We start from the raw sequence: 55,472 nt of genomic DNA on the forward strand, positions 1-55,472 counted from the left end.
CCGTTGAGGACCCGAAGGTCAGTCAGTCCAAGGGTCAGACCCTGGCGGGAAGCGCTCATCTACATCATCACTGTCAGCCCATGACCCGGTCGAGGTCGAGATCGATCTCCACGTCGAAGCCGATGTCGACGCACAGCCGCTTGCGGTGGATGCCGGTAGGCACGTAGGCCCGCACGACGGGTTCGAGCTCGAACGTGTAGACGACAGGGTTGGTGTCCTCTGCCTCGACTCGCCAGAAGTGCTGGATGCCGGCGTTGGAGTATTTGATCGGCTTGGTGACGCGGTCCCTGTCTCTGGACTCCTCCGACACCACCTCGACGACCAGGTGGACGTCCTCGGGCTTGAACGAGGTCACCTTCGGCGCGAGAGCTGACCGGTTGACCAGGAGGATGTCCGGCTCGGGCCGCTGACGCAGGCCCAGCGTGACCGCCATCTCGCGGGCGACGACGAGCTGCTGGGGCGGTCGGAGTGACTGCTCCAGCAACCGGAGCGTGAGCATGTGGAAAGCCGTTTGTGGCGACAGCATGATGAGGGACCCATCGATCAGCTCGACGTGCGGGGGCGCGTCGGGGGGAAGATGATCGAGCATGTCGGCGGTCCAGCCGCCAGGAGGGCCGGGATAGAACCACTCCGGAAGGGCGGTGCTCATCGTGGTGCCTCCTCGGACATGTCACGCGGTGGATCCATCGCGCCACGTACGGTAGCGGTTAGGGCAGATCTTTTCGTTCCTGCACGGTGCGCCGGTAGAGCTCGTCGATCTCGTCGAGCGGGTCGGGGGCGCGGCGGCGTGACTCGATCTCCAGCTCGGTGCGCGAGTGGAGGTCGTCGATGCCGGTCGCGGTGTGGTGGACCTGGTCGCTGAGCAGGTCGGCGCGGATGCGGGCGCACATCGCGGTGAGTTTGGCCTGGTGCTCGCGGAGCCGGTCGAGGGTGACGTGGTCGACGTAGGGGGAGACGCGGCGCTGCTGGGCGTACATCGCGAGCTGCCCGTCGTGTACGTCGGCCTGCCGGACCAGGTCGGACAGCAGGTCGGGCAGGTCGCCGAGCCCCCAGCCCTGGCGCTGGGCCTGGTCGACGGCCTGGCGGGTCAGCGACACCTCGCGGCGCAGGTCGAGGCGGAGACGTTCGACCTCGGCGGCGTCGCCGGTGCCCATGGCGTTGACGTGGGTGGTCAGCCGCGTCGTCGCCTGCCTGGCCTTGGTCGCAGCCTTCCGGCCCACTTTGACCAGGAAGTAGACGCCGACCCCGGTGAGCAGGAGGAAGAACGCCAGGATCACCAGCACGATGAGAAGGAGCTCGCTGATGGTGCCCACCTCCTGATTGGTCGCTGCCTTCGAGGATAGTGCGCCCGGCGGGTCCGTTGACGGGTGCGGCGGTGGCCGGGCGACTGCTCTTGATCAACTGGTGCCGCTGTGGTTCAGTCCTCGTACCTACCGCCACGGCTCGTCGGAGGCGTGGGGGTGCTCGCGGGATCCGGGTGAGGAGTGGGCATGCTGGACGGCAAGGTAGTGATCATCACAGGTGGCGCGCGGGGGATGGGCGCCGCGACGGCCCGGCGGTGCGTCGCCGCGGGAGCGCGGGTGGTGATCACGGACGTGCTCGCCGAGGAGGGCGCCGCCACGGCGAAGGAGCTCGGCTGCCGCTTCCTCGTTCACGACGTGACGCAGGCCGAGGGATGGGCCTCGGTGGTGGCGACCGTGCTGGAGGAGTACGGACGGATCGACGGCCTGGTCAACAACGCGGGCGTCTCCACGGTGGCCTTTCTGGAGGAGCAGCCGGTCGAGGACTTCGAGCGGGCGATCAGGGTGAACCTGGTCGGACCGTTCCTCGGGGTGAAGGCGGTCATCGAGCCGATGCGGGCAGGGGGCGGCGGCTCGATCGTGAACCTGTCGTCGGTGGCCGGTCTCACCGCTCTCCCGGCCACGGGCGGCTACGGCGCCTCGAAGTGGGGGGTACGCGGGCTCACCAAGATCGCAGCCATCGAGCTCGGTCCGCGAATCCGGGTCAACTCGGTGCATCCTGGGATGATCGTCACCCCGATGACCCAGCAGCATGGAGCGGTCTCCGGCGAGGGCGCCTTTCCTCTCGTGGCGGCCGGACGGTGCGGGGAGCCGGAGGAGGTGGCCCAGGCGGTGGTGTTCCTGCTGTCGGACGCCGCCTCCTACATGACCGGAGCCGAGCTGGCCGTGGACGGCGGGTGGACGGCCGGACAGACGGCGCTGCTCAACTACTACATGGACGCCGCCAACTCCTGACGGGACGTGTGGGCGCGAGGGCGGGGGACCACGAGGCGCCCACACGTCGTTCAGGAGCGTACGACTCGCGCCCGCCGCGCGAGTCCTCCCGGCGGCGGATGCGGGGTCAGCCCGCGGAGCGACTCCGCCGCTGGGCCCGGCGGCGGCGCACCTTCCGGAGCGCCCACCACGCCAGCAGCGCCAGCAGGGCCAGCGCGACGATGACCAGAATCGGCAGGAACACCGCGACGAGGCTCATGCCGAGCGAGCCGACGTCCTCCACGGTGCTCGCGACCGGCGCGCCGACTCCGGCCGTGCCCGCGTTGAGCACCGGCCGGGCCGTCGCCTTCAGAGTGTGTACGGCCAGCGCCACCACAATGCCCAGCAGCCACCCCGCCCACGGATTCTCGACCATCCACGTCGACTGGTCGAACTCGGCGGCCGCGTTCGTGGCGCTGAACACGACCCCGCCCGACGCCGGCCGTACGACCGTCTGGATCATGTCGTTCACCGTGTCGACGGCGGGCACCTTGTCCAGGACCATCTCGGTGGCGAGCAGCACCGCGATGACGCAGATCACCCCCCAGTTGGACAGCCAGTCGTAGCCGTCGGGCAGCTTCACCGCGTCGGTGAAGTTGGCCAGCACGCCCACGACCAGCAGCGGGATGTAGGCGTTCAACCCGGCGGCCGTGGATAACCCCAGCCCTGTCAGCGCAGCGAACATGGCCCTAGTCTGCCCGGATCGCGTCCTTCATGAGGCGTGGGAGGTCGGGCCCGGTGAACTCGGCGACGGCCCGCTCGTACTTCTCCATCCCCCACGACCAGAAGTCGAAGTCGATGGACTCGTTGGCGCTGTCCTGGATCGAGGCCCACAGGGTCCAGCCGTACTTCGACATGAGGCCGAGCAGCCGCGCTCGCGCGATCCGATTGCGCAGCCGGCGGCCGTAGTAGGCAGTGACGAGCTCGTCGAGGTGGTCGAGTGGCAGGTCCGACTCACTCCAGATGTTGCCCAGCTCGAAGCAGGGGTCGTTGTTGCCGGCGTACTCGTAGTCGATCAGCCAGAGGCGCTCGCCGTCGTCGATGATGTTGCCGGGCAGCAGATCGTTGTTACACGGAACGGTAATTTCCCGCCGTATTTCCAGACATTTCTGGATCTGGGCTACGTCGGGCATGAAGTCGAGATACCGCGCCGGTAGCCGGAACCCCCGCTCCCGCACGATGGCCAGGTAGCGACGCTGCACGTCGAACATGTCGAAGTCGCCGGTGAACCGGGGGCCCGCGTGCAGCCGCCGGCACGCCTCGGCCACCCGGGGCAGGTTCCGCGCGTCACGCAGGTCGGCCTCGGTGAATGTCCGCCCCGGCAGGAAACCCACCACCAGCACCCCGGCGCCCGGCACATAGTCGTGAACCGCGGGCCCCACGCCCGCGCGGAAGGCGGCCAGGGTGTTGGCGTGCTCGGCGTCCCGGTCGATGGCCAGCAGCGCCCCGTCGCTGGCCGAGACGCGCACCACGTACGCGCCGCCGGGGACGGTCACCTTGTAGTTGCGGTTGGTCAGCCCGCCGGGCAGCTCCTCGACGGAACGCGGAACGCCGGACAGCAGGGGGATGCGGTCGAGGACCTCGCTCAGGGCCATGGTCGATGCTAGCTCCGCCACTCTAAACGGTCTAGACCTTTTAGTGCCGAAAAGGTTAACCTCGCGACCATGAGCGACTCGGCGCGCATCGTGATCATCGGCGGCGGCGTGGGCGGCGCCTCCGTCGCCTACCACCTGACCCGGCTCGGCGAACGGGACGTCGTCCTGCTGGACCGCGACGAGCTGACCAGCGGCTCCACCTTCCACTCCGCGGGTCTGGTCGGCCAGCTCCGCGCCGACCCGACGCTCACCCGGATGAACCAGTACTCCGTCGAGCTCTACCGGGAGCTCGACGTCGGCTGGACGGAGTGCGGGGGCGTCAAGCTGGCCTCCACGCCCGAGCGGATGGCCGAGATCCGCCGCCAGATCGGCTGGGCCCGCGCGTCCGGGCTGCCGCTGGAGGAGATCTCCGTCGCCGAGGCCGTCGAGTTGTTCCCGCTCATGGACCCCGAGGGAGTCGTGGGCGCCGCCTACCTGCCCACCGACGGCCAGGTCGACCCCTCGCGACTGTGCTACGCCCTCGCGGCCGGGGCCCGCGAGGGCGGCGCGCGGATTCGTACGAAGACGCGCGTGCTCGGCATCGACACCAAGGACGGCAGGGTCACCGGGGTCCGCACCGACCAGGGCGACCTCGACTGCGAGATCGTGGTCAACTGCGGCGGCATGTTCGCGGCCGAGATCGGCCGGATGGCTGGCGTGCGGGTGCCGATCGTGCCGATGTCGCACCAGTACGTGGTCACCGACGCCTTCCACGACCACGCCGGGCTGCCGACCCTGCGCGACCCCGACCTGCTCGTCTACTACCGCCAGGAGGTGCGGGGCCTGGTCATGGGGGGGTACGAGCGCACCTGCGCGCCGTGGACCGCCGGTCCCGGCCGGTTCGACGCCGTGCCCGGCGACTTCAACGGGCGGCTGCTGCCGGAGGACTGGCCGCGATTTGAGGAAATATCCGACAACTCCAGGATCCGGGTCCCGGCCATGGCCGACGTCGGCATCCGCAAACTGATCAACGGCCCCGAGGCGTTCACCCCGGACAACGAGTTCTGCCTCGGCGAGACCGAGGTCGGCGGGTTCTTCGTGGCGGCCGGGTTCTGCGCGCACGGCATCGCGGGCGCCGGCGGCATCGGCAGGGTGATGGCCGAGTGGATCGTCGAGGGCGAGCCCGGCATGGACCTCTGGCACATGGACATCCGCCGTTTCGGCCGTCAGTACCGCTCGCCCTCCTACACGCTCGCCCGCGCCGTCGAGAACTACGAGACCTACTACGACATCCGCTACCCCGGCCACGAGCGCTCGGCCGGCCGCCCCCTCAGGGTCTCGCCCGCGTACGGCTGGCACGCCGCGCACGGCGCCGAGTTCGGCGAGAAGGCGGGCTGGGAGCGGGTCAACCACTATCGCTCGAACGCGCCGGACGACGCCGGCGAGCGGCCCAGGGGGTGGGCCGGGCGGCTGTGGTCGCTCGCCGTCGGGGCCGAGCACCGCGCCACCCGCGAGGCGGCCGGGCTGTTCGACGAGTCGTCGTTCGCCAAGATCGAGGTCACCGGCCCCGGCGCGGCCGCCCTGCTGGAGTGGGTCTGCGACAACCGCGTGGCCCGCCGCGTCGGCGCCGTGACCTACACCCAGGCGCTCAACCGGCGCGGCGGCATCGAGTGCGACTTCACCGTGACCAGGCGGGCCGAGGACGAGTTCCTGGTGGTCACCGGCACCGCATTCGGCTCCCACGACCTCGGCTGGCTGCGCCGGCAGGCCGCGCTGACCGGCGCCGACGTCCGGATCGCCGACGTGACCGGGCAGTACGCCTGCTTCGGGCTGTGGGGGCCGCGTGCCCGCGAGGTGCTGTCCGAGCTGACGCCCGATCCGCTCGACTTCCCGTTCATGAGTTCGCGCGAGATCACCGTGGGCGACGTGCCGGTGCTGGCGCTGCGGGTGACGTTCGTGGGGGAGCTGGGCTGGGAGTTGTACTGCTCCAGCGAGTACGGGCTGGCGCTCTGGACGACGCTGTGGCGGGCCGGCGGGCCGTACGGGCTGACGGCCGCCGGCTACCGGGCCATCGACAGCCTGCGCCTGGAGAAGGGGTACCGGGTGTGGGGCGCGGATGTCGGGCCCGAGACCACCCCGTACGAGGCGGGGCTCGCCTTCTGCGTCAAACCGGACAAGGACTTCCTCGGCAGGGACGCGCTCGACCCCGAGCCCAGTCGCAGGCTGCGCTGCCTCACCCTCGGCGACCCGCGCGCCATCGCCCTCGGCAACGAGCCGGTACGCGTGGACGGCCAGGTCGTCGGCCGGGTCACCTCAGGCGGCTACGGCTACACGGTCGCCTCGTCCATCGCCTACGCCTACCTGCCCGCGCGCTGCGAGCCGGGCACCCGGGCGGAGGTCGAGGTGGAGGGCTCCTGGGTGGCGGCGGACGTGGTCAGGGACCCGCTCTACGACCCGGCGGGGGAGCGGGTGCGCTGACGCCGCTGCGCACCGAGATCCGCACCCGGTCGGGCCGGAACAGGTCGCGGGCGTACTCGACCGGGGTGCCGTCGGCCGCGTAGGCGGTGCGTTCGATCGACATCAGCGGCGTGCCGGGCGCGATGCCCAGCTCGCCCGCCTCACCCGGCCCGGCGATCACCGGGTCGAGGTGCTCCACGGCGGTGCGCGGCTCCAGGTCGTACGCGCCGGCGAGCAGCGCGTAGAGCGAGCCGCCCAGGTCGGCGTCCAGGAAGCCGGGCAGCGCGGGGAAGAACGAGCGTTCGAGCGCCACCGGCGACCGCCCGGCGGAGCGCACCCGGGTGACCTCATGTACCGGCTCGCCCTCGGCCAGCCGCAGGGCGGCGGCGACCCGCGCGCTCGCGGGCACGGTCGCGGCCACCAGGACCTTCGCCTCGGCGTGCAGGTGCGCCCGGCGCATCTGCTCGGTGAACCCGGCCAGCCCGGTCAGGTCGCAGTCGACGCGCGGCTCGGCCACGAAGGCGCCGCCGGACCTGCCCGGGACCCTGACCAGCACACCGTCGCGCTCCAGGGTGGCCAGCGCCTGCCTCAGCGTCATCCGGCTCACGCCGAGCCGGCCGGCCAGCTCCCGCTCGCCGGGCAGCCGGTCGCCGGGCGCCATCTCGCCGCCGGCGATCGCGTCGAGCAGCCAGCGCTCGATCTGCACGTGCGCGGGAACACCGGTGCCACGCTCCAGCTCGGGTGTCCCGACCACACGCGCATCGTAGCCGTCAGCCGGAGAGCCGGGCCAGCCGCTCCACGGCGTCGGCGAACTCGCTCACCATCTCGTACACCACCTCGCGGGCGGGCTTGATCTGGTTCATCTGGCCCACGACCTGCCCGACGAAGTAGTTGGCCAGCTTCAGGGCGCCCGGCTCGCCCCGTTCGGCGGCCGCGGTGACCCGGGCCATCGTGCCCTCGGCGACCAGCATCTGCAGCGGCATCGGGAGCGGCCCGGGGCTCTCCTGGCCGGAGTCCCACTCGTCGGTCCAGGCCGACCTGAGCTGACGGGCGGGCTTGCCGGTGCGCGAACGGGAGCGGACCGTGTCCAGCGACGAGGCGGTCAGCATCTTGCGCTTGACCGAGGGCGCCGTCTCGGCCTCCTCCGTGGTCAGCCAGACCGACCCGCACCACACGCCCTGCGCGCCGAGCGCCATCGCCGCCGCCATCTGCCGGCCGGAGGCGATGCCGCCGGCCGCCAGCACCGGCAGCGGCGCGACCGCGTCCACGACCTGCGGCACCAGCACCATCGTGGCGATCTCGCCGGTGTGCCCGCCCGCCTCGGTGCCCTGCGCCACGATCAGGTCGGCGCCCGCCGCCACCTGCCTGCGCGCGTGCTCGACGGTGCCGACCAGGGCCGCCACGGGCACCCCCGCCTCGCGGGCGCCGGCCACCATCTCCGGTGGGGGCGGTCCGAGCGCGCTGGCGATCAGGCCGATCGGGTGCTTGAGGGCCACGTCGATCAGGCCGGTCGCGCCCGCCGCCGTCACCCGCCTGCCGAACTCGTCCGGCGACCCGCCCATCGGCTGGACCGGGCCGGTCACGCCGTACTTGGACAGCAGGTGCGTGACGAAGTCGCGGTGCCGTTCGGGGATGAAGTCGGCCAGCCGGGCGTCACGGTCCAGCGCGGAGGCGTCGATCTTGCCGGGGACGAGCACGTCCACTCCGTACGGGCGGCCGCCGACCCGCTCGTCGATCCAGGAGAGCTCGGTGTCGAGCTGTTCGGGCGTGTAGGCGATGGCGCCCAGCACCCCGAAACCGCCGGCGTTGGTGACGGCGGCCACCACGTCGCGGCAGTGGCTGAAGGCGAACAGGGGGAACTCGACGCCGAGGCGCTCGGTGATTGCGGTTCGCATGAACCGACGCTAACTGCCAGAACGATGTTCGGTCCAGATGTCCTGTCCGGGCCCGGTCGTCAGGAGGCCCCGCGTTCGACCGTCAGGGTGATGACGGGCGTGTGCCAGCCCTGTTCCGGGTCGTAGCCGCGTACCCGCCTGGCCGGCACCCCGGCCACCACGCTGTGGTCGGGGAACTCGCCGCGGACGACGGCGCCGGCCGCCACCACGCACTGGCGGCCGAGCCGGGTGCCCGGCAGGATGATCGCCCCCGTGCCGAGCCACGAGCCCGCGCCGATCGAGACCGGGTTGTTGCGCGGCCACTGCCGGCCGATCGGGACGTCCGGGTCGTCGTAGACGTGGTTCTGGTCCGTGATGTAGACGTACGGGCCGGTGAAGACGTCGTGACCGATGTCGATCGACTGGTGGGCCACGATGTGCGTGCCCCGGCCGATCGAGCAGCCGCCGCCGATGCGCAGGATCGAGCCGGGGCCCAGCTCCGCCCCCGGCCACATGCCACAGGAGATTGAGACCCGTTCGCCGATCAGCGTGTGGTCGCCGATCTCGATCCACTGCTCACCGAAGATGGCGCCCGGCGGGAAGGCGATCTTCGCGCCCTCTCCCAGCCTGCCGAACTCGTGCCCTGCCGGGCTGGCCGGGGTGATGGCGCCGGCGTCGCGGATCGCCGTGTAGGCACGGTGGACCAATGTGCCCAATGTCCGGCGTACAAGTGACATAAAGCCCAAAGTTACCGCTTGGTCCGACCGTTCGGGCATGTCGGGGACGATGTTTGATATCCTGAGAGCCCGTGGACACTTGACCACACCTCGAGCCACGGGAGCCCCTTTGCGCAGCGCATCGCAAACCAAGCATCTGTTCGTCACCGGCGGTGTCGCCTCAAGTCTCGGCAAGGGCCTCACGGCATCCAGCCTCGGTCGCCTGCTCAAGGCGCGCGGTCTCCGGGTCACCATGCAGAAACTCGACCCCTACCTCAACGTCGACCCCGGCACGATGAACCCGTTCCAGCACGGAGAGGTCTTCGTCACCGACGACGGCGCCGAGACCGACCTCGACGTCGGCCACTACGAGCGTTTCCTCGACACCGACCTGCACGGCTCGGCCAACGTGACCACCGGCCAGGTCTACTCCAACGTCATCGCCAAGGAGCGCCGCGGCGAATACCTGGGCGACACCGTCCAGGTCATCCCGCACATCACCAACGAGATCAAGGACCGCATCAGGGGCATGGCCGGTCCTGACGTCGACGTGGTCATCACCGAGGTGGGCGGCACGGTCGGCGACATCGAGTCGCTGCCGTTCCTGGAGGCCGTCCGCCAGATCAGGCACGAGGTCGGCCGCGACAACGTGTTCTTCCTGCACGTGTCGCTGCTGCCCTACATCGGCCCGTCCGGCGAGCTCAAGACCAAGCCGACCCAGCACAGCGTGGCCGCACTGCGCAGCATCGGCATCCAGCCCGACGCGATCGTGCTCCGCTCCGACCGGGCCGTCCAGATCTCCATCAAGCGGAAGATCAGCCTGATGTGCGACGTCGACGAGGACGCCGTGGTCAGCTGCGTCGACGCGGCCTCCATCTACGACATCCCCAAGGTGCTCCACTCCGAGGGCCTCGACGCCTACGTGGTGCGGCGGCTCGGCCTGCCGTTCCGCGACGTCGACTGGAAGGAGTGGGAGCAGCTCCTGCGCCGCGTGCACCGCCCGGCCAAGGAGGTCACCATCGCCCTGGTCGGCAAGTACATCGACCTGCCCGACGCCTACCTGTCGGTCACCGAGGCGCTGCGCGCGGGCGGGTTCGCCAACGACGCCCGGGTCAACATCCGCTGGGTCAAGAGCGACGACTGCGAGACCGCCGAGGGCGCCGAGCGCGAGCTCGACGGCGTCGACGGCGTGCTGGTGCCCGGCGGGTTCGGCGTGCGCGGCATCGAGGGCAAGATCGGCGCCATCCGCCACTCCCGCGAGCACAAGATCCCGCTGCTCGGCCTCTGCCTCGGCATGCAGGGCATGGTCATCGAGGCGGCCCGCAACATGGCCGGCATCGAGGACGCCAACTCCGCCGAGTTCGACCCCGACACCAAGCACCCCGTCATCTCCACCATGAGCGACCAGGAGGACGTCGTGGCCGGCGAGCGCGACATGGGCGGCACCATGCGGCTCGGCCTCTACACGGCCAAGCTCGGGGAGGGCACGCTGGCCAGGCAGCTCTACGGCGGCAAGGCCAAGGCCGAAGAGCGTCACCGCCACCGCTACGAGGTCAACAACGCCTACCGCGAGCAGCTGGAGCGCGTCGGCCTGGTGTTCTCGGGAGTGTCGCCCGACGGACGCCTGGTCGAATACACCGAGCTGCCCGCCGACACGCACCCGTTCTTCATCGGCACCCAGGCGCACCCCGAGTTCCGCTCCCGTCCCACGCGGGCCCACCCGCTGTTCAAGGGCCTGATCAGCGCCGCGCTCGTCTACGCCGACAGCCGCGTCAGCTCCAGCGTGGCCAAGTGAGACACGGCCTGCCCGCACCGGAGGAGAATGGGCCCGTGATCAGAGACACGCCCGAGGCGTGGGACGTCGTCGCCTCGAAGCACCGGTTCAAGGGCTACGTGATCGACGTGCGCACCGACACCGTGCGCATGCCGCGCGACGAGGTGGCCGACCGCGACTACGTGGTGCATCCGGGGTCGGTCGCGGTGCTCGCGCTCGACGCCGACGACCGGGTCCTGCTGATCCGCCAATACCGTCACCCGACGCGCCACCTGCTGTGGGAGCTGCCCGCCGGGCTCCGCGACGTGGCGGGGGAGTCGCTGGTCACCGGTGCCGCGCGGGAGCTGGCCGAGGAGGCCGGCTACCGCGCCGCCACCTGGCACACCCTGGTCGACCTGTTCCCCTCGCCGGGCATGACCAACGAGCGGATCCGGGTGTTCCTCGCCCGCGACGTGTCGAAGATCCCCGACCACGAGAACGGCTTCGTCCATCGCCACGAGGAGATCGACATGCCGGTCGAGTGGGTGCCGCTGGCCGACGCCGTCGAGGCGGCGCTCATGGGAATGATCCACAATTCCCCGACCGTGGCCGGTATCCTCGCCGCATATGCGGCGTCGGTCGAGGGCTACGCCCTGCTGCGGCCGGCCGACGCGCCCGAGGCGTGACGGAAGGACCATTTCGTGGAGGCGGTGCTCTCCAGCTACCTCGCTCATCTCGCGGTGGAGCGGGGCCTGGCTGCCAACACGCTCGCCTCCTACCGTCGTGACCTGCGCCGCTACCTCCAGCACCTGCGGTCGCGCGGCCGTGACACGCTCCGCGACGTGGGCGAGGCCGACGTCCTCGACTTCCTCACGGCGCTGCGCGAGGGGGACGGCGACCATCCGGCGCTCGTGGCCAGCTCGGCCGCGCGAGCGGTGTCGGCCGTGCGCGGGCTGCACCGCTTCGCGCTGCGCGAGGGCGTCACCGCGCACGACCCCGCGCACGAGGTCCGGCCGCCGCGCCAGCTCCGCAGGCTGCCCAAGGCGATCGCCGTCGACGAGGTCGAGCGGCTCATCGCCGCCGCCGGCCCTGAGGGCGCGCCACTGACCCTCCGCAACCGCGCCCTCCTTGAGGTCCTGTACGGCACGGGCGCGCGCATCTCGGAGGCGGTCGGCCTCGCCGTGGACGACCTGGAGACCGACCAGGTGTGGCTGCGCGGCAAGGGCGGCCGCACCCGGGTGGTGCCGCTCGGCCGCTACGCCCGCTCCGCGCTCGACGCCTACCTGGTCAGGGCGAGGCCCGGCCTGCTCGCCCACGGCCGGGGCACCCCCGCGGTCTTCCTCAACGCCAGGGGCGGGCGCCTCACCAGGCAGGGAGGGTGGGAGGTGCTGCAGGCCGCCGCCGAACGAGCCGGACTGGCCGGGATATCTCCCCATGTTCTACGTCATTCCTTCGCAACCCACCTGCTTGACGGTGGCGCCGACGTTAGGGTGGTCCAGGAGTTGCTCGGCCATGCCTCGGTGACGACCACCCAGGTCTACACCCTGGTCACGGTGGACAGGCTCCGCGAGGTCTACGCCGCCGCGCATCCCCGTGCACGGCAGTGATCTATAGTCTTTTGCGGCGCGCGGCACTTCGGCGTGCCGCCTTGCCGCGTTAAGTAGTGACGCCATAGTGTCCGTCCGGACGGTCCGGTTCGGGATCGTCAGGGAGGTTCGAGCTGGTGACTGTGAAGACCAACGGTTCGACCCCGGGGACCCCCGACAACCCCTGGGGTGACACGAAGACCAACGCGCCCTCCACCGGCGTCAATCTGGGGCCCACCCGGCGCCCCCGGCCCGTGTTCCCCGAGCCCGTGCCGCCGGAGACGCACGGGCCGGCCCGCGTGGTCGCGATGGTCAACCAGAAGGGCGGGGTCGGCAAGACGACCACCACCATCAACCTGGGCGCCGCGCTCGTCGAATGCGGCCTCAAGGTGCTGCTGGTCGACTTCGACCCGCAGGGCGCGCTCTCCGTCGGCCTCGGCATCAACCCGTTGCAGCTCGACCTCACGGTCTACAACCTGCTCATGGAGCGCAACGTCACCGCCGAGGACGTCCTGCTGGAGACCGGCGTCGAGGGCCTCGACCTGCTGCCCAGCAACATCGACCTGTCGGCCGCCGAGGTCCAGCTCGTCACCGAGGTGGCCCGCGAGCAGGTGCTCGGCCGGGTGCTCAAGCCGCTGCTGCCGCACTACGACGTCTGCCTCATCGACTGCCAGCCGTCCCTGGGCCTGCTCACGATCAACGCGCTCACCTGCGCCCACGGCGTCATGGTGCCGCTGGAGTGCGAGTTCTTCGCGCTGCGTGGCGTCGCGCTGCTCATGGACACCATCTCCAAGGTGCAGGAGCGGCTCAACGAGGACCTCGAGATCGAGGGCCTGCTGGCCACCATGTACGACGCGCGCACCCTGCACGGCCGCGAGGTGCTCGCCCGCGTCGTGGAGGCGTTCGACGAGAAGGTGTTCCACACCGTGATCAACCGCACCGTGCGCTTCCCCGACGCCACGGTCGCCGGCGAGCCGATCACCACCTTCGACCCGTCGTCACTGGGCGCCAACGCCTATCGTGAGCTGGCCCGTGAGGTGCTGTCGCGCTGGCCGGCGCCTGCCACAATGGCCAGGTGACGCAACAGGAGGCGGCGGGGTTCCACGTTCACCTTGACGTCTTCGAAGGGCCGTTCGACCTGTTGCTGGGGCTCATCGCCAAGCACAAGCTCGACATCACCGAGGTCTCGCTTTCCAAGGTCACCGACGAGTTCATCGCCTACATCCGCTCCCGCGGCCCCGAGTGGGACCTCGACCAGACCAGCCACTTCCTGCTGGTCGCCGCCACGCTGCTCGACCTCAAGGCAGCCCGGCTGCTCCCCTCAGGCGAGGTCGAGGACGAGGAGGACCTCGCCCTCCTGGAAGCCCGCGACCTGCTGTTCGCCCGGCTGCTCCAGTACCGCGCGTACAAGGAGGTGGCCAAGCTCTTCTCCGGCCGGATGGCCGAGGAGGCGCTCCGCTTCCCGCGCACCGTGCCGCTGGAGCCGCAGTTCGCCGACCTGCTCCCCGAGCTGATCCTCGGCATCGGTCCCGACCAGCTCGCCCGCATCGCCGCGCGGGCCTTCACCCCCAAGCCGGCGCCCACGGTCAGCATCGGCCACATCTACCAACCGTTGGCCAGCGTGCGGGAGCAAGCCGCTATCCTTGTCCAGCACTTGCGGCGCATGCGCAGGGCCACCTTCCGGGCCCTGGTGGCCGACTGCGACGGCACCTTCGAGGTCATCGCCCGCTTCCTGGCCGTGCTCGAGCTGTTCCGGGAGTCAGCCGTCACCTTCGAGCAGGTCGAGCCGCTGGGTGATCTGCACGTCACCTGGACGGGCAGCGACGACGGGGACGTCGCGGTGGGCGACGACTACGAGGAGAGCGCGGAGAAGGCTGCTGATGACTGATCGCCCGGACGACGTTCCGCCCCCGCCGCGCAAGTCGCCCGAAGCGGGGCTGCCCGCCTGGATGTCCCTCCCAGGGTCCCTCGCCACCACACAGGAGCCCCTGGCATCGGAGCCGGACCCGCCCATGCCGGCGGATCCTGTGCCGACCGTTCCCGTGCCGGATGATTCCGTGCCGGATGATTCCGTGCCGGACGATTCCGTGCCGGATGATTCCGTGCCGGACGTTCCTGCTTTGGGCGATTCTGAGCCTGCCCTTCCCATGCCGGATGTTTCCGAGCTGGACCGTCCCGAGTCGGGCAGCGGCGGCGTGGAGGCGGGGGAGAGAGGGCCCCGAGATTCGACTCCCGACCTGACCACGGCCGGTGCGGCGGCCGACGGCGCGTGGGGCTCGGCCGCGCCGTCCTCGACGTCCGACGGCGACGAGGGTCCTGGGTTGAGCGCCGCGCTCGAAGCCATCCTCATGGTCGTGGACGAACCCGTCCCCGAGATCACCCTGGCGCAGGTGCTCGAACGGCCCACCCACGAGGTGGTCGCCGCATTGCGAGCGCTGGCGGCGGAATACACCGAAGCCGGACGGGGTTTCGATCTGAGAGAAGTGGCGGGTGGCTGGCGCTACTACACGCGTCCGGCATGCGCGCCGCTGGTCGAGCGGTTCGTCCGCGACGGCCAGCAGACGCGGCTGACACAGGCCGCGCTCGAAACACTCGCGGTCGTGGCCTACCGGCAACCGGTGAGCCGCGCCCGTGTCGCCGCGGTACGCGGCGTCAACAGCGACGGTGTCATGCGGACACTCGTCGCCAGGGGCCTGGTCGAAGAGGCCGGCTCCGACCCGGAGAGCCAGGCAGTGCTCTACCGGACAAGCTCATACTTCCTTGAACGTCTGGGACTGAGGGACCTGAGCGAGCTCCCCGAGCTCGCGCCCTTCCTCCCCGACGACGTGGAAAACCTCGAGGAGACGACAAAGTGAACAACAGGCGCAGCACCCCGTCCGGTGATGGACGCGGTCGTGGACGCACCGGCGGCTCCAGCAGCCGTGGCGGGCGTCCCGCCTTCCGCTCGGACGACACCCGTGGCGGCTCCCGCCGCGAGGGCTTCCGTGGCGGTTCCCACCGAGACGACACCCGCGGCGGACCGCGCCGCGACGACAACGACCGCGGCTCGGGCCGCGACTCCAGGGGCGAGTACGGCTCGGGCCGTGACTCGCTCCGTGCCGACCGGGGCGGTTCGCGCGCCCGGTACGGCGCCTCCGATTCCGGTGGTGGCTCCGACCGTGGCGGCTTCCGCTCTGACCGGCGTGACGACCGTGGCGGCCAGGGCCGTGAAGGTTACCGTTCCGAGCGGCGCGACGGCGCCCAGGGGCGTGACGGCCACCGCACCGACCGGCGTGACGATCGCGGCGGGTCTCGTCCGGAGCGGCGTGATGGTGGCGACCGCGGTTCCAGGGGTGAGTACGGTTCGGGCCGTGACTCGTTCCGTGCCGACCGTGGTGGTTCCCGGGCGCGCTACGGCTCCTCGGATTCTCGGTCGGACCGTGGTGGTTTCCGTTCTGACCGGCGTGACGACCGCGGCGGTCAGGGCCGTGAAGGTTACCGTTCCGAGCGGCGCGACGGCGCCCAGGGGCGTGACGACGACCGTGCGGGTTACCGGCCCGAGCGGCGCGACGACCGCGCGGGGTTCCGTTCTCCGAGCGGTGAGGGCTACCGGCCGGAGCGGCGTGACGATCGCGGCGGGTCTCGTCCGGAGCGGCGTGACGGTGGCGACCGGGGTTCCAGGGGTGAGTACGGTTCGGGCCGTGACTCGTTCCGGGCCGACCGTGGTGGTTCCCGGGCCCGGTACGGCTCCTCGGATTCTCGGTCGGACCGTGGTGGTTTCCGCTCTGACCGGCGTGACGACCGTGGCGGTCAGGGCCGCGACGGCTACCGTTCCGAGCGGCGTGACGATCGCGACGGCGGCCGTACGGACAGGAGCGGGTTCCGGTCCGAGCGCGGCGGCTACGGCGGCCGCGACCAGGCCCGTGAGGGCGGCTTCCGGGCCGACCGGAGCGGGCGGCGGGACGACGGCGGCCAGCCGGGCCGCGCACGCTTCGGCAGGTCCGAGGGCGGCCGTGACACGGGCGGGCGACGTGACGCCGGCCGGTCGGCCGGGCGTGACGGCGTGCGGACGATCGGCGGATCCAGGAGCGGTGGCTCGCCCGCCGGGGCAGGCCGTGACCGGTTCAAGACCGCGCGCCAGCCGATGCGCGACCGCGACTTCTACCCCGAGGGCTACACCGACGAGCGCGACACCACCGAGGTGCCCGACGGCGTGCGGCTGCAGAAGGTGCTCGCCCAGGCGGGCGTGGCCAGCCGCCGCGCCTGCGAGGAGATGATCGGCGACGGCCGCGTGACCGTCAACGGCCAGGTGGTGCGGAGGTTCGGCGCCAAGGTCGACCCTGCCACGCAGGTCATCCACGTCGACGGCAAGCGCATCCCGACCGCGCCCGACCTGGTCTACTACGCCCTGAACAAGCCGATCGGCGTCGTCTCCACCATGGACGACCCGCAGGGCCGGCCGTGTCTGGCCGACTATGTGGAGGAGCTGGCTCCGAGGCTGTTCCACGTGGGCCGGCTCGACACCGAGACCGAGGGTTTGCTGCTGCTCACCAACGACGGCGAGCTGGCCAACCGGCTCACCCACCCCAGTTACGGGGTGCAGAAGAAATACTGGGCCAAGGTGCCCGGCCCGATCCCGCGTGACCTGGGCCGCCGGCTCAAGCAGGGCATCGAGCTGGAAGACGGCCTGGCCAAGGCCGACAGCTTCGCGATCGTGCAGGAGCACGGCCAGCAGGCGCTGGTCGAGGTGGTGCTGCACGAGGGCCGCAAGCACGTGGTCCGGCGCATGCTCGAAGAGGCGGGCCACCGGGTGATCGACCTGGCGCGGATCGAGTTCGGGCCGGTGAAGCTGGGCCGTACCAAGCCCGGCACCGTCAGGGCGCTGAGCTTGACGGAGGTCGGCGAGCTTTACGCCGCGGTGAAGTTGTAACCTGGCAGGACGCAGGAGCCCGTGCGGAGGCCGCACGGGCTCCACCGCTTATGGAGGGACGGTTCAGATGGTTCGGGCGATCCGCGGGGCGATCCAGGTGGCCGCCGACGACCGTGACTCGATCATCGAGGGGACCACCGTGCTGGTCTCCGAGCTGATGGAGCGCAACCAGCTGACCACCGACGACGTGATCAGCGTGCTGTTCACCGCGACGCCCGATCTGACGGCCGAGTTCCCGGCGCTGGCGGCCCGCAAGCTCGGCTTCCACGATGTGCCGTTGATCTGCTGCACCGAGATCGACGTGCCGGGGGCGCTGCCCCGGGTGGTCCGGCTGATGGCCCACGTGGAGACCGACCGGCCGCGGGCCGAGATCCAGCACGTCTATCTGCGAGGCGCCGTCGCCCTGCGCCAGGACATCGCCCAGTAGGGACGACGGCTTCAGTCGTCGACCCACGTCAGGCAGCATGAGCTGCACCACCCAAACAAGACCGAAAAATCAGGACATCGACATGGCCTCCGCACTCCGTACCGTGCTGGTAGTCGGCACCGGTCTCATCGGCACCTCCGTCGCCCTGGCCCTGCGCCAGCACGACGTCCGCGTGCTGCTCGCCGACCGGGACCAGGCGGCGGTGCGGCTGGCGCGGGAGCTGGGCGCGGGCGAGGACTGGCAGCCGGAGAGCGGCCCGAGGGCCGACCTCGCGGTGATCTCGGTGCCGCCCGCCCACGTGGCCACCGAGCTGCTCGACCTCCAGCAGCGCGACGCCGCCTCCTACTACACCGACGTGGCCAGTGTGAAGGCCGAGCCCATCCACCGGGCCGCCCAGCTCGACTGCGACCTGCGCACCTACGTCGCCTCGCACCCGCTGGCCGGACGGGAGAGGTCAGGTCCTGGCGCGGCCAGGGCCGACCTCTTCCTCGGCCGCCCATGGGCTCTGTGCCCCACGCCGGAGGCCGCGCCCGAGGCCAGAGCCGCCGTGCTGCGCCTGGTCGAGCTCTGCGGCGGCAACCCGGTCGTGGTGGACGCCGCCGAACACGACCGGGCCGTGGCCGTCGTCTCCCACGCCCCTCACGTGGCCGCCTCGGCCGTGGCGGCCCGCCTGGCCGACGCGCCCGAGGTCGCGCTCGGCCTGGCCGGGCAGGGCGTCAGAGACGTCACCAGGATCGCGGGCAGCGACCCCGGCCTGTGGCTCGGCATCCTGTCCGGCAACGCGGCCCCGGTCGCCGAGGTGCTGGAGGCGGTCTCCCGCGACCTCGCCGAGGCCGCGACCGCGCTGCGCTCCCTGGCAGGCGGCGACGGCACGGCCACCGACGACATCACCCACCTGCTCAAGCGCGGCGTCGCGGGCCATGACCGCATTCCCGGCAAGCACGGCGGCCCGGCTCCCGCCTACGTGGTGGTCCAGGTCGTCATCGGCGACCGCCCCGGCCAGCTGGCCCGCCTGTTCCAGGTCTGCGACGAGGTCGGCGTCAACGTCGAGGACGTCCGGCTGGAGCACGCTCCCGGCCTGCCCCTGGGCATCGCCGAGCTGTCCGTGCAGCCCGGCGCGGCGGCCGCGCTCTCCCAGGCCCTGCGGGAGCGCGGCTGGCAGGTCCCCTGACCGCCGGACGTCGCCTCCCGACATGTACGCCGTGAGCGGCGGCGCCGAAGATCGGAATGCGCGAGCCCGGCCAGGCGGAGTGCCGGGAGGCGGTAGCCTCTTGAGGTTGGGTAAAGAACGTGGAGAAGGAGAGCCCATGGCCGGTCTGGTCATCGCCATGGACGGCCCCTCGGGGTCCGGCAAGTCGAGCGCGTCGCGCGGGGTCGCCAGGGCGCTCGGCCTGCGCTACCTGGACACCGGGGCGATGTACCGCGCGATGACCTGGTGGATGCTGCGGCAGGGCGTCGATCTGGCCGACTCCGACGCGATCGTGGCCAGGGCGGCCGAGCCCGAGATCGTCTCCGGCACCGACCCCGGCGGGCCCACCATCCACGTCGACGGCATCGACGTGGCGGGCCCGATCAGGGAGACCGAGGTCACCGCCGCGGTCTCGGTCGTCGCGGCGGTGCCCGAGGTGCGTTCGCGTCTCGTGGCGCTCCAGCGGGAGATCATCGGCGACGGTGACATCGTGGTCGAAGGCCGCGACATCGGCACGGTGGTCGCCCCCGACGCGACGCTCAAGATCTACCTGACGGCCAGCGCCGAGGCCCGCGCCCGGCGCCGGCACGCGGAGCTGGCCGGCACCACGGTGGAGGCCCAGCAGGCCGCGATGGCCAGGCGCGACACAATCGACTCCACGCGCCGGGCAGACCCACTCTCGATGGCGGCTGGCGCCGTCGAGCTCGACACCACCGCGCTCAACCTCGAAGAGGTCATCGCGGAGGTGCTGAGGCTGGCCGAGGCACGACGAGACTCCGGCGCCAAGGGCGACGGATCCCGGAGTGACACCGGCCATACATACGAGCGCACCTGAGGGTGCGGGACTCCTAAGGATGAGACAACGTGTCAACGGGGGATTGGGTCGAGGCTGAGCTCGACGATCTCGAGATTTCCGGAGAGCCGGCCGACACCGGCCCGGTTCCGGTCGTGGCCATCGTCGGGCGGCCTAACGTCGGCAAGTCCACGCTGGTCAACCGCATCATCGGCCGCCGCGAGGCGGTCGTCGAGGACGTGCCGGGCGTGACCCGCGACCGGGTCACCTACGACGCCAACTGGCGCGGTCGGCGCTTCACCGTCGTCGACACGGGCGGCTGGGATCCTGACGCCACCGGCATGAACCTCCGCATCGCGGAGCAGGCCCAGGTCGCCGTCGAGCTGGCCGACGTGATCGTGTTCGTGGTCGACGCCACCGTGGGCGCGACCGACGCCGACGAGATCGTGGGCTCCGTGCTGCGCCAGTCCGGCAAGCCGGTCATCCTGGCCGCCAACAAGGTCGACAATCAGCAGCTGGAGCTGGAGGCGTCCTCCCTGTGGGGGCTCGGCCTCGGCGAGCCCCAGCCGGTCTCCGCCCTGCACGGCCGCTCCAGCGGCGACCTGCTCGACGTGGTGCTCGACGCGCTGCCCGAGACGCCGCAGGTGACCTTCGGGGCCGAGCGCGGCCCCTACCGGGTGGCGCTGCTCGGCAAGCCCAACGTCGGCAAGTCCTCGTTGCTCAACAAGCTCGCCGGCGAGGAGCGGGTGCTGGTCGACCCGATGGCGGGCACCACCCGTGACCCGGTCGACGAGCTGATCGAGCTCGGTGGCCGGACGTGGCGGTTCGTCGACACGGCCGGCATCCGGCGGCGCGACCGCGAGCTGCAGGGCGCCGACTACTACGCGGCCATGCGCACCAGGGCCGCGCTGGAGCGCTCGGAGGTGGCGATCGTGCTGATCGACGCCAGCGAGCCGCTCACCGAGCAGGACCTCCGCATCATCAGCCTGGTGATCGAGTCGGGCCGGGCCATGGTGGTCGCGTTCAACAAGTGGGACCTGGTCGACGAGGACCGCCGCCACTACCTGGAGAAGGAGATCGACAGGCAGCTCGTCCGCACCCCGTGGGCGCTGCGGGTCAACATCTCCGCCAAGACCGGCCGCCACATGGACCGGTTGGTCCCGGCCCTGGAAAGGGCCCTGGAGTCGTGGTCGACGCGGGTGCCGACGGCCAGGCTCAACGCGTTCCTCACCGAGCTGGTGCAGCAGACGCCGCCGCCGGTCCGGGGCGGCAAGCAGCCCAAGATCCTGTTCGCCACCCAGGCGTCGGTCGAGCCGCCCAAGTTCGTGCTGTTCACCTCGGGCTGGCTGGAGGACACCTACCGCCGGTTCGTCGAGCGCCGCATCCGCGAGGAGTTCGGCTTCGCCGGGTCGCCGATCGAGGTGACCATGAAGATCCGCGAGAAGCGCAAGGGTGGCCAGGCCAGGAAGTAGCCGTCGGTAATGGCGTTGCCGCCGGTCCTGCCCGGCGGCTAGCATCCCTCGCAACACGCGGTGGCACCGGGAGTTCCCTTCTCCCCCGCACTCCCAAGGGGTCATGCACTTCCTCATGAGGAGCTGTGATGATCTCTCGTGTCCTGTCGGCGGAGCTCGCGGAGCACGCCGGAGAACGAGTGACGATCGCCGGCTGGGTCCATCGCCGCCGGCAACTGAAATCCGTGTCCTTCCTCGTGGTCAGGGACCGCTCGGGGGTCGCCCAGGGTGGTGACGTCCGCGGCCCTGCCCGCCGAGGAGAGCGCCGTGCGGGTCACCGGCACCGTGATGGCCAGTCCGCGCGCGCCTGGCGGCGCCGAGCTCGTCGAGCCGGAGATCGAGGTGCTGGCCGAGCCGGTCAAGGCGCCGCCGTTCGACCTCTACCGGCCGGTCGTGCCCGCCGCGCTGCCGACGATCCTCGACCACGCGCCGGTCGCGCTGCGCCACCCGCTGCTCAGGGCGGCGCCGGAGATCTCGGCGGCCAGTGTCGCAGGGTTCCGGTCCACGCTCGACGGGCTCGGCTTCACCGAGATCCACACCCCGAAGATCGTCGCCTCGGCCACCGAGTCCGGCGCGAACGTCTTCGGCATCGACTACTTCGGCCGCCCGGCCTACCTCGCCCAGTCGCCGCAGTTCTACAAGCAGGCGATGGTCGGCGTGTTCGAGCGGGTCTACGAGGTGGGGCCGGTGTTCCGGGCGGAGCCGCACGACACCGCCCGGCACCTCGCCCAGTACACCAGTCTCGACGCCGAGCTCGGGTTCGTCCGCGACCACCGCGACGTGATGGCCGTGCTGCGGGAGGTCTTGGCGGGCATGCTCGACTCCGTACGGCGCCGCGCCTCCGGAGCCGTGGCCGCCTTGGGCCTCGACCTGCCCGGCGTGCCCGCCGAGATCCCCGCCGTGCACTTCACCGAGGCGCAGCGGCTGACCGGCCAGGACGAGCCCGACCTGTCGCCGGCCCAGGAGCGGTGGCTCTCGGACTGGGCGCTGCGGGAGCACGGGCCGGAGTTCCTGTTCGTGACGGGGTACCCGATGGCCAAGCGGCCTTTCTACACCCATCCCGACCCGGACCGACCCGGTTGCTCCAACGGGTTCGACCTGCTGTTCCGGGGGCTGGAGCTGGTGACGGGCGGTCAGCGGCTGCACCGCCACCAGGACTACCTGGACGCGCTGGCCGCCCGAGGGGAGTCCGCGAGCCCTACGAGGGCTATCTGCGGACGTTCGCGTACGGGATGCCGCCGCACGGTGGCTTCGCCATCGGCCTCGAACGCTGGACCGCCCGCCTCACCGGCGCCGCCAATGTCCGCCAGGTGACGCTCTTCCCGCGCGACCTGCACCGGCTGACGCCGTAACACCATCCGGCACGGCAGGGCACGAGCCGTGCGCGCCCTGCCGTGCCCGCGCCGGGCGTCCGGCGAAGCGGAGCGGTTACCCGCGGGACGGGCACGCCTGCGGCCGGGCTAGAGCGAGCGCCTGGGCAGGAAGCCCGCGACGATCGCGCCGATCGCGCACAGCACCGCCGTCACCAGGAACATCTCGGTGTACTCGACATGCAGCGCGGCGTCGACCCTGGAGAGGTACTCGTTCATCTGCCTGGTGTAGACGTCGGGGTCGAGGCCGAACGGCAGCGGGGTGTCGAGATGGGCGGTCAGCGACTGGAAGCGGTAGAACCCCCAGGCCGACACGCCCGCGATGCCGATCAGCATGCCCATCATCCGGGCCACGACCACCGCGGCGGAGGCCACGCCGTGCTGCGCGGCCGGCGTCACCCGGAGCACCGCGGCCGAGACCGGGGCGATGACCAGCCCGATGCCGAGTCCGGCCACGAGCAGGTCGAGGTCGACCATGAGCCGGGCGCCGGCCAGGTCGAGCGGCCAGCGGCCCATCAGCGTGTAGCCCACCATGGCGATCAGCAGGCCCGCCACGCAGACGATCCGGTCGCCGAGCCGGCGGGCCAGCAGGCCGCCCGCGACCGCGCCGACGGGCAGCGCGATCAGGAATCGGCCGAGGACCAGCGAGGCTTCGAGAGCCTCCAGGTCCAGCAGCGTCTGCGCGGTGAACTGGACGAACACCATGGTGACCAGCAGCGCGGCCCCGGTCAGGAAGCTCACTCCCAGCGTGGCCAGCAGGGGACCCTTGCGGGTGGTGGACAGGTCGAGCAGGCGGACGGGGGAGCGGATCTCCCACCAGACGAAGGCGGCCCCGGTCACGACGCCGGCGGCGATCAACGGCGGCCCCCAGGGCGGCAGGACGGCATGGGCCGGATCGGGGTTGTAGAGGCCGGCCACGAGCAGCGCCAGCGAGAGGGCCAGCAGCGCGCCGCCCACGCCGTCCACCCGGCCGCCCGTAGAGCGGCGCTCGCGATCGGGCGGGGGGACGGTGAGGTGCACGGCGACGGCGGCGAGCGCGGCCAGCGGGACGTTGATCCAGAAGATGGCGTGCCAGCCGCCCAGCTCCACGCCGCGCAGCAGCATGGTGCCGGGGATCACGCCCATCAGGCCGCCGGTGAGGGGCCCCTGAGCGCCGTCCAGCCGCACGCCCGCCAGGGTGAGGGCCGGGGCCAGCGCCAGCACGCCGCCGTAGAGCGGGCCGAGCGCGCTGCCCAGCTCCTGGGCCGCCCCGACCGCGCCGAGCGCCACCGGCCGCTCCCGCTCGTCCCACAGGTCGCCGATGAGCGCCATCGTGATCGGCAGCAGGGCGCCGCCGGCCACCCCCTGCACAGTGCGCCCCGTCACGACCATGACCTCGCCGCTCGCCAGGGCCGTCAGCACCGAGCCCACGGCGAACGCCGCCAGGCAGATGTGGATCAGCGGGCGCCGGCCGTAGCGGTCGGACAGCTGCCCCAGCAGCGGCATCGCGGCCACGTAACCCAGCAGGAACCCGGTCACCACGGGCGTGGCCCGCTCCAGCCGGTTGAGCGGGATGCCGACGTCCTCGGCGATGTCGATGAGAACGGTGACGACCACGTAGGCGTCGAGGGCGGCGAGTAACACGACCGCCCCGCCGACGCCGAGCGCGACCCGGCGGGCGGCTCTCATCCGCTCGTCGGGGGCGGGGTGATCGTGACCGGCGCGTCGTAGTCGCTGAACGACACCGTCACCGTGCCGTCCTGCAACGGCAGCTCGATCTTGGTGAGCCGGCCGGTGGTCTTGTCGATCCAGACCTTGCCGTTGACGCCTTGGGTGACACCGGGCACCAGCGCGCCGAGGACCTGGCCGGAGAACGTGGTCGCGACCCGGTAGGCGCCGCCCTCCTCGGCCTCGACGCGCGGGTCGGTGGCCGTGCCGAGCAACTGCGAGACGCCCTTGGCCGGGTCGAGGATCAGCGACGGGTCGTAGAGCTGTGCCAGGTCGGCGCGGGTGAGCTTCTGGAAGCCGCCGGTCGGGCCCTTGAAGTGGACGGTCTCGCCGACCAACGCGAAGGTGATCTCCTGGAGGTTGCCGAGCACCTCGAGCGTGATCGTGCCGTCAGCGTCGCCCGCCGCGGTGAGCCGGCCGTCGGCCTTCTTCACCGGCACCTTGGGCTTGCCCTCGGTGGAGATCGAGAAGGCGGCCGACTTGACCGTCTTCATCGCCTCCGAGGCCTTCTTCGTCAGGTCGGGACCGGCGGGCAACTCGGCGCCGCCGCCCGACGAGCAGGCCGGTAGAAGCGCGAGAACGACGACGAGCAGCAGCTTTTTGAGCATGAGCGGATCGTAGCGATCGGCCGGGAGCGATCGTGAGCCGTCACCGATATCGGTTGGGTGTCAGCGCAACTTCTTCAGGTGCTCGACGATCGGCCGGTACGCGGCCTCGAGCGCGTCGAGCTGCTCGTCGGTGAGCCGGTCGACGAAGTGCTCACGCACGCTGGCCACGTGGTCGGGCGCCACCCGCTGGATGGTGTCCCAGCCCTCCTCGGTGAGCACCGCGAACGTGCCGCGCCGGTCGTCACGGCAGTCTTCGCGGGAGACCAGGCCCTTGGCCTCCATGCGGGAGATCTGGTGGGACAGGCGGCTGCGCGACTGGATCGTCGCGTCGGCCAGGTCGCTCATCCGCATCCGCCGGTCGGGACTCTCCGAGAGGTTGACCAGGATCTCGTAGTCGTTCACGGAGAGTGAGTGCTCCTGCAGATCGCGGTCGAGCCGATGCATGAGGAGTTTGTGCAGGGCCAGGTGGGTGCGCCAGGCACGTTGTTCAGTGGGGGAAAGCCAGCGAGGCGCGCTCATCGAACTCCCCTGAGGCTGGAGACCCCGTCCTTGGGAGCGGGGAGGAAAGCCGGAACAATACCGCAAAAACGAACATGTGTACGATAGTTCGCGGATCTCGTGCTCTGCGGGCACTGGCCCGTGAGGAGAAGGGATCGGCCGACCGGGCCGAGGCGCGGCGGAACGTGAAGGCGGCCGGAAACATCCTCGCCGCCGGGCTGGTGGAGAGCTGAAACGCCTGTGGAGCCGACGTAAGACCTCAAAGGGAAGTCCTCCTTCCTGGCAGGCGGCCGGCGGTGAAGCAGGAAATCTCGCCCGTGAGAGTGAGAATCCCCTCGATCACGAGGGGAGAAGGTCAAGATCCCCAATCTAACGCACACGTAGCGTGATCTGGTGGCGAAGTGGCCGACTGAGAGCCTGCGCACGCCGGCACCGCTGAGCTCGTCCGTCTCCGGGGCAGCGGGCGGGCTCTCCTCGATGCCGCCCCGAGCCGCCACTAGCTGAAGGCCATCACGATTGCCACGCCCACCACGTGCATGAGCACGACGGCGACGAGCAGCGAGATGAACACGAACTTGGCGGGCCCGTGCTCGAAGGTCTTGCCCTCCTCGAGCGGCTTGCGCTGGGCCATACGGTCGGCGATCCGCTCTTCGAGGGGTTTGCGGTGGAACATACCTCCAGCTTAACCGGGAATCGGGCGCCTTTCCGCTGGGGTGTCGGTAACGATGGCCACCCTGACGTCCGTCTCGGCGGTCCACTCCAGCAGGTGCCGCCCGGCCCAGTCGATCTCCACCGACCCCAGCAGGTCCAGCGACAGCTCGCCGCGTTTGATCAGCGCCTCCTTGCGGGTCCAGTGCCTGATCAGCTCGTCGTTGCCGCTCACCAGCGCGCGCTCGCGGGGGGTCAGCGCCGTGGCGGCCAGCGCCTCGTTCAGCGGCCCGGCCGGCACCCGCTCCGCGTCCACGCCCACCCGCCCCCGACCGGCCGCCGCGCACACGTAGCCGCGCGTGTGGCTGAGGCTGACGCCCAGCGACGGAGCCTGCCGGATGTACGGGCGGCCGTGGCCCGGGCCGTGCACCGCGCAGTGCTGCAGCAACGTGAGCCCACCGGGCTCGATGCCCAGCACGTCGGCGGCGCACAGGCGTACGAGCAGGTGCGCGGCGACGAAGGCGCGGCGGTCGGCGTCGAAGACGAACCGGGCGGCGCGCTCCAGCTCGGCCGGGGTCAGCCACTGTTCGGGGGCGCGTACCTCGTCCGGGCGGCCGCCCATGGCCACGGTGACGATGACCGGTCAGTCCTTCTTCTTCGCGTCGGTCCGCGTGCCGTCGAGGTTGTACTGGTCTTCCTTGGCCGCGCCCAGCACGGTCACCTCCTGCACCTTCCAGACGCCCTTCTCCTTGACCAGGGTGACCTTCAGGTGCGACCCGGTGACCGAGCGGATCGCCTCGGCGGTGTTGACCTGTTGGTCCACCACGACGATGGCGTGGGCCGTGGCCTCGTCCACGTCCGACAGGTAGACCTCGCGGACCGTGGCCCGGGACACGGCCTTGAGCTTGACGATGACCTGGGCCATCGCGCCGCCGAACGCCTCGTCGTAGGTGGTCAGGAAGTCGCCCGTGGCCTGGGCCATCAGGGTGGAACGGGTGGTCTGCAGGTCCTGGTAGTCGTAGCTGAGCAGGGACTGGCCGAACGAGGAGGCCGCGCCCGACACCTCCAGGCGCAGCGCGCGCTCGGACTCGAGCCTGGCCAGCGCGTCGTGCGCCTGGTCGGCCGAGACCCACTGCAGCACGGCCGTGGCGGCCAGCGCGGCGGCCAGCATGGCCGCCAGCGCCCCCATGACGCGCGCCCGCGTCACCCGGCCCCGCCTCGTCGCCTCGCCGCCGCCGCTCGGCTCGCCATTGCCGCTCGCCTTGCCGTCGCCGCGCGGCTCGCCGTCTTCCGCCGCCGTGGCCTCGTCCTCGGCGGAGTCCGTCGCCGCGGACCGTTCGCCCTCGGCCGGTTCTGCGGATCGTTCGCCCTTGGCCGGTTCTGCGGGCCGTCCGGCCTCGGCCGGTTCGGCTGGCCGGCCGGTCCCGGTGGAGTCCGTCGTGGGCTCGGCGGCGGGAGCGGGCTCGGTCTCGGACGGCTGCCGGCCCTCGGTGAGGTCCTGCTGGGTGGTCACGTGCTCTCCTTACGGCGGCGGGCGGCCCGGCCCGCCGCGATCCAGCCCACGATGCCACCGGCGACCACTACGGCGAGAAATATCGCGACGATCAGCGGCGTGGTGTTCAGCGGGGTACGGGACGTGGCGCCGGTGGTGGCGGCCACGCCGGACGGCGAGTTCGACTCTTCGGCCTCGGCCTCCGGGGTCGGCGCGGGCTCGTCGGTGTCGGGCGGCGTCGTGGTCTCGGGCTGCCCGGTCCGCTTGTCGAGCCGTACGTCCTCGACGGGGTCGTCCGCGACGGGCGCGCGGTCCGGGCAGGCGCGCAGGCGTGGCACGGTGGGCGGCCCGGCGGTGTATTCGTACTCCTCGGCCGGCTGCGGCCCGCCCGGGACGCTGAAGACGAACGCCACCTTGCCGTAAACCGTGTCCCCGCGCTTGTCGCTGATGTCGTCGGCCAGGGTGAGCGCGGTCGGCACGACGCTCAGCATGCGGTGCGTGTTGCGTTCGGTCTGTGCGGAGAAGGCCGGTTTGTGGGGCAACCCGGCGGCGGTCAGCAGGCAGGACAGGCCCGGCCGGGCCCGCTTCAGGGCCTGGTCGAGCCGCCCGAACACGCCGGGCCCCTGATCGAGGAAGGCGTTGAGGTCGGCGCGCGAGGCGCGCAGCGAGCCGGTCACCGTGGAGAGGTCGGTGATGCCCGAGGCGAGCTTGTCCTTGCGGCCCGCCAGGGTGTGGGTGAGCTGGGTGAGCTGCACCGACAGCTCGTCGAGCGTCTCGGCGTTGTCCGCCAGCGTGCCGGTCAGGTCGTGAGCGTCGTCGATGACGCTCCGGATGGACCCCGACCGGCCGTCGAGAGCCACCGCCAGCTCGTGCGTGATCGTCTTGGCGTCGCGGGGTGGCACCGCGTTCAGCAGCCTGCCGACGCCCTCGAACAGCTTGCGGTAGTCCAGCGGCACGCTGGTGCTGGACAGCGGGATCACGTCGCCGGCCGCGAGCGACGCCCCCGTCACGCCGGTGGCGGGCGGCGACAGCTCCACGTACGGCTCGCCGATGGCGGACTTGCGCCGCACCTCGGCCGTGCTGCCCTTCGGCAGCCGGATCTCCCGGTCGATGTCCAGCCCCACGACGATCTTGCCGGTGGCCAGCCGCACCTCGCCGATCTTGCCCACCCGGACCCCGAGGTAGGCCACGTCGAACCCGCGCATCAGGCCGGGGGAGGAGCCGAACTCGGCCGACACCCGGTAGGGCCGGGTGATCGCGTCGACCTTGATGATGGTGCTGAACGCCCAGACCGTCATCACGACGCCGAGCAGCACGAAGAAGCCGAGGTTGAGGTAGATGCGGTTCTTCATCGCGGCGGCTCCCAGAGCAGGCGGAAGTCCTCCTGGGGGGTGGTGGCGGAGGTGGCGGCGGCACGGGGTTCGTTCCGGGTGGCGCTCCCGCTCTTCGGCGGGAGCAGGCCCTTCAGCCACACGTACGTCATCACCTGCCCGTTGACCGTGATCGGAGGCGCGTCGATGAACTTCTGGACCTCGGCCACGAGCGCCTTGAGGTCCTCCTTGCCGCGCAGCATCGAGGAGTTGACGGCGTCGAGCCGGCGCAGCAGCGTGCGAAGCCGGGCGGCGTGGCGGGGGTAGACCGTCAGGTTGGCCTCCTTGGCGAGCCTGGTCAGCGCCACGACGGTCTTCTTGATGTGCTTGCGCCCGTGCGCGACGCGGGCCGTGGCCGCCGCCAGCGTGCCGGGCAGCCGGTCGAGCTCGTCACTGCCGTTGGCCAGGTCGTCGCCCAGCTCGGCCAGCGCGTCGATGGTCGTGCCCAGGTCGCGGCGGGCGGCCGCGTAGGCGTCGGTGACCTCGGCGGTCTGCTTGATCAGCTTGTTCACGGCGTCGCCCTTGCCGGCGAACGCGGTCGAGGCGGCGTCGAGGATGGCGTTGACGTCCTGCGCCCCGAGTGCCTCGATCAGCGGCCCGGCCTTCGCGGTGACCTGCTCGATGTCCGGCTCGACCGACGTCTCGGTGATCGTCGCCCCGTCGCCCAGGTACGGGCCCCGGGTCAGGTCCTTGCCGGGCGGCGGGGTGAGCGAGATGTAGTTCTCGCCCAGGACCGACGTCTTGGCGACCGTGGCCGTGCTGCCGACGGGCAGCCGGTGGCGCTCCTGGACCGACATCGTCACCCTGGCCCGGTAGCCCTCCAGCCGGATGCCGGTGACCGTGCCCACCCGCACGTCGGCGATCTGCACGCTGTGCCCGGCCACCAGGCTCTGCACGTCGTCGAAGGTGGCGTTGAGCGTCAGCTCGCCCGACGTGGCGCCGAGCGTCTGGATCGAGCACGACGTGGTGAGGGTCAGGGCCAGGATCGCGCCGCACAGGCGGGCCTTCATCGCCGCCCCTTCCGTTGTTGGAAGGGGCAGTTGCTCAGCCCGGACGGCAGGCACGGCACCTTGCCGAGGCCGAGCGCGTCGAACAGCGGACTGAGCCAGGCCCTGGTCATCGCGTTGAGCACGACTCGGATCTTCAGCACGTGGTGCTCGCGGTCCCAGGAGTCGATCAGGATGTCGGCGAAGTCGGCGGCACCCTTGACCGCCTGGGCCATCGACGCGCTGTTGGCCCGTACGGTCAGCACGAGCTCGGCCAGGGTGCTGGTCGCCTGCGGCAGCCGGGCCGAGTACGCCTCGATGATCACGTCGCCGCGCCGGACGAAACCGGCCATGCCGGAGACGAACCCGCGCAGCCGCCCGCGCTCCTCGGCCAGGATGGCACTGGCCTCGGCGAAGGAGTCGATCGCGTCCGTCACCTGGCCCTGGCGCCGGTTGAGGCTCGTGGCCAGTCTGTTCAGGTTCTTGGCCAGATCGATCAGCTGCTGGTCCTGCCGGGCCAGCGTGTTGGTGAGCTTCGCGGTGTCGGCCAGCGCGTTGTTGATCGTTTTGCCCCGGCCCCTGACCCCGTCGGCCAGGTCGCCCGCGACGTCTCCCACCTTGTCCGCGTCGAGCGCGTCGGTCAGCTTGGTGAACGCGTCGAGCGCGTCGTCGATCTCCACCGGCAGGTCGGTGCGTTCCAGGGGGATGGTCGCGCCCGCCGCGATCCGCTGGTCGCCGGGCTTCCACGGGGGATAGAGGACCACGTTGCGCTCGCCCAGCGTGTTCTGCGACGCGACCACCGCCTGCACGTTCGCCGGCAGCGGAACTTCCCGGTCGACCGACAGCTCGACCCGGACCCGGTCGCCCTCGATCCGGATCCGCTCCACGTAGCCGGCGTCCAGCCCCATCACCTTGACCCGCGCCTGCTCGTACAGGGCGGGCGCCTTGCTGAAGATCGCCGTCAGCCGGTACGGCCGCGCCCCCAGCGGCACGCAGCCGCCGGTGGCGATCAGCAGGGCCCCGGCCAGCAGGATCACGAGCGCTCTCATCGGTCGTTCTTCCTGTCCTTGGCGATGGCGGCGAGCACCTCGGGGTTGATCGGGCCGAGGCCGGAGGCGATGGCCTCCAGCCACGGTCCCTGCCCGCCCATCGTGGACAGGCCGGAGAAGGTGGGGCCCGCCCAGGCCAGCAGCTCGTTGAACCGTTCGTTGCCGCCGCTCAGCCTGGTGGTGATCGCGCCGGTGTCGTCGAGCGCCCGGACCAGCGACCTCTCGTGCCGGTTGATCAGCCGGGTGGTGCTCCGCACCAGGTCGCTGCCGTCGCCCAGCAGCGTGCGCAGCTCGTCGCGGCGGCTGCGCAGCTCCTTCAGCATGACGTCGATGGCGTCGATGAGCCGGCCGAGCTGCTTGTCCTTGCGTTCCAGCACCTTCGTCACCCGGGTGCCGTTGTCGAGCAGCCGCTGCAGGTCGGGTTCGCTCCTGCTGATCGTGTCGGACAGGTCGCCGATGTTCTTCAGCAGCCGGGTGATCCGGCCGCGGTCGCTGGTGTCGATCTTGCCGAGCTCGGTCACCAGGTCGTCGACGGCGTCGGTGTCGAGCTTGTCCACCAGCCGGGTGGCGTCCTTGATCGCGTCGTTGACCAGTGTCGGCACGCCGGTGCGCTCCACCGGGACGCGCCGCGCGCTCTCCGGCAACTGGTCGACGTAGGGAGCCGACACGGGGCCGGTCAGCTTGACGTAGCGGCCGCCGAGCAGGTTGGACAGCGTGATGTCGGCGCGGGTGCCGCGGCCCAGCCGCACGTCGTCGTCGACCCGCCAGGTGACGACCACATTGCCCTGGCCGTAGTCGGCCCGCACCTCGGTCACCTCGCCGACGCGCACGCCGGCCACCCGGACGTCGTTGCCGGTGCGCAGGCCGCCCGAGTCGACGAACGTGCCGGACATCGTGTAGCCGCCCTCGAACAGGCCGAGGCTGCCCACGAGGAAGGTGGCCACCAGGATCGTGCCGAGCACCGCCAGCGACACCAGGCCGACGGCGACCCTGTTGCGGTCCCGGAAGGACTTGATCGCCATCATTCACCCACCATCAGTCTGCGCAGCTCCTTGGTGCTCTGGATCTTGGTGGCGCCGCGCAGCGGAGGTGGCGTCCGCATGGGGTACGGACAGGGCGAGGGGCCCAGCGCCAGGCAGGGGACCGCGGTGACGAAGTAGTGGCCGCGGCCGACGCTGCTGTAGGCGCGCGCGAACAACGGCTGCATGGTGTTGACCGTCCGGTCGAGGTCCTTCACGTTCCGCCTGACGCCGCCGGTCAACCCGGTGAGGCGGTCGACGACGGCGCCCAGCTCGTCGGCGTTCTTGCCGATCACCTCGTTGGAGGTGTGGAAGGTGGCCGAGAGCTCCACCAGCGAGTCGTCGATCAGCTTGCGGTTGTCGGCGAACGCCTCCGAGAGCGTGACCAGGTTGTCGACCAGCCGCTCGATCTGCTTGTCGCGCCTGGCCACCACGCCCGAGACGGTGGCGTAGTCCTTCAGCAGCCGCTCGATCGTCTCCTTGCGCTGGGTGACGGTGCCGGTGATGTCGTTGACGTTGTCGAGCAGCCGGGGGATGTTCTCGTCGTTGCCCTTCAGTGACGTGGCGGCGGCGGTCAGCAGCTGGTTGATCTGCTCGGGGTCGAGGGTGCGGGTCAGCGGCCCGAGGTCGCTCACCAGCTCGCCGATGTCGACCACCGACGAGGTGCGGGAGATGCGCGAGCCGGGCGCCAGCATGCCGGGGGCGGTGCCGGGCAGCAGGTAGACGACCCGCTGGCCGACCGCGTTGCGCCACCGGACGGCCGCCTCGGTGTCGGTGGGCACCCTGACCGCCCGCTGGACCTGCAGGGTCACCTCCGCTCTGCCGTTGACCACGCTGATCGTGTCGACCTGGCCGACCGGGGCTCCGGCGATCTTCACCTGGTCGCCCTCGGTCAGTCCTGACACGTCGTCGAAGGTGGCGATCAGCCGGTAGACGTCCGCGGTGTTGACCCGGACGATCTGCGCGGTGATGAGCGCGATCAGGGAGAAGGTCACGCCGGCGAACAGCAGGACGCGGACCAGTGTCCACCGGCGGGCCGCGCGCTCCTTGGAGACCGCCATCTCAGCGCCTCCCGTCGCTCGGTCCGCAGGCGCCGACGATGAGCTCGCAGACGTCGGTCGCGACGAACGCCTCCGCCTGCAGTTGGCGGGTGCCGTTCGGGCCCGGCGCCTCGATCAGCTCGTTGAGCAGGTTGATCAGTTTGTTCAGGCCTCGTACGCCGTCTCCGGCCAGGCCGAGCTGGGCATAGATGAGCGCGGCCACGCGCTCACCGGAGTGGACGCCGGCCCGCAGGTTCGGCCGGTGCTTGCGCAGCCCGTGCGCGGTCAGGTCGGAGACGGAGGTGATCTCCTTCAGCAGGACCCGTACCTTGTCGGCCCGCTCCAGCAGGTCGGGAGTGATCACGTTGACGTCTGAGGAGATCGACACCAGCTCGTCGCCCTTGTCCGACAGGGCGGTGGACAGCCCGGCGCTGTCGCGCAGGAACTGCCGGGCGCGGGCGCGCTGCCGGTGGGCGACGCCGACCACGGTGCCCGCGTCGTCGATCAGCTCGCGCAGCCGCGTGCCCTCGCCGTCGAGCCCCCTGGCCAGCGTGTGCACGATGACCGTGACCTCGCGCGGGTCCACCGCGTCGAGGCCCTGGTAGGCGTCGCCGAGGGTGTCGGACAGGTCGAGTGGGTCGCGCGTGTCGGTGATGACCGCCCCGGCGCTCAGGTAGGGGCCGGTGGCCTCGCCGGGGCCCGGCTTGAGGTCGACGTACTTGGGGCCGAAGACCGACGCGGGCTCCACCGCCGCGACCGTCGTCCGCGGCAGCCGTACGCCCGGCTCGACGTGCATGGTCACCACGGCCCTGCCCGTCCGGTCGAGCGACACCCCGGTCACGTCGCCCACGGTGACGCCGCGGATCTTGACCGAGGAGTTGGTGTCGAGGCCCTGCCCCGCCCGGCCGAACACCGCGTCCACCCGGATGCCGCGCACCTCCGTGGCCGTGCGCACCACGAACAGCGTCGCCGCGGCGAACAGCACGACCACCGCGAGCGCGATGCCCATCCGCAGCGGCAGCGAGAACCCGTCACTTCCCATCGCTCACCCCGTCAGTTTCACGCTGCCGCCGCCACCCCAGAACAGGTACGACAGGAGCAGGTTGAGCAGGACGATGGTCACGATCGACTGCCGGATCGCGCGGCCCGCCGCCACCCCGACGCCCACGGGGCCGCCGGTGGCGTGGAAGCCGTGGTAGCAGTGGATGACGATGACGGTGAACGCGAAGACCGCCACCTTGGCGACGCTGAACACGATGTCGCTGACCGGCAGGTACAGGTAGAAGTAGTAGTCGTAGACACCGGGCGCCAGCCCGAACAGGGCCGTGCACATCAGCCGGGTGGCGAAGAAACTGGCGAACAACGCGATCAGGTAGATCGGCACCAGCGCCATCAGCGCGGCGACCACGCGGGTGCAGATCAGGTAGGTGAAGGCGTTGATGCCCATCACCTCCAGCGCGTCGATCTCCTCAGAGATCCGCATCGCGCCCAGCTCGGCGGTGAACGACGAGCCCACCTGGGCCGCCAGCGCCGTCGCCGCGATGATCGGGGTGATCTCGCGGACGTTGGCGAAGCTGCCGACCAGTCCCATGAACGACTCGGCGCCGATCGCCTGCAACCCCTGGTAGCCCTGCAGCCCCACGGTCGCGCCCACCACGAACGCCATGGTGAACACCACGAAGATCATGCCGCCGCCGATGACGGTCGCGCCGACGCCCACCACCACGTCGCTGACCTGCCGGATGACGACCTTGAAGTACTTCAGCCGCAGGATCACGTCGCGGACCGAGTAGAACAGCACCCTCCACACGAACAGCGGCCAGTCGGCCAGCGTGGCGAACCGCTCGGCCCAGTCGCGGCCGCGGTTGGCGAACCGGAGGCCGGCCGTACGGGTGACCATCACAGCGCCTTGGGCGGGTAGGCGAGGAAGTAGACCGCGGAGATGACGTAGTTGAACGCGAACACCAGCATGAACGTGACCACGGTGGCCTGGTTGACCGCGCGGCCCACGCCGACCGGGCTGGTGGCGCAGGTCATGCCCTTGTAGCAGGCGACGGCCGCGGCGATGAAGCCGAAGATCCACGCCTTGAACAGGGTGACGTACAGGTCGGAGCCGACGACGAGGGAGAGGGCGCCGTCGAAGTAGGCGCCGGGCGTGACGCCCTGCACGACCACGTTGAAGAAGTAGCCGCCGCTCGCCCCGGCCAGGATGACCAGCGGGCACAGGCAGACCGCGACCGTGCTGGCCGCCCACATGCGGGGCGTGACGAGGCGGTGGATGGGGTTGACCGACATGACCTCCATCGCGCTCAGCTCGTCGCGGATGTGCCGGGCGCCGATGTCGGAGGTCATCGCGCTGCCGCCGGCTCCGGCGATCAGCAGGGCGCTGGCCAGCGGCGCGACCTCACGGATGAGGCCCACGAAGACGGCGCTCCCGGTGGCCGAGGCGGCGCCGAGTTGCCAGGCCAGCTCGCCGACCTGGAGCGCCACGGTCGCGCCCAGCGGGAGCGAGACGAGCAGGACGGGCACACTGGTGACACGGGCCAGGAACCAGCACTGGTCGACGAACTCCCACCACCAGTGCCTGACGTCCCAGCTGCGGCGTAATCCCTCCAGGACGATGACGAACAGCTCACCCACCTGGCCCAGCGCGGACCCGGCGCGGCGGCCGAGGTATCCCGACAGGGCCATCAGCATCCCGCCCGCGCGCGTGTTGCCGTCATGACCACCCTCGTCACCCGCTGACTACGGATCAGTCACCCTACTGACGAGTTGTCCAGTAGGTCGATGCCTGGCGGGAAATTTGAGGAGAAGGTATGAGACGCACGTCACATCTTGTCAGTACTCCATGAAACGTGACCGTGCCGTGACGCGCGCGGCGATGGGAGCGCCGGACGGGCTCTCAGGCTCGATCGTGGGCGAGCTCCGACATCCAGGTCTCCACGTCGTCCGGATGGCGAGGCAGCGCCCCGGACATCAGCCGGGCGCCGTCCGACGTGACGACCAGGTCGTCCTCGATGCGGACGCCCAGACCACGAAACTCCTCGGGCAGGGTGAGGTCGTCCGGCTGGAGGTAGAGGCCGGGCTCGACGGTGAGCACCTGGCCCTCCTCCAGCACGCCGTCCAGGTAGACCTCGGCGCGGGCCTTCGCGCAGTCGTGCACGTCGAGGCCCAGCATGTGGCCGCTGCTGCAGAGGGTGTAGCGCCGGTAGAGGCCCGACTCCATGAGCAGGTCGGGGGAGTCCTTGAGCAGGCCCCACTCATGCAGCCCCTCGCAGATGACGCGCATCGCCGCCAGGTGGAAGTCGCGGAAGCGGGCGCCCGGTCTGAGCGCGCCGATCGCCGCCGTCTGCGCCTCGTACACCAGCTCGTACACCTGGCGCTGGACGGGGGTGAACCGGCCCGACAGCGGCAGCGTGCGGGTGACGTCGGCGGTGTAGAGCGTGTCGGTCTCCACGCCCGCGTCCAGCAGGAGCAGGTCGCCGTCGCGCAGCCGGCCGTCGTTGCGGATCCAGTGCAGCACGCACGCGTGCGCGCCGGAGGCGACGATGCTCTCGTAGCCGGTCGCGTTGCCGTCGAGGCGCGCGCGCAGCCCGAACACACCCTCCAGGTAGCGCTCCCCGCGCGGGTGACCGAGAGCCCGCGGCAGGGCGCGCACTACGTCCTCGAAGCCGAGCGTCGTGGCGTCGACCGCGGCCTGCAGCTCGCCGGTCTCCCACTCGTCCTTGACCAGCCGCATCTCCGACAGGAACCGCTCGAACTCGGCGTCGTCCGCGCTCGCCGGCACCGCGGCGTCCACCGACGCGTCCACCCCGCGCAGCACCCGCGCGGGCCCCTTCAGGGCCAGGTCGCGGACGTGCGCGCAGTCGATCTGGTACAGCTCCGCCGCCTCCGCCAGGGTGGGCCGGCGGCCCACCCAGAACTCGCCGTAGCGGCGGTCGCGGTAGAACTCCTGGCCCTCCTCGCGCGGCGAGCGCGGCCTGAGGTACAGCCTGGCCTCGCCGGACGGCTCGATCACCAGCACGTCGTCCGGCTCGCCCGCCCCGGTCAGGTACGCGTAGGCGCTGTGCGGCCGGAACCGGAAGTCGAAGTCGTTGCTGCGCACCTTGAGCGTGCCGGACGGGACCACCAGCCGCTCGCCGGGGAAGCGCGCCGCCAGCGCGGCCCGCCGCTTGGCCGCCCACGGCGCGACCGGCAGCGGGAGCACGTCCGCGCGCCGGGTGTCGGCCCAGCTCGTGCGCATGAACGCGGCCAGCTCGTCGGTGATGGGGAGATCGTGACTGCCGGTGTTGAGCTGCTCGGTCATCATCGTTCCTGGGGCTGGGCGGGCAGGGTGCTATTTCACACTTTAAAGCCGTCGTACGACAAGCAGCCTACGGGAACGCTTGACGCTTTCCTCCTGCCGTTGCTTGCCTGAGAGGGGACGGGCACGGGCTTAACGCCCATCCTCACCGGGTAACTGAGAGCCGAGGTGGTGCACATGCTCATTGGGACAATCCTGCGCGACAAGGGCAGTGACGTGACGACTGTGGCGCCGGAGGCCACCGTCCGCGAGCTGCTCGCCCAGCTCGCCCGGCACAACATCGGAGCCGTCGTCGTCTCGCCCGACGGCGACACGATCGTCGGCATCGTGTCCGAGCGCGACGTCGTACGGCGGCTGCACGACCGGGGCGCCGGCGTCCTCGACGAGCCGGTGTCGGCGATCATGACCTCCGAGGTGCGGACCGTCGGTCCGCGCGACAACGTCGAAGAGCTCCGCAAGACCATGACGACGCACCGGTTCCGGCACATGCCCGTGGTCGAGGGCGGCCGGCTGGTCGGCATCGTGAGCATCGGCGACGTGGTCAAGAGCGCCATCGAGGAGCTGGAGACGGAGAAGGCGTCACTGGTCGACTACCTGCACCGTTGACACGGGTGGCACGCTGGTGCCCGTGATGTACGGAGCTCCGCCCGAGTTCCCCCGGGCCACCCGCAGTCCGACGATCATCCTGCTGGTCTCCGGGCTGACGGGGTTGCTGGGGTTTCTCGTCGGGTTCTTCGCGGGGCTCGGCACCGGTGAGACGTCCGCCGCGCCCGCGCCCCGCGTCACGGTGACGGTCGAGCAGCCGGCCGAGCCCACCGGCTCCCAGCCGCCGGCCATCGCCGGGACCGGCCCGCCCGCCAATGGCCCACCCGCCACTGGTTCACCCGGCTCGCCCGTGACCGAGCCGGCCGCGACGGGAGCGCCCCCGGGCGGCACGGCTTCGATCAGCGCGCCCGCGGACGGCACCGCTCCGACCGGCGCGCCCCCCGGCGCGCCGGCGGGCAACCGGACCCTGGTGGTCGGCGTCGACATCCAGCCCGGCACATACCGCACCACCGGACCTGCGGCCGGGCAGCCGGTCTGCTACTGGGCGAGGCTCAAGAGCACCACCGCGCGTGCCTCCGACATCATCGCGGCCGACATGCCCCAGGGCGCGGCCACCGTCACCATCGCACCCACCGACAAGGCGTTCCAGACCGGCGGCTGCGCCGAGTGGACCAGAGCCTGACGGTTGGCACGGCGGCCGCCCGCGTAGGAGGATTCTCCCAGGCCACCCCACGTAGGAGGACGAGATGTCGGTGTTGCGGAGCTTCGTGGACAGCGTGCGGAACGGCGCGATCGAGGTGATCGACCTCACCGCGCCCCTGTCGTCCGAGACGCCGATCCTGCAGTTGCCCGAGCCGTTCGGCAACACGATCCCGTTCCGGCTGGAGGAGATCAGCCGCTACGACGACCGGGGCCCGGCCTGGTACTGGAACGACATCCACACCGGCGAGCACTCCGGCACTCATTTCGACGCCCCGATCCACTGGGTGACGGCCCGCAACGGCGAGGACGTCTCGCAGGTGCCGGTCCGCAGCCTGCTCGCTCCCGCCGTGGTGCTCGACTTCTCGGCCGAGGCGGCCAAGGACTCCGACTTCCTGCTCCAGGTCGACCACGTCAAGGAGTGGGAGCGGGCCAACGGGCCGCTGCCCGACGGCGGCTGGCTGCTCTTCCGCACCGGCTGGGACACCCGTTCCGGCGACCAGGCGGCGTTCCTCAACGCCGACGAGAACGGCCCGCACACGCCGGGCATCTCCGTCGAGTGCGCGCGCTGGCTCGCCGAGGAGACGCCGATCCTCGGGCTGGGCGTCGAGACCGTCGGCACCGACGCGGGGGCCGCCCACTCGTTCGACCCCGCCTTTCCCTGCCACTCCTTCCTGCTGGGGGCCGGCAAGTACGGCCTGACCCAGCTGCGCAACCTCGACCGGCTGCCGGTGACCGGCGCCGTCGTGGTCGCCCCGCCGCTGCCCATCGTGGGCGGCTCGGGCAGCCCGGTCCGCGTGCTGGCCCTGGTGGAGCGAGGCGCGGAGTGAGCCCCGCCGACGGCCCCGGGCGGGAGCCGTGACCGTCGCCGAGGCCGTCGGGCGGGCGCTGGCCGCGCTCGGCGTGCGGGCCGCGTTCGGCGTGGTGGGCAGCGGCAACTTCCACGTCACCAACAGCCTCGTCGAGCACGGCGTGCGCTTCGTCGCCGCGCGGCACGAAGGCGGGGCGGCCACCATGGCCGACGCCTACGCCAGGATGAGCGGCACGGTCGCGGTGCTGTCGGTGCACCAGGGGCCCGGTCTGACCAACGCGATGACCGGCATCGCCGAGGCGGCCAAGAGCCGCACGCCGATGGTGGTGCTCGCCGGCGAGGCCACCGACCTACGCTCCAACTTCCACATCGACCAGGACGCCATGGTCCGCGCGGTGGGCGCGGTCCCCATGCGCGTCACGGCCGCGCACGAGGCGGTCGAGCAGACCGTGGCGGCCTTCCGCACGGCCTGGCACGACCGGCTCACGGTGCTGCTCAACCTGCCGCTCGACGTGCAGGGCGACCTGGCGCCCTGGGGCGGGCGGCTCGGCGAGTTCTTCGACCAGATCATCGCCGGCCAGCGCGTGGCCGCCGCCCACCCGCTGGGAGCAGCCGGTCCGGCCGGAGACCCCGTCCCGGGCGCGGCACAGGCGCCTGCCCAGGGTGCGGAAGCGCGCGCGAGCGCTCCGGTCTCGGGCGGCCCTGCTTCGGGCGCTCCGGCGCGGCCGATCGGCGACGCCGCCGACCTGGCGCGGCTGCTGGCCGGCTCCCGCAGGCCGGTGTTCGTCGCGGGCCGGGGCGCCCGGCACGCGCGGCGCGAGCTGGAGGAGCTGGCCGACCTGACGGGCGCCCTGCTGGCCACCTCCGCCGTGGCCAGGGGCCTGTTCCGGGGCAGCCCGTGGGACCTCGACGTGAGCGGCGGGTTCGCCACACCGCTGGCCGCCGAGCTGATCCGCGACGCCGACCTGGTCGTCGGCTGGGGCTGCGCGCTCAACATGTGGACCACCCGACACGGCCACCTGATCGGCGAGCACGCCTCGCTGGTCCAGGTCGACGTGGACGAGAGCGCGATCGGCGCCCACCGGCCCGTCCGGCTCGGCCTGGTCGGCGACACGGCCGCCACCGCGCGGGCCGTGACCGCGGCCTTCACCACCTCCGACGCCAGTGCCGACGCCACTGCCGACGCCAGTGCCGATGCCACTGCCGATGCCAGTGTGGTCGCCGAAGCCGAAGCCGAAGCCGAAGCCGAAACCGGCGCCGGCGCTGGCGGGGGTGCGGAGGTCGGCGTCGGTGCGGACACCGGCGCCGGGGGTCGGCGTTACCGCACGCCCGCGGTCAGGCGGCGCATTCAGGCCGAGGGCCGGTGGCGGGAGGTCCCCTACGACGACGAGGGCGGCGACGGGCGGATCGACCCGCGAACCCTCACCATCGGGCTCGACGACCTGCTGCCCGCCGAGCGGATCGTGGCCGTCGACTCGGGCAACTTCATGGGCTACCCGTCGATGCTGCTGGACGTTCCCGACGAGTACGGGTTCTGCTTCACCCAGGCGTTCCAGTCGATCGGCCTCGGGCTGGCCACCGCGATCGGGGCGGCTCTGGCCCGGCCCGACCGGCTGCCGGTGGCGGCCCTGGGCGACGGCGGGGCGCTGATGGGCGCCGCCGAGTTCGACACGGTGGCCCGGCTGGGCCTGCCGATGGTGATCGTGGTCTACGACGACGACGGCTACGGCGCCGAGGTGCACCACTTCGGGCCGCACGGCCACCCGCTCGACCTGGTGCGCTTCCCGACGGCCGACCTGGCGGCGGTCGCCCGGGGATACGGCTTCGACGCGGTGACGGTGAGGGAGCGGGGCGACCTGAGTGGGGTGGCCGACTGGCTGAACGGGCCGCGCGACCGGCCGCTGCTCATCCACGCCAAGGTCACCCGCGAGCACCCGTCGTGGTGGCTGGAGGAGGCGTTCAAGGGCCACTGACCTTCCGATACGTCCACGCGTCGGCGGCGGCGGCGAGCACGTCGGCGAGCGGCGCGCCCGCCGCGGCGCTGACCGCCGCCGCGATCGCGCCCTCCACGAACGGCACGTCGGCCAGCTCCACCCGCCCCGGTTCGGCCAGCAGCCGGGCCGTCAGCACCGAGCCGCCCAGGTCGGGGATGAGCACCAGGCCGTCGCCCTGGTCCACCGACGCCAGCGCCCGCTCGATGAGGTCGAGGCTGGTGCCGAGCCCGCCGTCGTCGGTGCCGCCCGCGCCCACCACGGAGGCGTCGGCTCCGGCGATGCCCCTGGCCAGCGCGGCCGTCTCCGCCGCCAGCCCGGCGCTGTGCGCGACCAGGACGATCCCGACCATCAGCTCACCCGCCCGCCACGGTCGCCAGCGACGCGACGATGAGCGCCGACGAGGCCGCGCCGGGGTCCTCGTGGCCCACGCTGCGCTCTCCCAGGTAGCTGGCCCGGCCCTTGCGGGCCCGCATCGGGATGGTGGCCAGCGCTCCCTCCTCGGCCGCGCGCGCCGCCCGCTCGAACGCCTCCAGCGGCTCCAGCCCCTCTCGCACGGCCAGCGCCAGCGCCCGTGACGCGGGAGCCAGCGCGTCGATCATGGTCTTGTCGCCCGGCGCGGCCTTGCCCAGCCGCTCGACCGCGACGACTCCCGCCTCGAACGCCCCGGCGAACCGGGCCAGCGTCACCGGCTCCTCCAGCGTCTTGCCCATCTGCCGGAACGCGGAGCCGTACAGCGGGCCCGAGGCGCCGCCGACGCGGCGGATCAGCGTCGTGCCCGCGGACACCAGCGCCTGCACCGGTGAGGCGGGCGGCCAATCGGTCAGCGCCGTGCGCACCTCGGCGAACCCGCGGTCGAGGTTGGCGCCGTGGTCGGCGTCGCCGATCGCCGCGTCGAGCCGGGTCAGCTCGTCGCGGCGGAGCCGGACCACCTTGGCGGTGTCCTCGAACCAGGCGACGAAGAAGGCGGTGTCCATCACCGTCCCCATCGGAGCCCCGGCGTCTCGACCGGCGCGTCCCACAGCCGCGTCAGCTCGTCGTCCAGGCGGCAGACCGTGACGGAGAAGCCCTGCATGTCGAGGCTCGTCACGTAGTCGCCGACCAGCGACCGGGCGATCCTCGCCCCCTTGCCCCTGATGAACGCGTCCACCTCGGCGAACACGACGTACAGCTCCATCAGCGGGGTGCCGCCCATGCCGTTGACCAGGACGAGCAGGTCGCCCTGGAGCGGCAGGTCGCCGTGCACGGCCTCCATGGCGACCGCGGCCAGCTCGCGGGCCGGGGCCATCGGCGCCCGGCTGCGGCCCGGCTCGCCGTGGATGCCGATGCCCAGCTCCACCCGGTCGTCCGGCAGGTCGAAGGTCGGCTTGCCCGCCGCGGGTGTCGTACAGGAGGTGAGGGCGATGCCGAACGAGCGGCTGCGGTCGTCGACCTCGGCCGCCACGCGCGCCACCGCGTCCAGCGGCGCGCCCTCCTCGGCCAGCGCGCCGGCGATCTTCTCGACGAACAGGGTCGCGCCGGTGCCGCGCCGACCGGCCGTGTAGAGGGAGTCCTGGACCGCGACGTCGTCGTCGACGAGGACGCTCGCCACGTCGACGTCGTCGCACAGCTCGGCGGCCATCTCGAAGTTGAGCACGTCGCCGGTGTAGTTCTTGACGATGTGCAGCACGCCGGCACCGCCGTCGACCGCCCGGGTGGCGTCGATGATCTGGTCGGGGACGGGTGAGGTGAAGATCTCACCCGGGCAGGCCGCGTCGAGCATGCCGTGGCCGACGAAGCCGGCGTGCAGCGGCTCGTGCCCCGAGCCGCCGCCGGAGACCAGCCCGACCTTGCCCGCCCGTGGCCCCGCAGCGCGGTAGACCACCTGGTCACGCACCCGAAGCGACGGGTGGGCCGCTGCCAGGCCCCTGAGCGCGTCACCGACGACGGAGTCCGCCGCGTTGATGAGTTTCTTCATAGAGGGGAAGATGTGCCCGTTTCAGGCGCCTGGCAAGCGCCGAGGCGGGCCGGTGCGGACCTCGGACGGCGTGGTCCTGCTGCCCAGCACGGTAAAACCTAGGCTACCTTCTGCACATGGCTGAGATCGTGTACCCGCCGGTGATCGCCGCCGCGCGGACCCTCTTTCGCGTGCTCGACTACCGTTTCCACCTCGAAGGGACCGAGCACGTTCCGCGCACCGGAGGAGCGGTGCTGGTGAGCAACCACATCAGCTACCTCGACTTCATCTTCGCCGGGTTCGGCGCGCTGCCGGCCAAGCGGCTGGTGCGCTTCATGGCCAAGAAGGACGTGTTCGACCACCGGATCTCCGGGCCGCTGATGCGGGGCATGCACCACATCCCGGTCGACCGGGGGGCCGGGGCCGGGTCCTACGCGACGGCGCTGCGGATGCTGAAGGCCGGTGAGGTCGTGGGCGTGTTCGCCGAGGCGACGATCAGCCGGTCCTTCACGGTCAAGGAGATCAAGAGCGGCGCGATCCGGATGGCGCAGGCCACAAAGACGCCGGTCATCCCGGTGGCGTTGTGGGGCACCCAGCGGCTGTGGACGAAGGGGCGGCCCAAGGCGCTGACGCAGCGCCACGTGCCCATCACGATCATGGTCGGCGAGCCCATGTACCCCAAGCGCGGCGAGGACGTCGACAAGCACACGGTCGATCTGCACGAGCGGCTCACGGCGATGGTGGACCGGGCGCAGCGCACCTACCCGGAGATCCCGCAGGGGGTCTGGTGGCAGCCCGCGCATCTCGGTGGCACCGCGCCGACACCGGAGGAGGCCGCCGCGATGGACGCGGCCGAGGCCGAGGCCCGGTCCAGAAAGTCCTAGATCGCCGCCTGATAGCTGCTGGCGCGCATCCCGGCGAGCAACCCGGCCGTCTGCTCGGGGGTGAAGCGGCGCACGGGATCGTGGTGCAGCAGCCCCTCGATCAGCGGCCGCATCACCCCGGCCCGGCGCGGCGGCGGGAAACCGCCGCTGCGCGCCATGCCGAGCACGCTCGCCGCGTCCTGGCCCGGGTAGGGCGGCCGGCCCTCGATGGCGCTGTAGAGGGTGGCGCCGAACGACCACATGTCGGCCTCCTTGCTGGCCGGGCCGCCGTGCAGGCGTTCGGGCGCCATGAACGCCGGGGTGCCGCGCAGCCTGCGGGAGTTGGTCATCCGGATGTCGCCCTCGGCCGTGGCGATGCCGAAGTCGGTCAGCACCACGCGGTCGCCGGTGAGCATGACGTTGGCCGGTTTGACGTCGCGGTGCAGCACTCCGGCCTGGTGGGCGGTGCGCAGCGCGGCGAGCAGGTGCTGGCCGATCGCGGCCACCGACTGCGCGGGCAGGGTGCCGACCTGGGAGAGCAGTTGATGCAGGGAGAGCCCGTCGAGGTACTCCATCACGATCCAGAGCTTGCCGCTCTTCTCGATCAGGTCGTGCACCGTGACGATGTTGGGGTGGGTGAGCCCGGCCGCCATCCGCGCCTCACGGAGCACCCGGCGGCGCACCATCTCCACCTCACCGGACAGGGTCAGCTCCTTCAGCGCCACCTCTCGATGCAGCAACTGGTCGAAGGCTCGCCAGACGACTCCCATACCCCCACGACCGGCCTCCTCACTGAGAAGGTACCGTCCGCCGATCTCCCGCATGCCATCCCCTCAACGCTTGGGGCAATGATGACATCTCACCACAAGACATAGTGTGCCTAACGTGATCCGGATGTGTCGGTAACCAAAGGATCACTGGTCAAAGGTATCGAAATTTGATGACGCACGACACGCCACAGGAAGGCGATCGCGACCAGGCAGAGACCCGTGGCGCCGAGGAAGACGGCCGGCAGCCCGGCGATCTCACCCACCACCCCGCCCAGCGCCGCCCCCACCGGCATCCCGCCCATGCCGATCAACCGGTAGGCGGAGTTCACCCGGCCCAGCAACTCCGGCGGGATGAGCCGCTGCCGGGTGGAGACGACGAGCACGTTCGACACGGCGCTGGTCACGCCCCACAGCACGGCGGTCGGATAGAGCAGCCAGCCGACCGGCGCGAGCACGGGTACGAGGTAGAGCAGCGAACTGGCCAGCCAGGCGCAGATCAGTGTCCGGCCTTCCCCCGCCAGCCGGGTGATCCGCTCCGACACCAGTGAGCCGGCCACCGCCCCCGCCGCCATCGCGGTCATCATCAGCCCGTAGGCGCTCGGCTCCAGCCCCATCCGCGACCCCTCGCCGACGACCCAGAGCACGAACACGGCGAAGTAGGCGGCGCTGGCGAAGTTGAGCATCCCGGCGGCGACGGCCAGGGTGCGCAGGAACCGGTGCGACCACAGGTAGCGCAGCGACTCGGCGATGTCCGCGCCCATCGACCGTCCGCGTGCCGTCGGCGGCGCGGGGCGGAATCCGCCGCGCATGCCCAGCAGGAGCAGGCCCGCGGCGCCGTACAGGAGGGCGGGGCCGCCGAAGACGGCGGCGGGCAGGAGCACGACCAGCAGGCCCGCCAGGGGCGCGCCGACGAAGTCGTTGCCGATCGTCTGCGCGCCGACCACGCGGCCGTTGGCGGTGATGAGGTGGTCCGGTGACACGGTCATCGGCAGCACCGACTGGGCCGAGGTGTCGGCGAAGACCTCGGCCACGCAGGCCAGCAGCAGCGCCGCCAGCAGCAGCCACAGGTTCAGCAGGCCGAGCGCGGCCAGCGCGGCGGCGCCCGCCAGCAACCCCGCGCGGGCGACGTTGGCCAGCACCATGATCCGCCTGCGGTCGGCCCGGTCGGCGATGGCGCCCGCGAGCAGCGCGAACAGCAGCCACGGCAGCGTGGCCGCCGCTCCCGCCAGCGACACCTCCGTGGGGGAGCGGGTCAGCGTCACGGCCAGCAGCGGCGCCCCGACCTTCAGCATGCCGTCGGCCAGGTTGGACAGCGCGGTCGACGACCACAGGAAGGCGAACGATCGCCCGAGACTCCGCATCGAGGACTCCGATAGTATGTAAGGAAAAGTGTGCATAAGTTCCTTTGCAAAGATAGGTGTGCACGGTATGGCAGGCAAGCGCTTCTCCGTCCGGACCCTCGACGCCCACGCGCTGAAGTCGTTCGCGCACCCCCTGCGCCTGCGCCTGTACGAGCTGCTCGAGGAGCACGGTCCATCGACGGCCACCCGGCTCGCCGGGCTGGTCGGGCAGAACACCGGGGCCACCAGCTACCACCTCAGGGAGCTGGCCCGGCACGGCATGATCGAGCCGGTTCCCGAGTTGGGGAAGGGCAAGGAGAAGTTCTGGCGGATCGTGCCCGGCGGGTTCTCCTACGGCAAGGCTCCGGCCGACGACCCCGAGACGGCCGAGGCCGTGTCGCTCCTGCTCGACGACCTCCTCCGGCAGCGCGCCGCCGAGCTGGCGCGCTGGCGCGAGGAGGAGCAGGACACTCCCGAGGAGTGGGTGCGGGCCAGCGGCCTCGGCCGGAGGTCGATGCGGCTCACCTCGGAGGAGACGGTGGCGATGCGGGATGAGGTGTTCGACGTGCTGGAGAGATACCGCCGGCTGGCCGACCGGCGCGACCTGGCGTCGCCGGCCCGGCCCGACCCCTCGCTGGAGCAGGTGGTGGTCCACTTCGACGTCCTCCCGGTGGGAGCGCGCGCCTAGGGTCATCCCCAGGTCCCACCCTGACGCGCCGCCGCCGGCCGGTCCCTAGTGTCCATGCCGATCGGAGGCTGTCGAACGAAGGGGCCGGTCATGCCGCGCAGTGACGACCATCCCGCCCGCCCGGCCCATGAGGGCTGAGACGGCGCCCGCCCCGAGCTCCGCGGGCTCCGCGGGCTCCGCGGGCTCCGCGGGCTCCGCGGGGCGGCGCCATCCGGTGCGCACCGACGTTCCGGGCCCCCTGGCCGCCCTGCACGCGCTCATCAGACGGCACCGCCCCGACGGCCCCTACGACGGCAGGCCGCTGCGCAGGGACCACCTGGACGCCGTCCTCACCACCGCCTGCGGCTCGCACACGGGCTCGATCGAGGTGCGGCCCGCCGTGTTCGCGGTGGACGGCCTGCCGCCCGGCGTCTACCGCTACGCGGCCGACGAACTGGAGCTGGTACGGCAGGGCGGCGCGCACACCGACGTGCTGGCCGCCGCCCTGCCCGCCGACCGGGCGACGATCGGCGGCGCCGCCGTGTTCGTCTGCCTGACCGGCGTGCTCACCCGCCACGAGCACAGGCACGGCCCGGGCGGCTACCGGCTGCTGGCCGCCGAGGCCGGACACCTGTCGCAGCGGCTGATCCTCGCGGCGACCGCGCTGGGCGTGGTCGCCCGGCCGTTCAGCACCTTGTTCGACGACCTGCTCAACCCGGCGCTCGGCCTCGACGGCGACGGTGAGCGGTTCGTCCTCGGCGTCCTCCTCGGTCACGCGGGCGAGGCCGGATAGGCGCGGGCGAGACCTCCGGGCCCACGGGGCATGGGCCCGGAACGGCGGCCCTCCCACTCCAGGCTGGTGGGGCGGGAGGGCCTGGCCGATTCGGGGCTGACCTGCGATGACGCGTGCCGCAGGGTGCGGATAGCATCCTGGCATGACGCTTGTGAGCCGCGGCGACGCGCACGTCCGGCGGCCGGGCGCAGGGGGAGACACGCGATGGCCGACGAAGGTCCGGCACTGCTGAAGGAGCTGTACGAGCACGCGCCGTGCGGCTACCTGTGCGGTCTGGCGGACGGCACGATCATCGCGGTCAACGAGACCTTCCTGGCCTGGACCGGTCACCGCAGGGAGGCCCTGCTGCGCGGCGTCCGCTTCCAGGAGTTGCTCACGATCGGCGACCGGATCTTCTACGAGACCCACTACGCCCCGCTCGTGCTCCACGCGGGCGGTGTCCACGAGATCGCGGTGGACCTGCTGTGCGGCGACCGCGCACGGCTGCCCGTTCTGGTCAGCTCCGGCTTCGCCGAGGCGGCCGGCGGCCTGCCCGCCACGATCCGCGTCTGCGTGTTCCGCGCCACCGAGCGCCGCGAGTACGAACTGCTGCGCGCCCGCCGGCGCGCGGAGGAGTCGGAGGACCGGGTCCGCCTGCTCGCCCGGACCCTGCAGCAGAGCCTGATCCCGCCCGCCCTGCCGCGCATCCCCGGCCTCGACGTGGCGGCCGCCTACCGGCCCGCCGGGCGCGGCGACGAGGTGGGCGGCGACTTCTACGACCTGTTCGAGACGTCGCCCGACGACTGGGGGCTCGTCCTCGGCGACGTCTGCGGCAAGGGCGCCGAGGCCGCCGTCGTGACGAGCCTGGCGCGCCACACCGTGCGGGCGCACGCCGCCGAGGTCAAGCATCCCGCCGCCGTCCTGCGCGAGCTCAACACCGCCCTGGTACGCCAGCGCGCCGACCGCTTCTGCACCGTGGTCTACACCCGGGTCCACCGCGTCCGGCCGGGCGTCTTCAGCCTCACCGTCTCGCTCGGCGGCCATCCCCAGCCGCTGCGCGTGAGCGCGGACGGCGAGGTGACCGCGATCGGGCATCCGGGGACCGTCCTCGGCCTGTTCGACGACGTCACCGTCTACGACGAGACGGTCGAGTTGTGCCCCGGCGACGCCGTCCTGATCTTCACCGACGGCGTCACCGAGGCGCGCGACGGCGCCGACCTGTTCGACGAGTCCCGGCTGACGAGCCTGCTGGCCGGCACGCGGGCCCTCGACGCGCGGGGCATCGCCGACCGAATCGTGGAGCGGGTCCTGGCCTTCCAGAACGGCCGGGCCTGCGACGACATCGCCCTGGTCGTGCTCAAGTCACCGGGCGGCCCGGCCGGGGCGTCATGAGGCGGCCGCCCTGAGGCGTCGCGCCGGGGAGGGCCGCGACTGGGTCGCGCGGTAGTGCGACGGGGAGACGCCGTAACGGTCGGCGAAGGCCTGACGCAGGGTCTCGGCGCCGTTGAAGCCGCACCGGGCGGCGATGGCGGTGACCGGCAGGCGGGTGGCGACCAGCAGATGCGCCGCCGCCTCCGTCCGGGCCTCGCGGACGAAACGGGCCGGCGTCCGGCCCAGATGCCGCAGGAACAGGCGCGACAGGTGGCGCTCGCTCACCCCCGCGACGGCGGCCAGCCTCGCGGAGCCGAGATCGGTGGCGAGGTTGCCGGTGACGTGGTCGACGATGCGCCGGACCAGGCCGTCGCCCGGCGGCGGGGCCGCGGTGAACATGCTCATCTGCGCCTGGTTGCCCGGCCGCTGCAGGTAGGTGACGAGCTGTCTGGCGACCTGCCGGGCCAGGGCGGCGCCGTGGTCCTCCTCGACGAAGGCCAGGGTGAGGTCGAGGGCGCTGGTGACGCCGGCGGCCGTGGAGACCTGGCCGTCCCTGACGAAGATCGGATCGGGGTCGACGGCGACCGCGGGGTAGCGGGCGGCGAGGTCTGTGGCCCAGTGCCAGTGAGTGGTGGCCCGCCGTCCGTCGAGCAGGCCCGCCGCCGCCAGGATGCTCGCTCCCGTGCACACGGACGCGACGCGGCGACTCTCCCGGGCCAGTCGCCGTACGTGCGCGACGAGACCGCGGTCGGCCGCCGCCGCCTGATGCCCGATCCCGCCGCACACCAGGAGCGTGTCGAGCGGCCCGGTCACGCGTTCGAGGGTCTCCTGGGCCTCGATCGTGAACCCGGTCCCCCAGGTCACCGCCTTCCCGCCGGGCGTGGCCAGGCGCACCTCGTACGGCGGGGCCGCCCCCACGAGGTTGGCGATCGTCAGCGGCGTGGTGACGCACGCGAAGTCGAGTAATTCCGCGCTGTCGTAGGCGACGACGATGATCCGGCGAGCATTCATGCCCCACACCGTATGTCAGAAGGACCGGTATCCCAAGATTCCGGACACGTCGTCTGGCTTGCGTTGGCTCGCCGGCGAGCCGGCCCGACAGTGGGATCATGACGACCGAGACAACCCCTGCTATCGCCGCGAGTGGCGCCCGCAAGAGGTTCCTGTGGCACTACCTGGAGATGGTGCTGGCGATGTTCGCCGGCATGCTGCTCTTCGCGCCGGTCTGGGACGCCCTCACCGCGGGCTCGGCGCTGTTCGCCCGCCCCGACGTCGACGTGCTGGTGATGGCCACGAACATGACGCTCGGCATGTCCATCTGGATGCGCTACCGCGGCCACACCTGGGCGCCGATCGCGGAGATGGGCGTCGCGATGTACGCGCCGTTCGCCGTGCTGCTGGTGCCGTACTGGCTGGGAGCGCTGTCCGAGGGCGGCCTCATGATGGCCGGGCACGTGCTGATGTTCCCGGCGATGCTGCTGGTGATGCTGTTGCGCCGCGCCGAGTACGGCGCCCCGCACGCGGGCCCCGCGCCGCTGCCGGGCGGGCCGGTCGTCGCCGCGCTGGTCCAGCGGTGGCCGACCTGGCTGGGTCTGCTCATAACCTTCGACTCCTGGTTCGCCCCCGGCACACCGCCCCCGGTGCTCCTGGTGGTGCTGGCGGGCGCGTACCCGGTGATCGGCCTGTTCCGGCGCACCCTGCGTGACCGGCGGCTGCTCGCGCTCCAGCTGGCCGGGCTGGCCGGCTACACCGTCCTGGCGCTGGTGGCGATGTCGGCGGACCCCGTCACCGCCCGTTACCTGATCGCGGCCGGCTGGCTCGCGCACGTCCTGTGGGACCTGGGCCACTTCGTCGCCAACCGGGTCGTGCCCCGTGGCTACGCCGAACTGTGCATCGCCATAGACCTGGTCATCGGCCTGACGATCCTCTTCCTGCTGTGATCACCTGACCGTCCGGCTCCACACCTCCTGCCCGATATGGACGATTTCGTCACGGTTTAGTGGGTACGCTCTGAACCCCGAAGGACGCGATGCCCTGGGCGATCCCGGCGTGTCGACGGCTCCGGACGCGCTCGGGGGGCGCCATGCAGGGTTACGCACTCACCTACGACCACTTCGACCCGGAGTCCGAGCTGCTGCGCGAGGCGATGACCTCGACGGGCAACGGCTACTTCTGCACCCGCGGGGCCGCCGAGTGGGAGGACATGGGCGCCGTCCACTACCCCGGCACCTACGCCCACGGCGGCTACAACCGGGAGACCACGATCTTCGACGGTCACCCGGTGCTGAACGAGGACCTGGTCAACCTGCCCAACTGGCTGGTGCTGAAGCTGCGCATCGAGGGCGAGCCCGCGGTCCGGATGTCCAACGTCCAGGTGCTCGGCTATCGGCACACCTACGACATCCGCCTCGCGCTGGTGCGGCGCGAGCTGCGCTTCCGCGACTCCGCCGGCCGCGTGACGAGGCTGACCAGCCGCCGGTTCGTGAGCATGGCGCACAGCCACCAGGCCTGCATCGAGTGGACCCTGGTGCCGGAGAACTGGTCGGGCCGCGTCGAGGTGGTGACCGCGCTCGACGGCCGCATGACGAACCACATCGTCGCCCGCTACCGCGAGCTGGAAGGGCGCCACCTCGACCCCGTGTCACCGCGGACGTTCGGCCCCGAGGTCATCGCCCTCAAGGTGCAGACCCGCCAGTCGGACATCTACATCGCCCAGGCGGCCCGCACCCAGGTGTTCCTCGGCGACGAGCCCGTCACGGCCGAACGCCGGCTGCACCAGATGCAGGACTACATCCAGCAGGTGCTCGCCTTCGACGTCGAGCGAGGCCGTCCGGCGCGGGTGGAGAAGCAGGTCTCGCTGTTCACCTCCCATGACAACGCGATCACCGAACCCCTCACGGCCGCCGGCCGCCACGTGCTGCGCTACCCCGGCTTCGCCGAGGCGCTGCGCGAGCACGAGCTGGCCTGGACCGAGCTGTGGGACTGCTGCGACGTCCAGCTCCCTCGCGAACCCCGCGCGCAGCTGCTGCTGCGCCTGCACATCGCCCACGTCCTGCAGGTCTGCTCGCGGCACACCGCCCGCCACGACGCCGGGGTGCCCGCCCGCGGCCTCAACGGCGAGGCCTACCGCGGGCACGTCTTCTGGGACGAGCTCTACGTCTACCCGTTCCTCAACCTGCGTCTGCCCGAGATCACCCGCGCCCTGCTGCTCTACAGGTACCGGCGGCTGACCGAGGCGCGGGCGGCCGCCTCGGAGGCGGGATACAGAGGCGCCATGTTCCCCTGGCAGAGCGGCAGCGACGGAACGGAGGAGACCCAGCGGGTCCACCTCAACCCGCTGTCGGGAGAGTGGGAACCCGATCTCAGCCGCAACCAGCGCCACGTCAACGCGGCCATCTTCTACAACGTCTGGCGCTACTTCCAGGCGACCGACGACCTGGAGTTCCTGCGCGACTACGGCGCCGAGATGATGCTGGAGATCGCCCGCTTCTGGGCGTCGATCGCCCACTACAACCCCGACAGGCAGCGGTACGAGATCCACGGCGTGATGGGGCCCGACGAGTTCCACGAGCGCTACCCCGGAGCCGAGGAGCCGGGCCTGCGCAACAACGCCTACACCAACGCCATGGCCGCCTGGATCGCCGCGACCGCCCCGCTGGTGCTCGACCTGCTGCCGACCAGCCGGTCCGCGATGCTGCGCCGGCACCTGGAGGTGACCGACGAGGAGCTCGCGACCTGGAAGGACATGAGCCGCCGGATGTACATCCCCTTCCACGACGGCGTCATCAGCCAGTTCGAGGGCTACGCCGAGCTGGAGGAGCTCGACTGGGACCACTACCGCGCCAAGTACCCCAACATCCAGCGCATGGACCGCATCCTCAAGGCCGAGGGCAAGGATCCCAACCGCTACAAGGTGGCCAAGCAGGCCGACGCCGTGATGCTCTTCTTCCTGTTCGAACCCGACGAGCTGCGGACGCTGTTCGAGGGGCTCGGCCACGCCTACGACCGGGACCTGGCACGGCGCACCATCGAGTACTACGACGAGCGCACCTCCCACGGCTCGACGCTCAGCCTCGTCACCTTCGCCGGCGTGCTGGCCGGACTCCACCCGCCGACCTCCTGGGACCGGTTCATGGTGGCGCTGGAGAGCGACGTGAGCGACGTGCAGGGCGGCACCACCCAGGAGGGCATCCACATGGGCGTCATGTCCGGCACGCTGGACCTCCTGCAGCGGAGCTTCGTCGGCACCAGCGTCACCGGTGACATCCTGCGCCTGGAGCCGCGGCTGCTCGACCGGCTCGACGGCGTCTCGTTCCCGGTGCGGTTCAGGGGGACCTCCGTACGGGTGGCCGTCGACGGAGACAAGCTGACGGTGCTCGCCCACGCCGAGGGGTTCCGGGGGCCGCTGCGGGTCGCCGTCGGCGACGAGACCCGCGAGCTGTCCCCGAACGGCATGTGCGTCTTCACCCTCCCCCCGCAGGAGTCGTCGGCGCACCAGTGATCCGTGAGCGACGGCAGAGGGGAGCCGGCATGCCCACAGGAGGATTCGAAGGAGCGATCTTCGACGTCGACGGCGTCCTCGTCGACTCGCCGCACGAAGCGGCCTGGAAGGAGTCGCTGCGCGAGCTGATGGAGGGCCCCTGGGCCGACGTCCGCGACCGGAGCCGATGGTCGGACGACCGGTTCACCCCGGAGGTCTACCAGCGGGTCATGTCGGGCAAGCCGCGGATGAGCGGGGCCCTGGCTGGCCTCGAGTACTTCAAGGTGCCCGATGCCGAGGACCGGGTCGAGACCTACGCGGCGCGCAAGCAGGAGCTGCTGATCCGGCTCGTCGAGGCCAGGCGGTTCAGGGCCTATCCCGACGCGTTGCGTTTCGTCCTGGCCGTCCGGGCGGCGGGCATACCGACGGCGGCGGCCTCGTCGTCCAGGAACGCGGGACTCTTCCTGCGGCAGATCCGGCTCGACACGTTCGCCGAGGAGCACGGCCTGACGTACGACTTCGTCCGGCCGGGCCTGACCCTGCTCGACTTCTTCGACGCCGACATGTCCGGGCACGACGTGGCGCACGGCAAACCGGATCCGGAGATCTTCCTGGACGCGGCCGCGGCGCTCGCCGTCGCACCCGATCGGTGCTTCGTGGTCGAGGACGCGGTCAGCGGGATCCAGGCGGCCAAGGGCGGGGGGATGGCCGCGCTGGGGGTGGCCCGGGCGGACGACGAGCCGCTGCTGACCGCCGCGAACGCCGACCTCGTCGTCACCACTCTGGACGAGGTCGACGTGCCCGCCCTGTCGGAGCATCGCCTCACGAGCCGCTCGCCCTGACGGCACGGGTGCCGCCGGGCCGTGACGGCACGGCGAGCTTCCGCCTTCGGCCGTACCGGGGGAGGGGCCACCATCACACAGTGACAAAGGAACGCATATGCTCACCACTCAATTTGTGCCCGGCTCACCGTGCTGGATCGAGCTCGACAGCCCGAACCTCGACGTCACGGAGCGGTTCTACGGCGGCCTGTTCGGCTGGGAATTCCAGGAGCAGGTGCCCGAATACGCCTTCTGCCAGATCGGCGGCAGGACCGTTGCCGGGATCGGTGCGCTCATGGGGGAGGCGGTCACCTCGGCCTGGATTCCCTACTTCCAGGTGCGGGCGTGCGAGGCCACCACCCGGGCCGTCGAGCTGGCGGGCGGCGCCGTGCTGATGCCGCCGGTGGACCTGGAGCCACAGGGGCAGATGGCGCAGTTCGATGACCCGGCCGGCGCCCGTTTCGCGATCTGGTGCCCCGCCGGAATCCCCGGCGTGGACCTGGTCAACGAACCTGGCTCGCTGGCCTGGATCGAGCTGCACGCGCCGGACACCACGGCCATCCGCGGCTTCTACGAGTCGGTCTTCGGCTGGCGGTTCGAGGACGTGCCGATGGGCGACACGACCTACTCGCTGATCTCACCGGCCGGCGGCGCCCCCGGCGCGGACTCGTCCGTGGGAGGCGTGACCCCGCTCGAACCCGGTGACCGGCCGCACTGGCTGGCCTACTTCGCGGTGTCCGACTGCGACGCGACCGTGGCCGGCTGCCGCGAGCTCGGCGGCACGGTGCACGCTCCGGCGGAGGACGTGAAGGGGGTGGGCCGGATGGCGCTCCTGGCCGACCCGCACGACGCCCGTTTCGCCGTCGTCTCCGGCTCCCCCTGACGCCGTGCCGGGCGGGGGCCGGGCGGGGGCGCGGGAGGGGTCAGGCGGAGAGGTGGCCGGTGGAGCCGTCCAGCAACGCCGCGCCGAGCGGGGTGAGCGTGTGAAGGACCGCGATGCCGTCGCGGCGGGTCTCGATGAGCCCGGCCTCGCGCAACACGGTGGCGTGGCGGCTGGCCGCCGCCGGTGAGATGCGCAGCATCCGGGCCAGCTGTGTGGTGGTCGCGCTGCGGTCGAGGGCGTGCAGCACGGCCGAACGGTTGGCGCCCATGAGCGCGCCGAGGTCCCGGCGGTGAGTCACCGGCTGCCGCCAGCGGTGCCGCTGTTCGATGGGATAGATCAGCACCGGAGGCAGCTCGGGATCGGCCAGCGT

Annotated in this window: 55 protein-coding genes and 1 pseudogene (1 of these 56 running past the window's edge); 27 read left to right on the forward strand and 29 right to left on the reverse strand. The window is 71.6% G+C overall.

The genetic code is table 11. The features are described from left to right. Positions 1-73: 73 nt before the first annotated feature. Positions 74-649, reverse strand: coding sequence for a Uma2 family endonuclease (locus AC5L3X_RS35125; protein WP_494862813.1), 576 nt, complete (start codon positions 647-649; stop codon positions 74-76). Positions 650-707: 58 nt separating this feature from the next. Next, positions 708-1,313, reverse strand: coding sequence for a hypothetical protein (locus AC5L3X_RS35130; RefSeq protein ID WP_189128293.1), 606 nt, complete (start codon positions 1,311-1,313; stop codon positions 708-710). A 177-nt stretch (positions 1,314-1,490) separates the two neighbouring features. On the opposite strand from AC5L3X_RS35130, the gene AC5L3X_RS35135 reads away from it, so the two are divergent. Next, a complete protein-coding gene (locus AC5L3X_RS35135) occupies positions 1,491-2,255 on the forward strand; it encodes a glucose 1-dehydrogenase (protein ID WP_494862815.1) in 765 nt (254 codons plus the stop codon). A gap of 106 nt (positions 2,256-2,361) precedes the next feature. Here the strand turns inward: AC5L3X_RS35135 and AC5L3X_RS35140 are convergent, their stop codons facing one another. Continuing rightward, positions 2,362-2,958, reverse strand: coding sequence for a DUF4126 domain-containing protein (locus tag AC5L3X_RS35140; RefSeq protein ID WP_494862816.1), 597 nt, complete (start codon positions 2,956-2,958; stop codon positions 2,362-2,364). Between the two features lie 4 nt (positions 2,959-2,962). After that, complete coding sequence (locus AC5L3X_RS35145; RefSeq protein ID WP_494862817.1) at positions 2,963-3,868, reverse strand: phosphotransferase; 906 nt, start codon at positions 3,866-3,868, stop codon at positions 2,963-2,965. A 69-nt stretch (positions 3,869-3,937) separates the two neighbouring features. Between AC5L3X_RS35145 and AC5L3X_RS35150 the strand changes: the two genes are divergently transcribed. Further along, positions 3,938-6,325, forward strand: coding sequence for a GcvT family protein (locus tag AC5L3X_RS35150; RefSeq protein ID WP_494862819.1), 2,388 nt, complete (start codon positions 3,938-3,940; stop codon positions 6,323-6,325). Here the strand turns inward: AC5L3X_RS35150 and AC5L3X_RS35155 are convergent. The 3 genes from AC5L3X_RS35155 to AC5L3X_RS35165 are packed head-to-tail and all read right to left on the reverse strand — an operon-like array spanning position 6,282 to position 8,885. Beyond that, positions 6,282-7,058, reverse strand: a complete 777-nt coding sequence (locus tag AC5L3X_RS35155) for a GntR family transcriptional regulator (protein WP_494862821.1) — start codon at positions 7,056-7,058, stop codon at positions 6,282-6,284. The genes AC5L3X_RS35150 and AC5L3X_RS35155 overlap by 44 nt on opposite strands. 16 nt (positions 7,059-7,074) lie before the next feature. Next, entirely contained in the window at positions 7,075-8,199 is a 1,125-nt protein-coding gene (locus AC5L3X_RS35160) for an NAD(P)H-dependent flavin oxidoreductase (protein ID WP_494862823.1), read from the reverse strand. Positions 8,200-8,258: 59 nt separating this feature from the next. After that, the gene (locus tag AC5L3X_RS35165) at positions 8,259-8,885 is read right to left on the reverse strand and encodes an acyltransferase (RefSeq protein ID WP_494862825.1); all 627 of its coding nucleotides are present in this window, start codon (positions 8,883-8,885) and stop codon (positions 8,259-8,261) included. Positions 8,886-9,024: 139 nt separating this feature from the next. Between AC5L3X_RS35165 and pyrG the strand changes: the two genes are divergently transcribed. The 12 genes and pseudogenes from pyrG to aspS all read left to right on the forward strand — a co-directional run bounded on the left by pyrG (position 9,025) and on the right by aspS (position 22,414). Continuing rightward, positions 9,025-10,689 (forward strand): CTP synthase, encoded by a 1,665-nt coding sequence (pyrG, locus tag AC5L3X_RS35170; RefSeq protein ID WP_494862827.1) that lies wholly within the window; start codon positions 9,025-9,027, stop codon positions 10,687-10,689. A gap of 35 nt (positions 10,690-10,724) precedes the next feature. Continuing rightward, positions 10,725-11,333 (forward strand): NUDIX domain-containing protein, encoded by a 609-nt coding sequence (locus AC5L3X_RS35175; RefSeq protein ID WP_494862829.1) that lies wholly within the window; start codon positions 10,725-10,727, stop codon positions 11,331-11,333. 15 nt (positions 11,334-11,348) lie between these two features. Then, positions 11,349-12,254 carry a site-specific tyrosine recombinase XerD gene (locus AC5L3X_RS35180; RefSeq protein ID WP_494862831.1) on the forward strand — a complete coding sequence of 302 codons (906 nt, stop codon included), beginning with the start codon at positions 11,349-11,351 and terminating at the stop codon, positions 12,252-12,254. A 116-nt stretch (positions 12,255-12,370) separates the two neighbouring features. After that, a complete protein-coding gene (locus AC5L3X_RS35185) occupies positions 12,371-13,312 on the forward strand; it encodes a ParA family protein (protein ID WP_189128304.1) in 942 nt (313 codons plus the stop codon). Continuing rightward, entirely contained in the window at positions 13,309-14,121 is an 813-nt protein-coding gene (locus AC5L3X_RS35190) for a segregation and condensation protein A (protein ID WP_494862833.1), read from the forward strand. Before AC5L3X_RS35185 ends, AC5L3X_RS35190 begins: the two co-directional genes overlap by 4 nt. Before the next feature lie 259 nt (positions 14,122-14,380). After that, a complete protein-coding gene (gene scpB, locus AC5L3X_RS35195) occupies positions 14,381-15,088 on the forward strand; it encodes an SMC-Scp complex subunit ScpB (protein WP_494862835.1) in 708 nt (235 codons plus the stop codon). Then, positions 15,085-17,142, forward strand: coding sequence for a pseudouridine synthase (locus tag AC5L3X_RS35200; protein WP_494862837.1), 2,058 nt, complete (start codon positions 15,085-15,087; stop codon positions 17,140-17,142). Before scpB ends, AC5L3X_RS35200 begins: the two co-directional genes overlap by 4 nt. 67 nt (positions 17,143-17,209) lie before the next feature. Then, positions 17,210-17,569, forward strand: a complete 360-nt coding sequence (aroH, locus tag AC5L3X_RS35205) for a chorismate mutase (protein ID WP_189128307.1) — start codon at positions 17,210-17,212, stop codon at positions 17,567-17,569. Positions 17,570-17,651: 82 nt separating this feature from the next. Continuing rightward, positions 17,652-18,740, forward strand: a complete 1,089-nt coding sequence (locus tag AC5L3X_RS35210; RefSeq protein ID WP_494862839.1) for a prephenate dehydrogenase — start codon at positions 17,652-17,654, stop codon at positions 18,738-18,740. Between the two features lie 136 nt (positions 18,741-18,876). Continuing rightward, positions 18,877-19,593 carry a (d)CMP kinase gene (gene cmk / locus AC5L3X_RS35215; RefSeq protein ID WP_494862841.1) on the forward strand — a complete coding sequence of 239 codons (717 nt, stop codon included), beginning with the start codon at positions 18,877-18,879 and terminating at the stop codon, positions 19,591-19,593. Positions 19,594-19,622: 29 nt separating this feature from the next. Then, positions 19,623-21,023 (forward strand): ribosome biogenesis GTPase Der, encoded by a 1,401-nt coding sequence (gene der, locus AC5L3X_RS35220; RefSeq protein ID WP_189128309.1) that lies wholly within the window; start codon positions 19,623-19,625, stop codon positions 21,021-21,023. Between the two features lie 327 nt (positions 21,024-21,350). Continuing rightward, positions 21,351-22,414: pseudogene (gene aspS, locus AC5L3X_RS35225) on the forward strand (aspartate--tRNA(Asn) ligase). Between the two features lie 108 nt (positions 22,415-22,522). Here aspS and AC5L3X_RS35230 read toward each other — a convergent pair. From AC5L3X_RS35230 to AC5L3X_RS35240, 3 genes are read right to left on the reverse strand one after another with little or no spacing between them, the layout of a single operon-like run. Then, positions 22,523-24,100, reverse strand: coding sequence for an MFS transporter (locus AC5L3X_RS35230; protein WP_494862843.1), 1,578 nt, complete (start codon positions 24,098-24,100; stop codon positions 22,523-22,525). After that, positions 24,097-24,747, reverse strand: a complete 651-nt coding sequence (locus AC5L3X_RS35235) for an LppX_LprAFG lipoprotein (protein ID WP_494862845.1) — start codon at positions 24,745-24,747, stop codon at positions 24,097-24,099. Before AC5L3X_RS35235 ends, AC5L3X_RS35230 begins: the two co-directional genes overlap by 4 nt. A gap of 60 nt (positions 24,748-24,807) precedes the next feature. Then, positions 24,808-25,266 carry a MarR family winged helix-turn-helix transcriptional regulator gene (locus tag AC5L3X_RS35240; protein WP_189128313.1) on the reverse strand — a complete coding sequence of 153 codons (459 nt, stop codon included), beginning with the start codon at positions 25,264-25,266 and terminating at the stop codon, positions 24,808-24,810. A 74-nt stretch (positions 25,267-25,340) separates the two neighbouring features. Between AC5L3X_RS35240 and AC5L3X_RS35245 the strand changes: the two genes are divergently transcribed. Further along, positions 25,341-25,478, forward strand: a complete 138-nt coding sequence (locus AC5L3X_RS35245) for a hypothetical protein (RefSeq protein WP_494862847.1) — start codon at positions 25,341-25,343, stop codon at positions 25,476-25,478. A gap of 263 nt (positions 25,479-25,741) precedes the next feature. Here AC5L3X_RS35245 and AC5L3X_RS35250 read toward each other — a convergent pair whose 3' ends face one another. The 12 genes from AC5L3X_RS35250 to AC5L3X_RS35305 form a co-directional block, all read right to left on the reverse strand. Then, complete coding sequence (locus AC5L3X_RS35250) at positions 25,742-25,918, reverse strand: hypothetical protein (RefSeq protein WP_189128314.1); 177 nt, start codon at positions 25,916-25,918, stop codon at positions 25,742-25,744. Positions 25,919-25,927: 9 nt separating this feature from the next. Beyond that, entirely contained in the window at positions 25,928-26,515 is a 588-nt protein-coding gene (locus tag AC5L3X_RS35255; protein ID WP_494862849.1) for a 4'-phosphopantetheinyl transferase family protein, read from the reverse strand. 21 nt (positions 26,516-26,536) lie between these two features. Beyond that, positions 26,537-27,406 carry a hypothetical protein gene (locus AC5L3X_RS35260; RefSeq protein ID WP_494862851.1) on the reverse strand — a complete coding sequence of 290 codons (870 nt, stop codon included), beginning with the start codon at positions 27,404-27,406 and terminating at the stop codon, positions 26,537-26,539. Beyond that, on the reverse strand, positions 27,403-28,737 hold the full coding sequence (locus AC5L3X_RS35265) for an MlaD family protein (RefSeq protein ID WP_494862853.1): 1,335 nt from the start codon (positions 28,735-28,737) through the stop codon (positions 27,403-27,405). Before AC5L3X_RS35265 ends, AC5L3X_RS35260 begins: the two co-directional genes overlap by 4 nt. Further along, positions 28,734-29,765 (reverse strand): MCE family protein, encoded by a 1,032-nt coding sequence (locus AC5L3X_RS35270; protein WP_494862854.1) that lies wholly within the window; start codon positions 29,763-29,765, stop codon positions 28,734-28,736. The genes AC5L3X_RS35265 and AC5L3X_RS35270 overlap by 4 nt, the downstream gene beginning before the upstream one ends. After that, the gene (locus AC5L3X_RS35275) at positions 29,762-30,790 is read right to left on the reverse strand and encodes an MCE family protein (protein ID WP_494862856.1); all 1,029 of its coding nucleotides are present in this window, start codon (positions 30,788-30,790) and stop codon (positions 29,762-29,764) included. Before AC5L3X_RS35275 ends, AC5L3X_RS35270 begins: the two co-directional genes overlap by 4 nt. Further along, a complete protein-coding gene (locus AC5L3X_RS35280) occupies positions 30,787-31,815 on the reverse strand; it encodes an MlaD family protein (protein WP_494862857.1) in 1,029 nt (342 codons plus the stop codon). Before AC5L3X_RS35280 ends, AC5L3X_RS35275 begins: the two co-directional genes overlap by 4 nt. Continuing rightward, complete coding sequence (locus tag AC5L3X_RS35285; protein ID WP_494862858.1) at positions 31,812-32,870, reverse strand: MCE family protein; 1,059 nt, start codon at positions 32,868-32,870, stop codon at positions 31,812-31,814. The genes AC5L3X_RS35280 and AC5L3X_RS35285 overlap by 4 nt, the downstream gene beginning before the upstream one ends. Position 32,871: 1 nt before the next feature. Next, on the reverse strand, positions 32,872-33,891 hold the full coding sequence (locus tag AC5L3X_RS35290; RefSeq protein WP_494862859.1) for an MlaD family protein: 1,020 nt from the start codon (positions 33,889-33,891) through the stop codon (positions 32,872-32,874). A gap of 3 nt (positions 33,892-33,894) precedes the next feature. After that, on the reverse strand, positions 33,895-34,749 hold the full coding sequence (locus AC5L3X_RS35295) for an ABC transporter permease (RefSeq protein ID WP_494862860.1): 855 nt from the start codon (positions 34,747-34,749) through the stop codon (positions 33,895-33,897). Then, positions 34,749-35,540: an MlaE family ABC transporter permease gene (locus AC5L3X_RS35300; RefSeq protein ID WP_189128323.1), complete on the reverse strand. Its 792-nt coding sequence runs from the start codon at positions 35,538-35,540 to the stop codon at positions 34,749-34,751. The genes AC5L3X_RS35295 and AC5L3X_RS35300 overlap by 1 nt, the downstream gene beginning before the upstream one ends. A gap of 211 nt (positions 35,541-35,751) precedes the next feature. Continuing rightward, entirely contained in the window at positions 35,752-37,155 is a 1,404-nt protein-coding gene (locus AC5L3X_RS35305) for an aminopeptidase P family protein (RefSeq protein WP_494862861.1), read from the reverse strand. A gap of 174 nt (positions 37,156-37,329) precedes the next feature. On the opposite strand from AC5L3X_RS35305, the gene AC5L3X_RS35310 reads away from it, so the two are divergent. The 4 genes from AC5L3X_RS35310 to AC5L3X_RS35325 all read left to right on the forward strand — a co-directional run bounded on the left by AC5L3X_RS35310 (position 37,330) and on the right by AC5L3X_RS35325 (position 41,181). Next, positions 37,330-37,758: a CBS domain-containing protein gene (locus AC5L3X_RS35310; RefSeq protein ID WP_189128324.1), complete on the forward strand. Its 429-nt coding sequence runs from the start codon at positions 37,330-37,332 to the stop codon at positions 37,756-37,758. A 25-nt stretch (positions 37,759-37,783) separates the two neighbouring features. Then, the gene (locus tag AC5L3X_RS35315) at positions 37,784-38,380 is read left to right on the forward strand and encodes an Rv1352/Rv1906c domain-containing protein (protein ID WP_494862929.1); all 597 of its coding nucleotides are present in this window, start codon (positions 37,784-37,786) and stop codon (positions 38,378-38,380) included. A 64-nt stretch (positions 38,381-38,444) separates the two neighbouring features. Continuing rightward, positions 38,445-39,227, forward strand: coding sequence for a cyclase family protein (locus tag AC5L3X_RS35320; RefSeq protein WP_494862862.1), 783 nt, complete (start codon positions 38,445-38,447; stop codon positions 39,225-39,227). 28 nt (positions 39,228-39,255) lie between these two features. Continuing rightward, positions 39,256-41,181 (forward strand): thiamine pyrophosphate-binding protein, encoded by a 1,926-nt coding sequence (locus AC5L3X_RS35325; RefSeq protein ID WP_494862864.1) that lies wholly within the window; start codon positions 39,256-39,258, stop codon positions 41,179-41,181. Here the strand turns inward: AC5L3X_RS35325 and AC5L3X_RS35330 are convergent. The 3 genes from AC5L3X_RS35330 to dhaK are packed head-to-tail and all read right to left on the reverse strand — an operon-like array spanning position 41,168 to position 43,156. Beyond that, complete coding sequence (locus tag AC5L3X_RS35330) at positions 41,168-41,551, reverse strand: PTS-dependent dihydroxyacetone kinase phosphotransferase subunit DhaM (RefSeq protein ID WP_494862865.1); 384 nt, start codon at positions 41,549-41,551, stop codon at positions 41,168-41,170. The genes AC5L3X_RS35325 and AC5L3X_RS35330 overlap by 14 nt on opposite strands. A 4-nt stretch (positions 41,552-41,555) precedes the next feature. Then, positions 41,556-42,176 (reverse strand): dihydroxyacetone kinase subunit DhaL, encoded by a 621-nt coding sequence (gene dhaL / locus AC5L3X_RS35335; RefSeq protein WP_494862931.1) that lies wholly within the window; start codon positions 42,174-42,176, stop codon positions 41,556-41,558. After that, complete coding sequence (gene dhaK, locus AC5L3X_RS35340) at positions 42,176-43,156, reverse strand: dihydroxyacetone kinase subunit DhaK (protein WP_494862867.1); 981 nt, start codon at positions 43,154-43,156, stop codon at positions 42,176-42,178. Before dhaK ends, dhaL begins: the two co-directional genes overlap by 1 nt. Before the next feature lie 116 nt (positions 43,157-43,272). Here dhaK and AC5L3X_RS35345 point away from each other — a divergent pair, with 116 nt between their 5' ends. After that, entirely contained in the window at positions 43,273-44,019 is a 747-nt protein-coding gene (locus AC5L3X_RS35345; protein ID WP_189128330.1) for a lysophospholipid acyltransferase family protein, read from the forward strand. Here AC5L3X_RS35345 and AC5L3X_RS35350 read toward each other — a convergent pair. Then, positions 44,016-44,822, reverse strand: a complete 807-nt coding sequence (locus AC5L3X_RS35350; RefSeq protein WP_189128331.1) for a serine/threonine-protein kinase — start codon at positions 44,820-44,822, stop codon at positions 44,016-44,018. The genes AC5L3X_RS35345 and AC5L3X_RS35350 overlap by 4 nt on opposite strands. Before the next feature lie 56 nt (positions 44,823-44,878). After that, a complete protein-coding gene (locus AC5L3X_RS35355) occupies positions 44,879-46,129 on the reverse strand; it encodes an MFS transporter (RefSeq protein WP_494862869.1) in 1,251 nt (416 codons plus the stop codon). A 67-nt stretch (positions 46,130-46,196) separates the two neighbouring features. Here AC5L3X_RS35355 and AC5L3X_RS35360 point away from each other — a divergent pair, with 67 nt between their 5' ends. From AC5L3X_RS35360 to AC5L3X_RS35370, 3 genes are all read left to right on the forward strand, one after another. Further along, positions 46,197-46,796, forward strand: coding sequence for a helix-turn-helix domain-containing protein (locus tag AC5L3X_RS35360; protein ID WP_494862871.1), 600 nt, complete (start codon positions 46,197-46,199; stop codon positions 46,794-46,796). A gap of 214 nt (positions 46,797-47,010) precedes the next feature. Next, positions 47,011-47,568, forward strand: a complete 558-nt coding sequence (locus AC5L3X_RS35365) for a nitroreductase family protein (protein ID WP_494862873.1) — start codon at positions 47,011-47,013, stop codon at positions 47,566-47,568. 204 nt (positions 47,569-47,772) lie between these two features. Further along, positions 47,773-48,939 (forward strand): PP2C family protein-serine/threonine phosphatase, encoded by a 1,167-nt coding sequence (locus tag AC5L3X_RS35370; protein ID WP_494862875.1) that lies wholly within the window; start codon positions 47,773-47,775, stop codon positions 48,937-48,939. On the opposite strand, the gene AC5L3X_RS35375 is transcribed toward AC5L3X_RS35370, so the two are convergent. Further along, complete coding sequence (locus AC5L3X_RS35375; protein ID WP_494862877.1) at positions 48,934-49,929, reverse strand: GlxA family transcriptional regulator; 996 nt, start codon at positions 49,927-49,929, stop codon at positions 48,934-48,936. The two genes, AC5L3X_RS35370 and AC5L3X_RS35375, sit on opposite strands and share 6 nt — an antisense overlap. A gap of 98 nt (positions 49,930-50,027) precedes the next feature. Here AC5L3X_RS35375 and AC5L3X_RS35380 point away from each other — a divergent pair, with 98 nt between their 5' ends. The 4 genes from AC5L3X_RS35380 to AC5L3X_RS35395 all read left to right on the forward strand — a co-directional run bounded on the left by AC5L3X_RS35380 (position 50,028) and on the right by AC5L3X_RS35395 (position 55,102). Further along, positions 50,028-50,858: a hypothetical protein gene (locus AC5L3X_RS35380; protein WP_494862879.1), complete on the forward strand. Its 831-nt coding sequence runs from the start codon at positions 50,028-50,030 to the stop codon at positions 50,856-50,858. Between the two features lie 143 nt (positions 50,859-51,001). Next, a complete protein-coding gene (locus tag AC5L3X_RS35385) occupies positions 51,002-53,419 on the forward strand; it encodes a glycoside hydrolase family 65 protein (protein WP_494862881.1) in 2,418 nt (805 codons plus the stop codon). Between the two features lie 29 nt (positions 53,420-53,448). Beyond that, positions 53,449-54,240: an HAD family hydrolase gene (locus AC5L3X_RS35390; RefSeq protein ID WP_189128338.1), complete on the forward strand. Its 792-nt coding sequence runs from the start codon at positions 53,449-53,451 to the stop codon at positions 54,238-54,240. A 97-nt stretch (positions 54,241-54,337) separates the two neighbouring features. Further along, the gene (locus AC5L3X_RS35395) at positions 54,338-55,102 is read left to right on the forward strand and encodes a VOC family protein (protein WP_494862883.1); all 765 of its coding nucleotides are present in this window, start codon (positions 54,338-54,340) and stop codon (positions 55,100-55,102) included. 40 nt (positions 55,103-55,142) lie between these two features. Here the strand turns inward: AC5L3X_RS35395 and AC5L3X_RS35400 are convergent, their stop codons facing one another. Next, on the reverse strand, positions 55,143-55,472 hold the 3' portion of the coding sequence (locus AC5L3X_RS35400; RefSeq protein ID WP_494862885.1) for an ArsR/SmtB family transcription factor. 672 nt of this gene lie beyond the right edge of the window; 330 of the gene's 1,002 nt are visible here — the last part of the coding sequence; its start codon lies off the right edge, out of view — the gene reads right to left on this strand; its stop codon occupies positions 55,143-55,145.

The sequence above is a fragment of the Nonomuraea sp. CX421 genome (assembly GCF_059358955.1).

Excerpts from the sequence above, each read along its gene's own strand:
- AC5L3X_RS35265 (WP_494862853.1), bottom strand. The coding sequence starts at position 28,737 with ATGAAGAACCGCATCTACCTCAACCTCGGCTTCTTCGTGCTGCTCGGC.
- cmk (WP_494862841.1), top strand. The coding sequence starts at position 18,877 with ATGGCCGGTCTGGTCATCGCCATGGACGGCCCCTCGGGGTCCGGCAAG.
- AC5L3X_RS35315 (WP_494862929.1), top strand. The coding sequence starts at position 37,784 with ATGTACGGAGCTCCGCCCGAGTTCCCCCGGGCCACCCGCAGTCCGACG.
- AC5L3X_RS35295 (WP_494862860.1), bottom strand. The coding sequence starts at position 34,749 with ATGGTCACCCGTACGGCCGGCCTCCGGTTCGCCAACCGCGGCCGCGAC.
- AC5L3X_RS35345 (WP_189128330.1), top strand. The coding sequence starts at position 43,273 with ATGGCTGAGATCGTGTACCCGCCGGTGATCGCCGCCGCGCGGACCCTC.
- AC5L3X_RS35355 (WP_494862869.1), bottom strand. The coding sequence starts at position 46,129 with ATGCGGAGTCTCGGGCGATCGTTCGCCTTCCTGTGGTCGTCGACCGCG.
- AC5L3X_RS35385 (WP_494862881.1), top strand. The coding sequence starts at position 51,002 with ATGCAGGGTTACGCACTCACCTACGACCACTTCGACCCGGAGTCCGAG.
- AC5L3X_RS35290 (WP_494862859.1), bottom strand. The coding sequence starts at position 33,891 with ATGGGAAGTGACGGGTTCTCGCTGCCGCTGCGGATGGGCATCGCGCTC.
- AC5L3X_RS35235 (WP_494862845.1), bottom strand. The coding sequence starts at position 24,747 with ATGCTCAAAAAGCTGCTGCTCGTCGTCGTTCTCGCGCTTCTACCGGCC.
- AC5L3X_RS35360 (WP_494862871.1), top strand. The coding sequence starts at position 46,197 with ATGGCAGGCAAGCGCTTCTCCGTCCGGACCCTCGACGCCCACGCGCTG.
- AC5L3X_RS35145 (WP_494862817.1), bottom strand. The coding sequence starts at position 3,868 with ATGGCCCTGAGCGAGGTCCTCGACCGCATCCCCCTGCTGTCCGGCGTT.
- AC5L3X_RS35380 (WP_494862879.1), top strand. The coding sequence starts at position 50,028 with ATGACGACCGAGACAACCCCTGCTATCGCCGCGAGTGGCGCCCGCAAG.
- AC5L3X_RS35280 (WP_494862857.1), bottom strand. The coding sequence starts at position 31,815 with ATGATGGCGATCAAGTCCTTCCGGGACCGCAACAGGGTCGCCGTCGGC.
- AC5L3X_RS35150 (WP_494862819.1), top strand. The coding sequence starts at position 3,938 with ATGAGCGACTCGGCGCGCATCGTGATCATCGGCGGCGGCGTGGGCGGC.
- AC5L3X_RS35140 (WP_494862816.1), bottom strand. The coding sequence starts at position 2,958 with ATGTTCGCTGCGCTGACAGGGCTGGGGTTATCCACGGCCGCCGGGTTG.
- AC5L3X_RS35395 (WP_494862883.1), top strand. The coding sequence starts at position 54,338 with ATGCTCACCACTCAATTTGTGCCCGGCTCACCGTGCTGGATCGAGCTC.
- AC5L3X_RS35255 (WP_494862849.1), bottom strand. The coding sequence starts at position 26,515 with ATGGGCGGCCGCCCGGACGAGGTACGCGCCCCCGAACAGTGGCTGACC.
- AC5L3X_RS35350 (WP_189128331.1), bottom strand. The coding sequence starts at position 44,822 with ATGCGGGAGATCGGCGGACGGTACCTTCTCAGTGAGGAGGCCGGTCGT.
- AC5L3X_RS35210 (WP_494862839.1), top strand. The coding sequence starts at position 17,652 with ATGGCCTCCGCACTCCGTACCGTGCTGGTAGTCGGCACCGGTCTCATC.
- AC5L3X_RS35230 (WP_494862843.1), bottom strand. The coding sequence starts at position 24,100 with ATGAGAGCCGCCCGCCGGGTCGCGCTCGGCGTCGGCGGGGCGGTCGTG.
- AC5L3X_RS35320 (WP_494862862.1), top strand. The coding sequence starts at position 38,445 with ATGTCGGTGTTGCGGAGCTTCGTGGACAGCGTGCGGAACGGCGCGATC.
- AC5L3X_RS35245 (WP_494862847.1), top strand. The coding sequence starts at position 25,341 with ATGTGTACGATAGTTCGCGGATCTCGTGCTCTGCGGGCACTGGCCCGT.
- dhaK (WP_494862867.1), bottom strand. The coding sequence starts at position 43,156 with ATGAAGAAACTCATCAACGCGGCGGACTCCGTCGTCGGTGACGCGCTC.
- AC5L3X_RS35285 (WP_494862858.1), bottom strand. The coding sequence starts at position 32,870 with ATGGCGGTCTCCAAGGAGCGCGCGGCCCGCCGGTGGACACTGGTCCGC.
- AC5L3X_RS35125 (WP_494862813.1), bottom strand. The coding sequence starts at position 649 with ATGAGCACCGCCCTTCCGGAGTGGTTCTATCCCGGCCCTCCTGGCGGC.
- AC5L3X_RS35370 (WP_494862875.1), top strand. The coding sequence starts at position 47,773 with ATGGCCGACGAAGGTCCGGCACTGCTGAAGGAGCTGTACGAGCACGCG.
- AC5L3X_RS35305 (WP_494862861.1), bottom strand. The coding sequence starts at position 37,155 with ATGACCGAGCAGCTCAACACCGGCAGTCACGATCTCCCCATCACCGAC.
- dhaL (WP_494862931.1), bottom strand. The coding sequence starts at position 42,176 with ATGGACACCGCCTTCTTCGTCGCCTGGTTCGAGGACACCGCCAAGGTG.
- AC5L3X_RS35275 (WP_494862856.1), bottom strand. The coding sequence starts at position 30,790 with ATGAGAGCGCTCGTGATCCTGCTGGCCGGGGCCCTGCTGATCGCCACC.
- AC5L3X_RS35300 (WP_189128323.1), bottom strand. The coding sequence starts at position 35,540 with ATGGCCCTGTCGGGATACCTCGGCCGCCGCGCCGGGTCCGCGCTGGGC.
- AC5L3X_RS35135 (WP_494862815.1), top strand. The coding sequence starts at position 1,491 with ATGCTGGACGGCAAGGTAGTGATCATCACAGGTGGCGCGCGGGGGATG.
- scpB (WP_494862835.1), top strand. The coding sequence starts at position 14,381 with ATGCCGGATGTTTCCGAGCTGGACCGTCCCGAGTCGGGCAGCGGCGGC.
- AC5L3X_RS35250 (WP_189128314.1), bottom strand. The coding sequence starts at position 25,918 with ATGTTCCACCGCAAACCCCTCGAAGAGCGGATCGCCGACCGTATGGCC.
- AC5L3X_RS35310 (WP_189128324.1), top strand. The coding sequence starts at position 37,330 with ATGCTCATTGGGACAATCCTGCGCGACAAGGGCAGTGACGTGACGACT.
- aroH (WP_189128307.1), top strand. The coding sequence starts at position 17,210 with ATGGTTCGGGCGATCCGCGGGGCGATCCAGGTGGCCGCCGACGACCGT.
- AC5L3X_RS35270 (WP_494862854.1), bottom strand. The coding sequence starts at position 29,765 with ATGAAGGCCCGCCTGTGCGGCGCGATCCTGGCCCTGACCCTCACCACG.
- AC5L3X_RS35240 (WP_189128313.1), bottom strand. The coding sequence starts at position 25,266 with ATGAGCGCGCCTCGCTGGCTTTCCCCCACTGAACAACGTGCCTGGCGC.
- AC5L3X_RS35390 (WP_189128338.1), top strand. The coding sequence starts at position 53,449 with ATGCCCACAGGAGGATTCGAAGGAGCGATCTTCGACGTCGACGGCGTC.
- AC5L3X_RS35375 (WP_494862877.1), bottom strand. The coding sequence starts at position 49,929 with ATGAATGCTCGCCGGATCATCGTCGTCGCCTACGACAGCGCGGAATTA.
- AC5L3X_RS35330 (WP_494862865.1), bottom strand. The coding sequence starts at position 41,551 with ATGGTCGGGATCGTCCTGGTCGCGCACAGCGCCGGGCTGGCGGCGGAG.
- AC5L3X_RS35160 (WP_494862823.1), bottom strand. The coding sequence starts at position 8,199 with ATGCGAACCGCAATCACCGAGCGCCTCGGCGTCGAGTTCCCCCTGTTC.